49 protein-coding genes, 25 tRNA genes, 2 rRNA genes, 1 pseudogene and 3 riboswitches (2 of these 80 cut by a window edge) are annotated in these 57671 nt (G+C 41.5%); of the genes and pseudogenes, 23 read left to right on the top strand and 54 right to left on the bottom strand.

Annotated features, from left to right (window positions below):
* On the bottom strand, positions 1–183 hold the 5' portion of the coding sequence (dgt, locus tag NST18_RS02695) for a dGTP triphosphohydrolase (RefSeq protein WP_064214410.1). 945 nt of this gene lie to the left of the window's left edge; only the first 183 of its 1128 coding nucleotides appear in the window; it begins with the start codon at positions 181–183; its stop codon lies off the left edge, out of view.
* A gap of 196 nt (positions 184–379) precedes the next feature.
* Positions 380–481: riboswitch (purine riboswitch) on the bottom strand.
* A 158-nt stretch (positions 482–639) separates the two neighbouring features.
* Here dgt and NST18_RS02690 point away from each other — a divergent pair.
* Positions 640–1755, top strand: a complete 1116-nt coding sequence (locus NST18_RS02690) for an IS4 family transposase (protein ID WP_032101754.1) — start codon at positions 640–642, stop codon at positions 1753–1755.
* A 267-nt stretch (positions 1756–2022) separates the two neighbouring features.
* Here the strand turns inward: NST18_RS02690 and tnpC are convergent, their stop codons facing one another.
* Positions 2023–3471 carry an IS66 family transposase gene (gene tnpC, locus NST18_RS02685; protein ID WP_340721197.1) on the bottom strand — a complete coding sequence of 483 codons (1449 nt, stop codon included), beginning with the start codon at positions 3469–3471 and terminating at the stop codon, positions 2023–2025.
* Positions 3472–3676: 205 nt separating this feature from the next.
* On the opposite strand from tnpC, the gene NST18_RS02680 reads away from it, so the two are divergent.
* Together NST18_RS02680 and NST18_RS02675 are read left to right on the top strand one after the other, a co-directional pair.
* Entirely contained in the window at positions 3677–4555 is an 879-nt protein-coding gene (locus NST18_RS02680; protein WP_004888965.1) for an IS982 family transposase, read from the top strand.
* 198 nt (positions 4556–4753) lie between these two features.
* The gene (locus NST18_RS02675; protein WP_004888964.1) at positions 4754–5530 is read left to right on the top strand and encodes a hypothetical protein; all 777 of its coding nucleotides are present in this window, start codon (positions 4754–4756) and stop codon (positions 5528–5530) included.
* A 35-nt stretch (positions 5531–5565) separates the two neighbouring features.
* Here NST18_RS02675 and NST18_RS02670 read toward each other — a convergent pair whose 3' ends face one another.
* Both NST18_RS02670 and NST18_RS02665 read right to left on the bottom strand, forming a co-directional pair.
* Positions 5566–5706 (bottom strand): hypothetical protein, encoded by a 141-nt coding sequence (locus NST18_RS02670; RefSeq protein WP_004888963.1) that lies wholly within the window; start codon positions 5704–5706, stop codon positions 5566–5568.
* A 10-nt stretch (positions 5707–5716) separates the two neighbouring features.
* Positions 5717–5980 carry a YtzC family protein gene (locus NST18_RS02665; RefSeq protein WP_003397789.1) on the bottom strand — a complete coding sequence of 88 codons (264 nt, stop codon included), beginning with the start codon at positions 5978–5980 and terminating at the stop codon, positions 5717–5719.
* Between the two features lie 124 nt (positions 5981–6104).
* Between NST18_RS02665 and NST18_RS02660 the strand changes: the two genes are divergently transcribed.
* Both NST18_RS02660 and NST18_RS02655 read left to right on the top strand, forming a co-directional pair.
* Positions 6105–7055: a TIGR01212 family radical SAM protein gene (locus NST18_RS02660; protein ID WP_064214612.1), complete on the top strand. Its 951-nt coding sequence runs from the start codon at positions 6105–6107 to the stop codon at positions 7053–7055.
* Positions 7055–7627 (top strand): tRNA (mnm(5)s(2)U34)-methyltransferase, encoded by a 573-nt coding sequence (locus NST18_RS02655; protein WP_035018433.1) that lies wholly within the window; start codon positions 7055–7057, stop codon positions 7625–7627. Before NST18_RS02660 ends, NST18_RS02655 begins: the two co-directional genes overlap by 1 nt.
* Positions 7628–7667: 40 nt before the next feature.
* Here the strand turns inward: NST18_RS02655 and NST18_RS02650 are convergent, their stop codons facing one another.
* Genes NST18_RS02650 through NST18_RS02640 form a run of 3 tightly spaced genes read right to left on the bottom strand, consistent with a single transcriptional unit; the run spans position 7668 to position 10138 of the window.
* On the bottom strand, positions 7668–8231 hold the full coding sequence (locus NST18_RS02650) for a Uma2 family endonuclease (RefSeq protein WP_004888960.1): 564 nt from the start codon (positions 8229–8231) through the stop codon (positions 7668–7670).
* 43 nt (positions 8232–8274) lie between these two features.
* The gene (locus tag NST18_RS02645) at positions 8275–9345 is read right to left on the bottom strand and encodes a tetraprenyl-beta-curcumene synthase family protein (RefSeq protein WP_004888959.1); all 1071 of its coding nucleotides are present in this window, start codon (positions 9343–9345) and stop codon (positions 8275–8277) included.
* On the bottom strand, positions 9320–10138 hold the full coding sequence (locus NST18_RS02640) for an alpha/beta hydrolase (RefSeq protein WP_004888958.1): 819 nt from the start codon (positions 10136–10138) through the stop codon (positions 9320–9322). The genes NST18_RS02645 and NST18_RS02640 overlap by 26 nt, the downstream gene beginning before the upstream one ends.
* Positions 10139–10220: 82 nt before the next feature.
* On the opposite strand from NST18_RS02640, the gene NST18_RS02635 reads away from it, so the two are divergent.
* Entirely contained in the window at positions 10221–10751 is a 531-nt protein-coding gene (locus NST18_RS02635) for a gamma carbonic anhydrase (RefSeq protein WP_004888957.1), read from the top strand.
* A gap of 73 nt (positions 10752–10824) precedes the next feature.
* Positions 10825–11355 carry a phosphatase PAP2 family protein gene (locus NST18_RS02630; protein WP_004888956.1) on the top strand — a complete coding sequence of 177 codons (531 nt, stop codon included), beginning with the start codon at positions 10825–10827 and terminating at the stop codon, positions 11353–11355.
* A 376-nt stretch (positions 11356–11731) separates the two neighbouring features.
* Here NST18_RS02630 and metK read toward each other — a convergent pair whose 3' ends face one another.
* Positions 11732–12937, bottom strand: a complete 1206-nt coding sequence (metK, locus tag NST18_RS02625; RefSeq protein ID WP_004888955.1) for a methionine adenosyltransferase — start codon at positions 12935–12937, stop codon at positions 11732–11734.
* A 120-nt stretch (positions 12938–13057) separates the two neighbouring features.
* Positions 13058–13166, bottom strand: a riboswitch (SAM riboswitch).
* 174 nt (positions 13167–13340) lie between these two features.
* On the opposite strand from metK, the gene pckA reads away from it, so the two are divergent.
* Positions 13341–14927, top strand: coding sequence for a phosphoenolpyruvate carboxykinase (ATP) (pckA, locus tag NST18_RS02620; RefSeq protein WP_004888954.1), 1587 nt, complete (start codon positions 13341–13343; stop codon positions 14925–14927).
* A gap of 294 nt (positions 14928–15221) precedes the next feature.
* Here the strand turns inward: pckA and NST18_RS02615 are convergent, their stop codons facing one another.
* Positions 15222–16301, bottom strand: a complete 1080-nt coding sequence (locus tag NST18_RS02615; RefSeq protein WP_004888953.1) for a fatty acid desaturase family protein — start codon at positions 16299–16301, stop codon at positions 15222–15224.
* Between the two features lie 237 nt (positions 16302–16538).
* Between NST18_RS02615 and NST18_RS02610 the strand changes: the two genes are divergently transcribed.
* The 4 genes from NST18_RS02610 (at position 16539) to NST18_RS02595 (ending at position 19431) form a co-directional block, all read left to right on the top strand.
* Entirely contained in the window at positions 16539–16781 is a 243-nt protein-coding gene (locus NST18_RS02610; RefSeq protein WP_004888952.1) for a DUF2584 domain-containing protein, read from the top strand.
* A 99-nt stretch (positions 16782–16880) separates the two neighbouring features.
* Positions 16881–17858: an ABC transporter substrate-binding protein gene (locus tag NST18_RS02605; RefSeq protein WP_004888951.1), complete on the top strand. Its 978-nt coding sequence runs from the start codon at positions 16881–16883 to the stop codon at positions 17856–17858.
* Positions 17859–17867: 9 nt separating this feature from the next.
* The gene (locus NST18_RS02600; protein ID WP_004888950.1) at positions 17868–18638 is read left to right on the top strand and encodes an ABC transporter ATP-binding protein; all 771 of its coding nucleotides are present in this window, start codon (positions 17868–17870) and stop codon (positions 18636–18638) included.
* A complete protein-coding gene (locus tag NST18_RS02595; protein ID WP_004888949.1) occupies positions 18625–19431 on the top strand; it encodes an ABC transporter permease in 807 nt (268 codons plus the stop codon). Before NST18_RS02600 ends, NST18_RS02595 begins: the two co-directional genes overlap by 14 nt.
* A gap of 27 nt (positions 19432–19458) precedes the next feature.
* On the opposite strand, the gene ytkD is transcribed toward NST18_RS02595, so the two are convergent.
* The 4 genes from ytkD to NST18_RS02575 form a co-directional block, all read right to left on the bottom strand.
* Positions 19459–19932: an RNA deprotection pyrophosphohydrolase gene (gene ytkD / locus NST18_RS02590; RefSeq protein ID WP_004888948.1), complete on the bottom strand. Its 474-nt coding sequence runs from the start codon at positions 19930–19932 to the stop codon at positions 19459–19461.
* A gap of 63 nt (positions 19933–19995) precedes the next feature.
* Complete coding sequence (locus NST18_RS02585) at positions 19996–20304, bottom strand: hypothetical protein (RefSeq protein ID WP_004888947.1); 309 nt, start codon at positions 20302–20304, stop codon at positions 19996–19998.
* Between the two features lie 114 nt (positions 20305–20418).
* The gene (locus NST18_RS02580; RefSeq protein ID WP_004888946.1) at positions 20419–20856 is read right to left on the bottom strand and encodes a Dps family protein; all 438 of its coding nucleotides are present in this window, start codon (positions 20854–20856) and stop codon (positions 20419–20421) included.
* 208 nt (positions 20857–21064) lie between these two features.
* Entirely contained in the window at positions 21065–21538 is a 474-nt protein-coding gene (locus NST18_RS02575) for an S-ribosylhomocysteine lyase (protein ID WP_004888945.1), read from the bottom strand.
* A gap of 129 nt (positions 21539–21667) precedes the next feature.
* Here NST18_RS02575 and yidD point away from each other — a divergent pair, with 129 nt between their 5' ends.
* The 5 genes from yidD (at position 21668) to NST18_RS02550 (ending at position 27749) form a co-directional block, all read left to right on the top strand.
* Complete coding sequence (gene yidD / locus NST18_RS02570; protein ID WP_004888944.1) at positions 21668–21892, top strand: membrane protein insertion efficiency factor YidD; 225 nt, start codon at positions 21668–21670, stop codon at positions 21890–21892.
* A 209-nt stretch (positions 21893–22101) separates the two neighbouring features.
* Positions 22102–23073 carry a metal ABC transporter substrate-binding protein gene (locus tag NST18_RS02565; RefSeq protein WP_004888943.1) on the top strand — a complete coding sequence of 324 codons (972 nt, stop codon included), beginning with the start codon at positions 22102–22104 and terminating at the stop codon, positions 23071–23073.
* 212 nt (positions 23074–23285) lie between these two features.
* A riboswitch (cobalamin riboswitch) is annotated at positions 23286–23487 on the top strand.
* Between the two features lie 110 nt (positions 23488–23597).
* Positions 23598–25877: a ribonucleoside-diphosphate reductase subunit alpha gene (locus tag NST18_RS02560; protein ID WP_035018431.1), complete on the top strand. Its 2280-nt coding sequence runs from the start codon at positions 23598–23600 to the stop codon at positions 25875–25877.
* A 389-nt stretch (positions 25878–26266) separates the two neighbouring features.
* A complete protein-coding gene (locus tag NST18_RS02555; RefSeq protein ID WP_035018430.1) occupies positions 26267–26758 on the top strand; it encodes a flavodoxin domain-containing protein in 492 nt (163 codons plus the stop codon).
* Positions 26712–27749 (top strand): ribonucleotide-diphosphate reductase subunit beta, encoded by a 1038-nt coding sequence (locus NST18_RS02550; protein WP_004888939.1) that lies wholly within the window; start codon positions 26712–26714, stop codon positions 27747–27749. Before NST18_RS02555 ends, NST18_RS02550 begins: the two co-directional genes overlap by 47 nt.
* A gap of 22 nt (positions 27750–27771) precedes the next feature.
* Here NST18_RS02550 and NST18_RS02545 read toward each other — a convergent pair whose 3' ends face one another.
* Genes NST18_RS02545 through NST18_RS02530 form a run of 4 tightly spaced genes read right to left on the bottom strand, consistent with a single transcriptional unit; the run spans position 27772 to position 32631 of the window.
* Positions 27772–29727, bottom strand: a complete 1956-nt coding sequence (locus NST18_RS02545; protein ID WP_004888938.1) for a cytochrome D1 domain-containing protein — start codon at positions 29725–29727, stop codon at positions 27772–27774.
* Positions 29728–29774: 47 nt separating this feature from the next.
* Positions 29775–31835: a hypothetical protein gene (locus NST18_RS02540; protein ID WP_064220688.1), complete on the bottom strand. Its 2061-nt coding sequence runs from the start codon at positions 31833–31835 to the stop codon at positions 29775–29777.
* A gap of 42 nt (positions 31836–31877) precedes the next feature.
* Complete coding sequence (locus NST18_RS02535; protein WP_004888936.1) at positions 31878–32324, bottom strand: hypothetical protein; 447 nt, start codon at positions 32322–32324, stop codon at positions 31878–31880.
* A 7-nt stretch (positions 32325–32331) separates the two neighbouring features.
* A complete protein-coding gene (locus tag NST18_RS02530; protein WP_004888935.1) occupies positions 32332–32631 on the bottom strand; it encodes a DUF2325 domain-containing protein in 300 nt (99 codons plus the stop codon).
* A 176-nt stretch (positions 32632–32807) separates the two neighbouring features.
* On the opposite strand from NST18_RS02530, the gene NST18_RS02525 reads away from it, so the two are divergent.
* The 3 genes from NST18_RS02525 to cydB all read left to right on the top strand — a co-directional run bounded on the left by NST18_RS02525 (position 32808) and on the right by cydB (position 35508).
* Complete coding sequence (locus NST18_RS02525) at positions 32808–32963, top strand: DUF1540 domain-containing protein (protein ID WP_064498957.1); 156 nt, start codon at positions 32808–32810, stop codon at positions 32961–32963.
* A 177-nt stretch (positions 32964–33140) separates the two neighbouring features.
* Positions 33141–34490, top strand: coding sequence for a cytochrome ubiquinol oxidase subunit I (locus NST18_RS02520; protein WP_004888934.1), 1350 nt, complete (start codon positions 33141–33143; stop codon positions 34488–34490).
* A complete protein-coding gene (cydB, locus tag NST18_RS02515) occupies positions 34480–35508 on the top strand; it encodes a cytochrome d ubiquinol oxidase subunit II (RefSeq protein ID WP_004888933.1) in 1029 nt (342 codons plus the stop codon). The genes NST18_RS02520 and cydB overlap by 11 nt, the downstream gene beginning before the upstream one ends.
* An 11-nt stretch (positions 35509–35519) precedes the next feature.
* Here the strand turns inward: cydB and NST18_RS02510 are convergent, their stop codons facing one another.
* Genes NST18_RS02510 through NST18_RS02490 form a run of 5 tightly spaced genes read right to left on the bottom strand, consistent with a single transcriptional unit; the run spans position 35520 to position 41730 of the window.
* The gene (locus NST18_RS02510; RefSeq protein WP_035018425.1) at positions 35520–36950 is read right to left on the bottom strand and encodes an o-succinylbenzoate--CoA ligase; all 1431 of its coding nucleotides are present in this window, start codon (positions 36948–36950) and stop codon (positions 35520–35522) included.
* Positions 36951–37006: 56 nt separating this feature from the next.
* Entirely contained in the window at positions 37007–37825 is an 819-nt protein-coding gene (gene menB / locus NST18_RS02505; RefSeq protein ID WP_004888931.1) for a 1,4-dihydroxy-2-naphthoyl-CoA synthase, read from the bottom strand.
* Positions 37815–38642 (bottom strand): 2-succinyl-6-hydroxy-2,4-cyclohexadiene-1-carboxylate synthase, encoded by an 828-nt coding sequence (gene menH / locus NST18_RS02500; protein ID WP_004888930.1) that lies wholly within the window; start codon positions 38640–38642, stop codon positions 37815–37817. Before menH ends, menB begins: the two co-directional genes overlap by 11 nt.
* Positions 38643–38644: 2 nt before the next feature.
* The gene (gene menD, locus NST18_RS02495; protein ID WP_004888929.1) at positions 38645–40378 is read right to left on the bottom strand and encodes a 2-succinyl-5-enolpyruvyl-6-hydroxy-3-cyclohexene-1-carboxylic-acid synthase; all 1734 of its coding nucleotides are present in this window, start codon (positions 40376–40378) and stop codon (positions 38645–38647) included.
* A complete protein-coding gene (locus NST18_RS02490; RefSeq protein ID WP_004888928.1) occupies positions 40375–41730 on the bottom strand; it encodes an isochorismate synthase in 1356 nt (451 codons plus the stop codon). The genes menD and NST18_RS02490 overlap by 4 nt, the downstream gene beginning before the upstream one ends.
* A gap of 157 nt (positions 41731–41887) precedes the next feature.
* Here NST18_RS02490 and NST18_RS02485 point away from each other — a divergent pair, with 157 nt between their 5' ends.
* Entirely contained in the window at positions 41888–42823 is a 936-nt protein-coding gene (locus tag NST18_RS02485; RefSeq protein WP_004888927.1) for a 1,4-dihydroxy-2-naphthoate polyprenyltransferase, read from the top strand.
* An 87-nt stretch (positions 42824–42910) separates the two neighbouring features.
* Positions 42911–43642: a yteA family sporulation protein gene (locus NST18_RS02480; RefSeq protein ID WP_004888926.1), complete on the top strand. Its 732-nt coding sequence runs from the start codon at positions 42911–42913 to the stop codon at positions 43640–43642.
* 37 nt (positions 43643–43679) lie between these two features.
* Here the strand turns inward: NST18_RS02480 and NST18_RS02475 are convergent, their stop codons facing one another.
* The 5 genes and pseudogenes from NST18_RS02475 to glgB form a co-directional block, all read right to left on the bottom strand.
* Positions 43680–46067 (bottom strand): glycogen/starch/alpha-glucan phosphorylase, encoded by a 2388-nt coding sequence (locus NST18_RS02475; RefSeq protein WP_004888925.1) that lies wholly within the window; start codon positions 46065–46067, stop codon positions 43680–43682.
* Positions 46054–47508: a glycogen synthase GlgA gene (glgA, locus tag NST18_RS02470; RefSeq protein WP_004888924.1), complete on the bottom strand. Its 1455-nt coding sequence runs from the start codon at positions 47506–47508 to the stop codon at positions 46054–46056. Before glgA ends, NST18_RS02475 begins: the two co-directional genes overlap by 14 nt.
* A complete protein-coding gene (locus NST18_RS02465) occupies positions 47505–48527 on the bottom strand; it encodes a sugar phosphate nucleotidyltransferase (RefSeq protein ID WP_004888923.1) in 1023 nt (340 codons plus the stop codon). Before NST18_RS02465 ends, glgA begins: the two co-directional genes overlap by 4 nt.
* Positions 48515–49591, bottom strand: a pseudogene (locus NST18_RS02460) (glucose-1-phosphate adenylyltransferase); the annotation flags it as partial. The pseudogene NST18_RS02460 and the gene NST18_RS02465, both read right to left, overlap by 13 nt.
* 38 nt (positions 49592–49629) lie before the next feature.
* Positions 49630–51561 carry a 1,4-alpha-glucan branching enzyme gene (glgB, locus tag NST18_RS02455; RefSeq protein ID WP_340721617.1) on the bottom strand — a complete coding sequence of 644 codons (1932 nt, stop codon included), beginning with the start codon at positions 51559–51561 and terminating at the stop codon, positions 49630–49632.
* 274 nt (positions 51562–51835) lie between these two features.
* Here glgB and NST18_RS02450 point away from each other — a divergent pair, with 274 nt between their 5' ends.
* A complete protein-coding gene (locus NST18_RS02450; protein ID WP_004888920.1) occupies positions 51836–52762 on the top strand; it encodes a cation diffusion facilitator family transporter in 927 nt (308 codons plus the stop codon).
* Positions 52763–52821: 59 nt separating this feature from the next.
* On the opposite strand, the gene NST18_RS02445 is transcribed toward NST18_RS02450, so the two are convergent.
* From NST18_RS02445 to NST18_RS02315, 27 genes are all read right to left on the bottom strand, one after another.
* A tRNA-Glu gene (locus tag NST18_RS02445) sits at positions 52822–52893 on the bottom strand.
* A gap of 11 nt (positions 52894–52904) precedes the next feature.
* Positions 52905–52996, bottom strand: a tRNA-Ser gene (locus NST18_RS02440).
* Positions 52997–52999: 3 nt separating this feature from the next.
* Positions 53000–53074 (bottom strand) — tRNA-Asn (locus NST18_RS02435).
* Between the two features lie 19 nt (positions 53075–53093).
* Positions 53094–53167: transfer RNA gene (locus tag NST18_RS02430), tRNA-Ile, on the bottom strand.
* 5 nt (positions 53168–53172) lie between these two features.
* Positions 53173–53243: transfer RNA gene (locus tag NST18_RS02425), tRNA-Gly, on the bottom strand.
* 176 nt (positions 53244–53419) lie between these two features.
* Positions 53420–53495 (bottom strand) — tRNA-His (locus tag NST18_RS02420).
* An 8-nt stretch (positions 53496–53503) separates the two neighbouring features.
* A tRNA-Thr gene (locus NST18_RS02415) sits at positions 53504–53576 on the bottom strand.
* A 28-nt stretch (positions 53577–53604) separates the two neighbouring features.
* Positions 53605–53697, bottom strand: a tRNA-Ser gene (locus NST18_RS02410).
* Between the two features lie 13 nt (positions 53698–53710).
* Positions 53711–53787: transfer RNA gene (locus NST18_RS02405), tRNA-Ile, on the bottom strand.
* Between the two features lie 8 nt (positions 53788–53795).
* Positions 53796–53869: transfer RNA gene (locus NST18_RS02400), tRNA-Met, on the bottom strand.
* A 12-nt stretch (positions 53870–53881) separates the two neighbouring features.
* Positions 53882–53957: transfer RNA gene (locus tag NST18_RS02395), tRNA-Ala, on the bottom strand.
* Between the two features lie 7 nt (positions 53958–53964).
* Positions 53965–54041: transfer RNA gene (locus tag NST18_RS02390), tRNA-Pro, on the bottom strand.
* Positions 54042–54061: 20 nt separating this feature from the next.
* Positions 54062–54138 (bottom strand) — tRNA-Arg (locus tag NST18_RS02385).
* Positions 54139–54146: 8 nt separating this feature from the next.
* Positions 54147–54231 (bottom strand) — tRNA-Leu (locus NST18_RS02380).
* Between the two features lie 9 nt (positions 54232–54240).
* A tRNA-Gly gene (locus NST18_RS02375) sits at positions 54241–54315 on the bottom strand.
* A gap of 4 nt (positions 54316–54319) precedes the next feature.
* Positions 54320–54400 (bottom strand) — tRNA-Leu (locus tag NST18_RS02370).
* A 4-nt stretch (positions 54401–54404) separates the two neighbouring features.
* A tRNA-Lys gene (locus tag NST18_RS02365) sits at positions 54405–54480 on the bottom strand.
* Positions 54481–54490: 10 nt separating this feature from the next.
* Positions 54491–54566, bottom strand: a tRNA-Thr gene (locus NST18_RS02360).
* Between the two features lie 37 nt (positions 54567–54603).
* Positions 54604–54679, bottom strand: a tRNA-Phe gene (locus NST18_RS02355).
* 5 nt (positions 54680–54684) lie between these two features.
* Positions 54685–54760, bottom strand: a tRNA-Asp gene (locus NST18_RS02350).
* Between the two features lie 4 nt (positions 54761–54764).
* Positions 54765–54841, bottom strand: a tRNA-Met gene (locus tag NST18_RS02345).
* Between the two features lie 29 nt (positions 54842–54870).
* Positions 54871–54946, bottom strand: a tRNA-Val gene (locus tag NST18_RS02340).
* An 8-nt stretch (positions 54947–54954) separates the two neighbouring features.
* Positions 54955–55026 (bottom strand) — tRNA-Glu (locus NST18_RS02335).
* Between the two features lie 21 nt (positions 55027–55047).
* Positions 55048–55138 (bottom strand) — tRNA-Ser (locus NST18_RS02330).
* 5 nt (positions 55139–55143) lie between these two features.
* A tRNA-Asn gene (locus NST18_RS02325) sits at positions 55144–55218 on the bottom strand.
* Between the two features lie 166 nt (positions 55219–55384).
* Positions 55385–55501: ribosomal RNA gene (gene rrf / locus NST18_RS02320) — 5S ribosomal RNA — on the bottom strand.
* Positions 55502–55613: 112 nt separating this feature from the next.
* A 23S ribosomal RNA gene (locus tag NST18_RS02315) occupies positions 55614–57671 on the bottom strand; it runs 868 nt beyond the window's last position.

Below are 57671 nucleotides of genomic sequence, written 5' to 3'. Positions count from 1 at the left end.
CAAAGAATGAATCAATCTATTCCGTAAATTATGGTTATGAGGAAATGGAATAAGTTGTGTTTTAGTATGTAAAATACGAAAGTATGGTGATCTTAGTATTCGTTGGTAATCGCATCTAAACTCTGAAATCGAAATCTTTTCTTGTTCTGGTGAAAATCTGCTTTTGTCATATTTTTTATACATTAACCTCTCCCACTCTACAAAAATAGTTTTCTGAATAAATAGTAAAAACCCAAGAGGATAGGTTTCTATTAATGTTTCACGAGTGAAAACCTATCCTCTTGGGTTGATGTCTTCGATACTATATGTACAACTTATAAATAGGTATATGAATCCCGTCCATATCCCTTCATCTTTCTTAATTACTGAATAAAATGGACTTAGATTCACTTTCACTCGTAGTCCAGCAATTTAAGGTTGCCGGGTAGAAACTCTCAGACCATATTTCTGAGGATATACGAGCAAGTTTTTATTAAAATATTCATTTTTATTAATAATTCACTAGCATTGCAGTAATTAAATCTGATGATTCAAAATACTAAGAATGTTCAATTTTTTATTGATTTCGAAACAAAAAAATCCTTTACAATGGAAGTACAGGTGGTTCCTGTCCAAATCCAATCGTAAAGGATAACTGTTATGGACAAGAATACACTAATTTCATCATTTGGTAAATGGGTTTCACCCATAAATATTCAAAAACTTAGCGAACAAGTCAAAGAATTGAAACAGGACTATTACACAAAAAAGCTGACAACAGAAGCCTATATTAAATTTTTATTGGTAGCCCAACTGCTCGAATTTAAGAGCTTAGAGGAAATGAGTGATGCACTTGTAGACGAAGATCTTCAAAAAGCACTCGGATTTGAATCGATAAGTGCCTCTCAGCTATCCCGAAAAAACAATCAGATCAACCCACTAATTCTTGCAAATTTGTTCTTGGATCTTGTTTGGAAAATTCAACGGTACCATTATAAAAACGGAAAGAATATGCCACTGAAAATCATTGATTCGAGTACACTCCCGTTGAATTTGACCAATTATAAATGGGCAAAATTCCGTAAAACAAAAGCTGGTGTAAAGCTACACTTACGGCTCGTTTTCATGGATAAAGACACCGTCTATCCTGAAAAAGCAGTGATTACGACAGCAAAAGAACATGACCGAAATCAACTCGAAGTCCTAGTGGATGATAAAGAAGCCATGTATGTGTTTGACCGCGGTTATGTGGACTATGAACGTTTTGACCGGATGACAGATGATGGCTATTTCTTCGTTTCAAGACTGAAGAAAAACGCAGTCATTCGTGAAGTCTATACATTTTCACTTCCTGATGATTGTCACGTTCTATCCGATAAAATGGTCTATATTGGTACCACACAAAATCGTACTGAAAATGTCTATCGTCTACTAGAAGTTATGGACACAAAAGGGAACTTACTTCGTTTAATTACCAACCGATTTGATTTAAAAGCAGAAGAGATAAGTGGTATTTACCGATCTCGCTGGGCTATTGAACTCTTTTTCAAATGGCTTAAGCAACACGTAGAAATTAAGCACTTTTATGGAATGAGTGAAACAGCTATTCAAAATCAAATTTTCTTAGCCCTTATCACGTATTGCTTACATGTTCTCATTCAATTGGAGATGAAAAGTAAGAAATCCCTACTTCGAATTACTCGTTGGTTAAAGAGAGCTCTGTGGAAACCAGCTTATGTTTGGTTGCGAAAATTTGATGGGCGAGCCAGTCCATAATCTCCCTTTTGTCGTTGTCGCTCTGATTTAACTGTATATATTTACCAAATGGACAGTGCCGCCTTTCTTTAGGTTTTGTCTTTTTGGCACAAATTCACAAAAAATAATTAACAGAAAATTCTAACTATATTTATGCAATGCTAATGTTAATAATTATATAGATTGTAAAAATTTATGTCAACAAAAAATGGAATGTAACTATTCACCCCGATAGTAGTATGTAAAGAAGCGCAACACAAATAGGGCATCCCCGTAATAGAAAATGCCCTAAGTGGTAGAAAGAACGCGATCAAGCGTGTCACCCGTCAACAGAAGACATAACGAATCCCACACGTTTTTTTCGTGTTTCGTCAGTGTGGAAACGATGCTTCTTGTGATACAAAAAGACTGGGCGAATGTTTCTACGCGAAACGTACCCGAAATGTTCTCTTTGACTTTAACCATGCGAAGATCGCGTTCGGCTTGGTTGTTGTCAAAGGGAACATGTACTTCACGTAAGAAACGCAACGCTTCTTCCTTTCGTTTCTGAAGCCGTCGAACAAAAGCGAGTGCTTTTTTCGGAAGAGGTGTCATCGTTTCCAATCGATGTTGTGCTCTTTCTAGGATGCGATCATACACTCGTTCCCACCGTCTCGCTTCTTCTTCGGAAAGTGCACCGTGATGGGCTTCGACGGCTTGCTTGGCGGCTAACAGAAACGTGGTCATGCGCATCGCCCACGTATGCCCTTGTTCGATGAATCCTTTTAACTCACGCAAATGGTGGGCATGACAAAGGGCATGGGTGGCATGTGTGTATTTCGGATACGTACCGAACCCATCGTGCATCATCGTCCCTTTGTATTGTGGAAGAATCCCGATCTCATCCGTTGCTTTCTTTCCACGAGAAGCGTGAGAAGCCAAGTATGTATATCTCGATGTACACGCGACATGCACCCATGCGAGTTTCCCATTGATGCGCAAACTCGTTTCATCGACATGCAGGATGTTGGATTCAAGTAAGGCGTCTTCGATGATGTCCATATTTGATTCCAGCGCTTCGCGTCCTCGTTTCACCATATTGGCAAGGGTTCCTGTACTAATCGAGTGTTGATATAACGCTTCGATTGTATCACTTAAACGCTTGTACGGGATCAATTGGATATGATGTAAATAAACAACGAGCGCAGTAAGGCGTGGACCGTATTGCACATGATTCGTGACGTGGGATGGGAATTCGGCTTGTTGCACGCATCGACAATGCGGACACGATTTCACTTCACGTTCATGTTGTGTCACCTCGATCGTCACAGGAGGGAGATCAAACACTTGACGGATATCGACTTTGAACGGTTTGACTTCACGCAAAGAAGCCCCACATCCTTGACACGTATGCACACGGTGGACGACACGATGATGTGGATGTTCCACTTGACGGAGCGTCGTTCCTTGATGTCCTTCTTGTCCGCCTGGCTTGTTGCCAGATGGTTGACGAGAAGAACGTGTGTTGGCAAAACGGTCAGAAGATGGGGGCAAATGGCTATTGGAGCTGTTTTTTTTCGTGCGTGCTTCCAGCTCTTGAACACGGTACTTCAGTTGTTCATTTTCTTTGCGTAGTTGTTTGTTTTCGTGACGCAAATGTTCATTTTCTTGAACGAGTTGATGAATGAGCTGTTTTTGTTGTTGAACTTTGCCGATTAAGCTCTCAACTGTAAATACAGCTTGTTGTACCGTCAACATGCGATTCACCTCCTTGTCTATCAGTATTCACATCATAGACAAGGAAAGAAGAAAATATTCAGCTCACTTTATGATGTGGCTGAATAGTTACAATGGAATTATAACCCGTGGTACTAGATAAAATCGAGTAAGCATAAAAATAGCTCTTGCCTGCGGATCTCCTGTAGAATGAAAGTGCGATCCAACATTCGAAAGGAGAATCCCCATGCAAGAGCACTTTCATTTTACTACAGATCAAGCAAAGATTCAAAAACAATATGCAGTCATTTTCTTTTTTGTTTCTGCCCAGCTGTCACAAATTCAATTCTATCTTCAACGTCGCAATCGTCATTTGGTGAAACAAGAAGATACGGTGATCATTGCTATTCATCTTTTAGGAAAGCTGCTTGGCTTCTCTTCCGAACGTGCATGGCATCGCTTTGTGACTGGGAACTTGTTTACGGATGGACATTTTCTTGAACGTTCTCGATACAATCGCCGTTGCCGAGCGCTGCGCTTTGCGATCAAATGGATTCGTCATGAACTAGCGAAACGTGGACAACACCACGCCTATGCGGTCGTAGATAGTATGCCACTCGAGTTGTGCCATGCCGCAAGAATGTACCGTGTCAAACGATTCCAAGGAATCGCGGACATCGGACTTTGTGCGTCGAAAAAGCAGTGGTACTACGGATTTAAGCTCCATCTTCAGGTGACCAACCAAGGACTGCCCATGGGATACGTGGTAACGGAGGCGTCCTGTCACGATCGAACTGCAGCTGAAACCGTCATGACTCAAATTCCTCACCTCTATAACTTGGGTGACAAAGGATTCATCAGTAGCGAATTGCAAGAAAAGTTGTATGAAGAGTACCAAATCGCTTTTTGGACTCCATCTCGCAAAAACCAGAAACACCGCCCATCGGAATCATGGGAGAAATGGCTCAAACAAAAACGTAAAGTTATAGAGACGGTGTTCTCCGTCCTCGTTGACCAGTATCGTATGACAGAAATTCGTGCGAATTCGATTGCGGGATTTGAAGTAGCACTAGATGGCATCTTGTTGGCATATTCACTTGTCACACTTGGGCTAGTTGAGCGCTAGCGCTCAACTAGCACCACGGGTTATACACATTATTTTAAAAAATTTACACCCTCGTTGCAAGTGTATTTAAGCATGGCTACTCAATCATATAGATGATACACATGATACAAAAAGTATAAAATAATTAAAAATATTTCAGGTAGTTATTTTATTATGATTAGGTTATTATACACTAAAATGAAAGGGAGTTGACAATAAATGATGAAAAAATTTTTTCTCATCTTCTCTATTCTCATCAGTTTTCTTATTCTCGGATGCCAGTCGGAACACATAAAAGGATTTATTGTTTTTGGGAAATGGGACGGTGTATATGTAGCAAAAAAAGATGCTCCTTTTGTTCTTAACTTCATTTTATTAAGTGACAGCCCTCTAACAAACGTAACATCTATCGATTTTCCCGAAATCTCACACGCAATCGATGACATGCAATACGATCTTATCAAAGGTGATAAATACAAAGACTTTCAATTATTTAATATCGCTGTAAATTTACGTTTAAAAGAAGTAAGTAGCGCGACACTATCTAAAATAACTCTCATATTTGATCAAAAATATAAAGAGACATTCCCGATCGGTCAAATCAAGTTAGCTGTAGACGAGAAAGGAATATTTACTCCACAAAATGAGTATGTGACAGCTTATCCAAATACGCAATTTTTTCAAGCAAAGCTGAAAAACGTTTCAAAGCATACGATCCAAATAAAGGGTGTAACTGTAGAAAACACTTATTTACAGACAAAAGATGTAAAGATAAACGATAAATCGGAAAAACAGAGTGTAAGTCCGAACGAAACAATAAATATGTATTTTACTTTTGCTGAAAAGGCGGAACAAAGCGCTCACTTTTATATTGTTTCACCAAAAATTGAATATGAATTAGCAGGAAAAGCATCAAGCACATATATTGATCCTGTTTTTTACGGTGTGACAAACCTTACCAAAGAAAAACTAGATGACATTTTGAAACAAAACTAAACTATCCCCACCCGGAGCATGTCCGAGTGGGGAAATTACGTTTCATTATGATATTCCGATTTTGCTTCTTGCCCCTTTTTCGCATTCCTTTGTTTCACTTCTTTTATCGGATCACCAAAATCTTTCGCATGCAATGTTTTTTGTTCTGGATTGTTTTGTTTCGAACGTTTTTTCATCGTTTTCCTCCTAGTGACGAAGTAAAATCATATCGTTTTGTAATTGTTCAAGCTGCAGGCGCATGCGATGCAATTGCTCGCGCTGTTGGGCGTTACAACTTAACGAAAAATGTGCCAAATCGGTCACCGCATGTTCAAGCATTTGCTGGGCTTTTACATATTCTGTATCGTTATAATGTTCAAGCTTGCTTGCTTCCGTATATTGCTCTTTTGCATAGCGAAGCACATCTTCACAATGTTGTAAAAACTCATCCATTGACTGTCGTGTTGCCATACGCATCCCTTCCTTTCTTTCGTATCGCTTTATAGTTTGTACATTTTCTTGTCATTTATCACAGCACCGTTGAGTTTCTCGTTTGAAACGTGCTACAATGCTAAAATGATGCGAGGTGATAAACATGAATCCTTTTCCATATACAAACGACAAGAAACGATACCATACATGGAATTATCATTTACGCCAAACGTTCGGTGAAAAAGTGTTTAAAGTGTCGCTTGATGCAGGATTTGATTGTCCGAATCGTGATGGCACCGTCGCGTACGGCGGTTGCACATTTTGTAGCGCTGCCGGTTCCGGTGATTTTGCAGGTAGACGAACGGACGACTTAGTAACGCAATTTCATACGATTAAAGAAAAAATGCATACGAAATGGAAAGATGGCAAATACATCGCCTATTTTCAAGCGTTCACAAATACGCATGCACCCGTTGACGTCTTGCGTGAAAAATTCGAATCGGTGTTACATTTAGAAGGGGTCGTCGGTTTATCAATCGCTACACGCCCCGATTGTTTACCTGACGATGTCGTTGACTATTTAGCCGAATTGAATGAGCGAACGTATTTATGGGTCGAGCTTGGCTTGCAAACCGTCCATGAACAAACCGCTACTTTAATTAACCGCGCACATGACTTTTCGTGCTATGTAGAAGGGGTACAAAAGCTACGTAAACATAGCATTCGCGTTTGTGCCCATATTATTAACGGATTGCCGCTTGAAACGTACGACATGATGATGGAAACAGCAAAGACGGTCGCTCATTTAGATGTACAAGGCATTAAAATTCATTTACTACATTTGCTAAAAGGAACTCCGATGGTGAAGCAATATGAAAAAGGAATGCTTCGCTTTTTAACGTTCGACGAATACGTGCAACTCGTTTGTGATCAGCTAGAGGTATTGCCGCCAGAGATGATCGTTCATCGGATTACAGGAGACGGTCCGATCGATTTAATGATCGGTCCGATGTGGAGCGTCAACAAATGGGAAGTGTTAAACGCCATCGATGCCGAATTAGAGCGACGCAATAGTTATCAAGGGAAAAAATATGTACGAAAGGGAGAAAGATGATGAAACTCATGCGCATTTTGCCGTTTGCGCGCTCGCTCATCGACTTAGCTGTCAAAGAGGGAGATATCGTCGTCGATGCAACGGTTGGCAACGGCCACGATACGCTTTATTTAGCTGAACGTGTCGGAGAATATGGGCATGTGTTTGGCTTCGACATTCAAGCGCAAGCGATTGAAAATACGACAAAGCGATTGCACGAACATCATATAGAAACACGTGTCACACTTGTGCAAGCAAGCCACGCGGAACTTGATGCGCATATCCCTCCCGAATATAAAGGACGCATTACCGGAGCGATGTTTAATCTCGGTTATTTGCCCGGGGGAGATAAACAAATTGTCACAAAGCCAAACTCAACAATTGCTGCGATTGAACAATTGCTGGACATCATGGCTCCGGAAGGAATCATCGTTCTCGTCATTTACCACGGTCATCCCGAAGGAGCAATCGAGCGTGATGCTCTTTTACAATACGTTTCAACAATCGATCAACAGCGCGCACACGTCATTCGATACGAATTTATGAATCAAATCAATCATCCGCCGTTTATCGTCGCGATTGAGAAGAGGTAAGAAGTAGCGATCGGTCTTCCCTATCGCTACTTTTGCTTTGTTAGTGAAATATTTCTTCTAAATGAACAAACAAACCTGGAAAGCAAACAGATTGAACAGTTCCAACACTTACTTTAATATCCGCCTGCTCGTATAGCCTCTCTTCATTTAATACATAAACGGTCACGGCTTGTTTCATTGGATTGACAATCCAATATTCTTTTACACCATATTCCATATATAAATTAAACTTCGTCACTAAATCGTACGCTTGATTCGAAGGACTGAGTATTTCAACAATTAACGTCGGAACACCGACATATTTTGTGTCTGTAAATCCGGTTTGATCACAAATAATGCTTAAATCAGGAATGACGAGCTTTCTTTCAGAACATGTTTCACTCACTAGCTCAATGTCCGTAGGGGCGGCAAATACTTTACATGTCTTTCCTTTCAAATAACTCCCGAATATTGTATGAAGATTGCTTGATACGAGTTGATGCTGGATGCTCGGTGAAGGTGTCATATAAACGACGCCATCAATATATTCTAATCTTTCATCACTATGTTGACGCATAATTAGATATTGTTCATACGTGACGTGTGAAAAGCGAGGTAACGACATATTCATCCCTCTCTTCTTTTCTTCCATTATACACCCGTTTTCTTCACGCATACATCCATTTTTGCCATTTTCGATACATTCTGCCGTTCCAATAAAAGAAGTGGGACGTCATGCCACCGGAACGCAACAATTGTTTCGCTAGCTTATGAATACCTTCTTGCTCGTGTACTTTTTCATCTGATAAATATAATCCGAGCAAGCCACGATGAATAAAGCGATGAAATTCACGATGTGGCAATTGTGCAATATGGCGATCTGCCTCTTCAATGAAATGACGCAAACGGGCAAATAGCGTCTCCTCATTCGGATAATAAAAACAAAAATTTAAATCTCCACCTTGTCGGTCTTCCTCTTGATCAATGAAATAATCAAGCAAAATGTGCAGCCCTTGTACGTATGGAAAATAGCTGTTGCGCACACGTTGTGCAAGAAGCTGATCGAACGCATCGTTGCAGGCGTAAGCAACTAGACAAAAAATACCGAGCGTTGAACCAGAACAAGCGGAAAATTCGTACCACTCCATTTTCGGCAACGATGCTTCATGTTTAGCGAACCATTGCTTCAAGCGCGGAATGCGCTCCTCTTTTTTTACATGTTTATGTACTTGTAAGTCACAATAATATGATGCAAGTTCATGTAAAAATGGAGCAATGACGTCATAATGTTTCACTTCTTGCAACATTTCTTGGCACGTATCGACAAGGGCATGCAAATAGCCACCGTCATCTTGTTCGGCACGATAACGATAATATGCCTCTTTTTTTGCCCCGACCGTTAACGCATGGATCATTGAATCGTGCAACGCACGAAAGTCAGTCGGATCCAGCGACGTACTGCGATCGCATAAATTATCGAGGTAATCGCTAATCGTTTGATAAGCAACGATAAAACGAATGCATCGCTCCATTTCTTTTCCCGCCAGTAAAGCTAAAATCGCGCCCCCTTCGCAATGAAACGTTTTTGTTGCGATGCTCGCTAACGCTTGTTTGCGCAATTCTTCGTTCGGAATAGCTTCTGCTCTTTTTTTCCAAACGGCTAGTTCCCGGTGAACAAGCGGAAAAACGCGATGATAGACAGCTCGCATTAGACTAAACGGATTTGTTGGAACGTTCAATGAGTTCACCCCTTTGCAGCTGCAAAGTTAAAAACGTATGGGCATATAAAAATACTTGTTCACGTTCAGGTTCGTTAAAAATTTCATGATACAGTTTTGGCCATTCTTTATACACTTTTTCACTTACCGTCAACTGATCAAACCATGATTTGACTGCATGTTTATCGACAATTTTATCATCTCCCGCCTGCATGACAAGCATCGGAACGTCTGGTAAGTCCGCAATTTTATCATGAGCAATCTGAATGGCTTTGACTAGCTCACGATACCAGCGAACAGACACTTTCGTCACGTATAATGAATCGTTTTTATCCATCTCACGCACTTCTTCATTTCGAGTCGCCATCTCCACCGTTAACCCTAATGGAAAACGCTTTTTCGGATGAATGACATTTAAAATGCGTGAGGCGATTTCAAGTGCTTTGGACGGATAGTGAACGAGCCCTAAACATGGAGAAGATAAAATGACACCGCGCACAGGAAGACGCTTTTCTTGTAATGTGCGAATGACAACAAGTCCCCCCATACTGTGGCCAAGTAAAAAAACAGGCTGCTCATACACGCTTGCTTCATGCACCCAACTGGCAACCGCTTCGATATATTCGTCAAAGGAATCAATATGTCCTCTTCGACTGCGTGATGTCGTTCCTTGCCCTGGTAAATCTCCTGCAACAACATGAAAACCGTGCGTGCGAAACATTTCAATAAGCCATTTATACCGACCGTGATGTTCAGCGGCACCGTGAACGATTACAATCGTTCCTTTTGCGTTTTCTCCTTCCCATTTCCACATATACACCCCTCCTTTATGTTTACGAATAGACGAAAAATTTGTACACTAAATATAACAAAACGAAACGAAAGGGACGAGTGAAATGATTTATCCATATAAAGAACACACACCAAACATTGCACGTTCTGCTTTCATCGCCGATTACGTTACTATTACAGGCGATGTAACGATTGGAGAGGAAACGAGCGTTTGGTTTAACACTGTCATTCGCGGAGATGTTGCACCAACGATCATCGGCAATCGTGTGAACATTCAAGACAATTCTGTCCTGCATCAAAGTCCAAACAATCCACTTATTATTGAAGATGATGTCACCGTTGGCCATCAGGTCATTTTACATAGTGCCATCGTGCGAAAAGGTGCCCTCATCGGCATGGGCTCCATCATTTTAGACGGTGCCGAAATTGGTGAAGGTGCGTTTATCGGCGCTGGTAGCCTCGTTCCACAAGGAAAAAAAATCCCGCCACGCACACTTGCATTCGGTCGTCCTGCGAAAGTGATTCGTGAATTAACTGAAGAAGATGAGCGTGAAATGGCACGCATTCGTCGCGAATATGTCGAAAAAGGACAATATTATAAATCACTTCAAGTAAACAAACCACGCGACAAATAAGCGTGGTATTTTTACATTGTTTTATTATTGACTTCACATATGTATTTTATCATAAAATCAGGGGGATTTGCTTATGTTACGAAAATGGTACGATTGGGAGTGCAAGTTATTTTACAGCATTAATCGTTATTTTGATCAAAAATGGCTAAACACCTATTTTCGTTCAATTACACACGTTGGAGGGGCTACATTTTCAATTACATCGGTTATGCTAGCCATTTGGCTATTGCGGGATGAATGGCGCGATACTGCTATCGCAAGTGCGATCGCCTTAGCACTTAGCCATATTCCTGTCACAATGATGAAAAAAATATATCCTCGCAAACGACCGTATATTTCACTGCATAAAACGAAAGTAACAAAAAACCCATTAACTGACCATTCATTTCCATCAGGACATACGACTGCAATATTTTCTGTCATCGTTCCGTTTTTACTATACGCTCCAGCGCTTGCTGTTTGTCTTTTACCTATTGCTGTTAGCGTTGCCGTGTCGCGCATTTACTTAGGGCTTCATCCTATTTCGCGCAGGAGACTCCCACTTCAACGAACAAAGGGAGTAAGTGGGAGAGGAATGCGCGTTCCCCCTTTCTTTTGTGTATGATATAATAGAGGCGTGGAGAAAACCGTTTAATAAAGGCACTCCAGTAACTGCTACTCGATGTATGGAGTTGGTTACAGGAAACGTTGTAACCGTAAAACATCGAGCGTGGGTTCGTCTGTTGTGTGTGGAAGCCAAGTACTGCCAACAGACATGCCGAGAGAATCGGTAACGATGCAGGCATGACCTGCGTCGTTGGGTAGTCGTCAACCTGCCCCTGATGCAACCCCAAGTCAAGGAAGGAGGACAGAGTCCGTTTGCACTTCTGGGGAGTTGCAAGCCCTCACTTCAAGCGTTAGCTAAGTGGGGGTAGTTGACTTTCTGTTCTTACTTAAAAAATAGGAAAGGAGAGCTACATCTTGTAACTCTCCTCTTTTCCTTACTTCGCTAACTGTAACGCTTGTTGTTTTAACGCTTCCGCTTTATCTGTACGCTCCCAAGGAAGATCAATGTCCGTACGGCCGAAGTGACCATAAGCTGCTGTTTGTTTATAAATCGGGCGACGGAGATCGAGCATTTTAATAATGCCTGCTGGGCGAAGGTCGAAGTTGTTGCGCACCACTTCAATTAATACATCCTCAGATACTTTGCCTGTGCCGAACGTGTCGATTGAGATCGATACAGGTTGCGCCACACCGATCGCATATGCTAATTGCACTTCACATTTATCCGCAAGACCTGCTGCGACAATGTTTTTCGCTACGTAACGAGCCGCATATGCTGCCGAGCGATCTACTTTCGTTGGGTCTTTTCCTGAGAAAGCCCCACCGCCGTGACGAGCATAACCACCGTAAGTGTCAACGATAATTTTGCGTCCTGTTAACCCTGCGTCACCTTGTGGACCACCGATGACGAAACGACCTGTTGGGTTAATGAAATATTTTGTGTTTTCATCGATCAACTCCGCTGGAACGACAGGTTGAATGACATGTTCTTTAATATTGCGCACAATTTGATCTTGCGTAATTTCTGGATGATGTTGTGTGGAAACAACGATCGTATCAATGCGTACAGGTTTGCCGTTTTCATCATACTCCACTGTCACTTGCGTTTTTCCGTCCGGGCGTAAGTATGGTAAAATGTCTTCTTTACGCACTTCTGCTAAACGGCGCGCAAGTTTATGGGCAAGTGAAATTGGAAGCGGCATAAGCTCTTTCGTTTCGTTGCACGCGAAACCAAACATTAATCCTTGGTCTCCTGCACCGATCGCTTCGATTTCTTCATCTGTCATTTGCCCTTCACGAGCTTCTAACGCTTTGTCAACACCCATCGCGATGTCTGGTGATTGTTCATCAATTGACGTTAATACGGCGCACGTATCGGCATCAAAACCGTATTTTGCACGTGTATAGCCAATCTCGCGAATCGTTTCACGAACAATTTTTGGAATATCTACATATGTAGACGTTGTAATTTCTCCGCTCACTAAAACAAGTCCTGTTGTTACACTCGTTTCGCATGCAACACGCGCATTTGGATCATTCGCTAAAATCGCATCTAAAATCGCATCGGAAATTTGGTCACAAATTTTATCCGGATGCCCTTCCGTTACAGATTCAGATGTAAACAGACGACGTTTAGGCATTCAAACATTCCTCCTCAGTATAATGACAAATGATACGGTACTCATCCCTCTTATTATGGTCTATCGTGAAAAAAACCTTTCCCTCAGAGGAAAGGTTCTTGCATTTGTCTGCGCCTTTCACTCTTATCGTTCAAGGGCGTCCCCTTGCCACAGGTTAGCACCTTTTCACGTATGTGACGGTTGCTGGGTTTCATCGGGCCTGTCCCCCTCCACCAACTCGGGATAAGAGTATCCGTTCATCTCAGCATCATATCACATCTATCATAAGCGAGTCAACGTTTTTTCTCCCTTTATGATGTCTAAAATAAATTCAAGAAAAATACATGAATTAGTATGGACTATTTATCAAAATGTGTTATACTTTTTACATAAAGATAAATCAAACAAAGGTAGGTTTTGTCCAATGAATTCCATTGAACTGACAAACAAATTATCAACGCTCTTACAAAGGGATGGGGTTTTTCATAACTTATCTGTACCACGACTAGTAGAAAAAGTACTAACTCGGAAAGAAGGCATCCTAACTTCATCAGGAGCGATTTGTGCAACAACCGGAAAATATACAGGCCGTTCTCCAAAAGATAAATATATTGTAGAAGAACCATCTGTTAAACATAAAATTGATTGGGGAACTGTCAACCAACCAATTTCTGAAGAAGTATTTGATAAACTTTACAACAAAGTGACCGATTATTTAATGACAAAAGAAGAACTATTTGTATTTAATGGCTTTGCAGGCGCCGATCCTGCTTATCGCTTACCGATTCAAGTTATCAATGAATTTGCTTGGCATAACTTATTTGCCCATCAATTGTTCATTCGTCCAACAGCGGAAGAATTACAAACACATGAACCACAATTTACAGTCATTTCTGCACCAACATTTAAGGCAAATCCATCTGTTGACGGCACGCGTTCAGAAACGTTTATTATTATCTCATTTGAACGTCGTACCGTGCTTATTGGTGGAACAGAATATGCTGGTGAAATGAAAAAATCCGTTTTCTCTGTCATGAACTTTTTATTGCCAGAACAAGGAATCTTCCCGATGCACTGTTCAGCAAACGTCGGTCAAGAAGGTGATGTCGCGCTCTTTTTCGGTTTATCTGGTACAGGAAAAACAACGCTTTCTGCTGATCCAAACCGTCGCCTAATTGGCGATGACGAGCACGGTTGGTCAAACAACGGTGTTTTTAATATTGAAGGTGGATGTTATGCCAAATGCATTAACTTATCACGTGAAAAAGAGCCGCAAATTTTCGATGCGATTCGCTTCGGCTCCGTATTAGAAAACGTCATGATGGATCCAGATACGCGCATACCAAATTACGACGATGCAACGTTAACTGAAAATACGCGTGCGGCGTACCCGCTTGAAGCGATGGATAATATTGTTCAACCAAGCATTGCAGGTCATCCGCATACGATCGTCTTTTTAACAGCAGATGCATTCGGGGTATTGCCGCCAATTAGTAAATTAACGAAAGAACAAGCAATGTATCATTTCTTAAGCGGATATACGAGCAAATTAGCAGGCACAGAGCGCGGAGTGACAGCGCCGGAAGCAACGTTCTCTACATGCTTCGGCTCACCGTTTTTACCGCTTCCAGCAACACGATATGCAGACATGCTTGGACAAAAAATCGATGCTCACGGCGTTCAAGTATTTTTAATCAACACCGGCTGGACGGGAGGCGGATACGGCATTGGCGAACGGATGAAGCTATCGTATACGCGCGCGATGGTCAAAGCGGCGTTAGAAGGAGAATTAAACAACGTCGAAACCGTTCAAGACCCGATTTTCGGTCTGCATATTCCGCTTCACGTTCCCGGTGTGCCTGATGAAGTGCTGCAACCAAAAAGCACATGGGCCGATCCAGAAGCGTATGAACAAAAAGCAAAAGAGCTTGCGGCGAAGTTCCAGGAAAACTTCAAAAAATTCACAAACATTGATCCACGCATCGAAAAACTCGGTGGGCCAATCGCGTAAACAACAAAAGCTGCCTGTTTCGGCAGCTTTTTTCTTTTTTTTATTGTTTGTACAAAGTTTGTACAAACCATTTACGAAATGGAACATATAGTGGTATATAAAAACGAACAAAAGGAGGCTAAAAAATGACGAGAAGACGAAAAATTATATTAAAAGCAAATTAAAAGAAAAAATGAAATAGCTTTCAATGACACATCTCCCCTATAATAAAACATGCAAGAAAATAATAAGACGTGGCGAATTGTCCACGTCTTGTTTTCTTTATAAAAACAAAAAGCGCCGAGATGCGACGCTTTATTTTTCTTTTACCATTTTTCCTATAACATTTTCTTTCACTTTATGCGAAAGGTCATCTATATTTAATCCATATCCAAGCGTGCCGTATACATATCCTTCACGCGGCTCGATTAGTTCTGTTTGTTCGTGATAAAGCCGTGGTGTTTTCCATAGCGCAATTAACGCTTTTGTCATCGGCATTTCATAATAACGATCCGGCCGTAGTTGTTTAATATATTGTTTAACGAGCGGATAATATTTTGAACTCATCGCTGGGAACAAATGATGTTCTGTATGGTGCGAAAAGTTAAAATGCAATATGTCGACCCACTTCGGAACGATGACAGTTAAGCTGTTTGCTAATGGATCGTTAACTGGAACGAGCGGATTTAAGCGATGGTTCGTTGAAATGTATCCCATCACGATCGTATTTCCAATAAGTAGTGGAAGAACGAACGCAAAGAGCCATTTTTCTACTCCGATCATCAACAATAACCCAATCCATACCGACCATGGTAAGACAAATTGCCAGAATACGGCACGACGATTTCCTTTTTCAAAATCCTTCCAAAAATGAAGAAGCATATGAAGCGAATGAACTGTAAACATCCCTGCTAAAGACAAGAACGAAAAAGCCGCACGAATCGGAAACGGAATGCGATAAACCCAACGGAGGAAACGACTTTGAGCTAAACGTTTGATCGTTGGCCACGCATCCGGATCAAGTTCCTCATGTTGTGTATGCACATGATGCGTTGCGTTATGCCATTTTCTCCACAACTTTGGACCTGTGCAAAGTGGCAAAAATGCAATGCCTCCTAACAAATCACGAAGCCACGCCCGTTTGACAACTGTTCCATGCAAAATTTCATGTCCTAAAAACCCTAAACCAGCAAAACAAAATCCAATAACAACTGAAAGCAATCCGTTCCATAACCAATGGAGATCAAATAAAGAAATCGTGACAATGCTGCTAACTAAAACGAGCATGTAAGCAAGACCACCAAACAGACGAGACGGAACAGGACGGAACGCTTCCTCAGGCAAATACGGGGCAATGCGAGCCGCATACCACCCAAATGAATGAAATTGTTTCATCAATAAAAAACTCCCCTCATACGTAAACACTTCGTTCAAAAAAGAAATGAATATTCAAACATCTCTCTTTCAAACTTATTGTCATCGTACCATTTACATTTTTGTCCTGTCAATAAAATTTATCACTAGATCATATGATTTATTTATATGATATAGTATCAATATATGAAATGCAGTTGTGTAATCGTCATAAATGTGTTTCAATGAAGGTAAAAATGTGGAATATGGAGTGATCCTATGGGTATGCCGTTAGAAGTACAAACAATGATCGTCACAAATGGAAAAGAAAAACGAATTGAACACAACTTATTTGTATTACAAAAAGAAGGCTATCGTTTATATCCGCTTGATGTCCCATTAGAAGTAAGACGAACAAAACACGGAGAAGCAACAGGGCAAGCTGTTGTCAAAAAACTTGTTCTTGAAAACGAGACAACGATCGTTACATATGAATTGATTGCCTTACATTCAATTAATTAAACCGTCGGGGGATGTGCTCGGCGGTTTTCTTTTTAGATCATTCACACATTTTTATTAGGCGCATACGATAAAGCAAACGACAGGAAAGAGGGGAAACACATGCGAAAATGGGGGTTTTTGCTCATTATTTTAATGTTTTTACTTACAGCCTGCTCATCAAATGATGTAAAAACGTTACGCGTTGCAGAAGTAACTCGATCCATTTTTTACGCTCCACAATACGTGGCAATTGAAAAAGGTTTTTTTGCTGAAGAAGGGCTTCATATCGAACTGAATACGACGTGGGGCGGCGATAAAACGATGACGACACTTTTATCAAACGGAGCGGATATTGCGCTCGTCGGTTCCGAAACGTCCATTTACGTGTATAGCCAAGGAGCTGTTGATCCGATCATCAATTTCGCGCAATTGACACAGACCGATGGTACATTTTTAGTTTCACGAAAACCAATCGCCAACTTTACATGGGATCAACTGAAAGGAAGTACATTTTTAGGACAGAGAAAAGGCGGCATGCCGCAAATGGTCGGAGAATACGTCTTGAAGCAACACGGAATTGACCCGCACAAAGATTTAAACCTCATTCAAAATATTGAATTCGCAAATATTGCCAATGCATTTGCAAGCGGAACAGGCGATTTCGTCCAACTATTTGAGCCAACTGCTAGCATTTTTGAACAAGAAGGAAAAGGATATATTGTCGCTTCATTCGGAACGGAATCTGGTCATCTCCCATATACGACATTTATGGCAAAACAAAGTTTTATCGACAAAAATAAAGATGTCATCGAAAAATTTACGCGTGCCCTTTATAGAGCACAACAATGGGTACAAACACATGATGCGAAAGAAATTGCAACAGTCATTCAACCGTACTTTGAAAATACAGATATCGCTCTCATTGAAAAAGTCGTCGATCGCTATAAACAACAAGGTTCATACGCAACTGATCCGATTTTAGATGAAGAAGAATGGAACAATCTCCAAAACGTGATGAAGGAAGCAAATGAATTACCGTCGTACGTGGATCACTCCATTTTAGTCAATACATCATTTGCTGAACATGCAAAAAAGTAGGTGAACATCATGCCCATTTTAACGATTGATCAAGTGATGCACGCCTACGTCACAAAGCAATCTGCCGTATTGGCGCTTGATCATCTATCGCTAACTGTCGAGAGAGGAGAGTTTGTCTCCTTTCTCGGCCCAAGCGGCTGTGGAAAAACAACGCTTCTTTCAATTATCGCAGGATTGATCGAACCGACAAAAGGACGTGTGCTTATCGAAGGAAAAGAAATAAGAACAATGCGTCAAACGATTGGATATATGCTACAACATGATTATTTGTTCCCATGGAAGACGATCGAACAAAACGTGACACTTGGATTAAAGCTAATGGGAAAATATAGCGAGAAAACAAGGAGACAAACACTCGCCCTATTGCATCAAATCGGGCTGCGCGATGTCGATGACCGCTATCCTAATGAATTGTCGGGAGGAATGCGCCAACGCGCTGCACTCGTACGCACGCTTGCAACGGATCCGAAAATATTACTGTTAGATGAGCCGTTTTCAGCGCTTGATTATCAAACAAAGCTCAAACTAGAAGATCTTGTATGGGAAACGTTAAAACAGTATCAAAAAACAGCACTTCTTGTCACGCACGATATTGGTGAAGCCATTGCGATGAGCGACCGCATCGTTTTATTTACCGCAAGACCGGGAAAAATTCAAAAAATCGTTACCGTTCCAGATTCGTTAAAAGCGTGTACACCGTTTCAAGCCCGCCAACATCCAGATTTTTCACCGCTCTTTCAAATGATTTGGAAGGAGTTAGAGAGCATTGAACAAACATGAGTGGTTGCAACGTATATATGATCAATATATGGCATATGAAAAACGCGAAAAACAAATCGTCCGTTTTTTTCAAGTAATCATTGTCATTACGTTTTTTAGTTTATGGGAAATCGCAAGCCGATTTCATCGGATTGATCCGTTATTATTTAGCTCCCCGTCTTCCATTTGGCATTTGTTTATCGCCAAAATACGCGATCATACATTGCTAACACACACGACCGTCACATTAACAGAGACGGTGCTGGGCTTTATCACCGGAACGATGATCGGCGTTTGTTTTGCAGCAATACTTTGGTGGTTTCCGCGCATCTCAAAAATCGTTGATCCGTATTTAGTCATTTTAAACGCGATGCCAAAAGTAGCGCTCGGTCCGATTTTAATCGTCGCACTCGGACCGAATATGACATCGATCGTCGCAATGGGAGCGATCATTTCGATCATCATTACAACGATTGTCGTTTACACCTCATTTAAAGAAGTCGATGCAAACTATATAAAAGTGCTTCGAACATTCGGAGCAACGAAACGACAGTGGTTTACAGAGGCCATTTTACCTGCCTCCTTCCCAACAATCATTTCAACGTTAAAAGTAAACGTTGGTCTATCTTGGGTTGGTGTCATCGTTGGTGAATTTCTCGTCTCAAAACAAGGGCTCGGCTATATGATTATTTACGGCTTCCAAGTGTTTAACTTTACGCTCGTTTTATTAAGTTTGCTTATGATTGCTTTACTCTCTAGCATCATGTACCAGCTTGTCAGTTGGTTTGAAAAAAAATTAATAAAACGCGCATAACCCCACACGTCAAAAAGCGGTGGGGTTTTACAACATTCCCCGCCGCTTTAACTCTTGTTTTGTATATGTCCATACGCCATCTTTCATAATAAAACTAAATCGTTCATCTTTCGCTATGTCATCTGGCATATGCTCAATGAGCACAGGACCATTTGTTTCAAAATACGACTCCCTTTGTTCCAAAGATTTAACATGGGCAAAGTAAATATTTTTTACAATCGTTTCATTCGGACAGTTGACTTCATACTGTCCAATGTACGTGATCTTTTCAACGACCCCTCCCGTTTCTTCCCTTACTTCACGAATAGCTGCCTCTTCTGCCGTCTCTCCCTCTTCTACTTTGCCACCCGGAAACTCCAAGCCACGTACAGCGTGATTTGTCAATAACCAACGACCACCGTACCGACAAATAACGAAAACATGTTTCGGTTGCTTCGAGAAAGGATGGTCAGAAAAAGAAAGTCGAACGTTGTATCCGTAGTAATCTTGAAATACAATCATCACCGTCTACCCTCAACTGTATGTTTTCTTCATTGTACCACACAGTGAAGTAGTCGACAGCTTTTATAACTGTATGACACCCATCGTTTCAATTTGTTGTTTCGCTTCCTCATCGCCAAGTTCATAAATCATTTCATACACTTTTTTCATTGCGTTGTCATACCCGTCGTTCGGCCGATCATAATGATATTGCACATATGGCACATGTGCACGCCAAAACGATTGCCAATCGGATGAATACATTTCATCAAAATACTCCCGTAATTGAATGATTTCTTCATCCGTCGCTTCAATGCGAAATTCCCATGGGGAAGCCGTTTTCACTTGTGAAATCTCACCACGTGCCACCGAAACATAATACGTTTTTTTCATCGACCCACCTCTTTTTCGTTTGTTACAGTTAGTGTGAGTCGATTCATTTATTTTCATGCAACAAAAGCACTCATCTGCGACTGAACATGCAAATAAGGTGGGGCCACTCCCACCTTATCCGAGAAACGATTTGAGCATCCATACATGTTTTTCTAAACTTTGATGAATGCCTAAAAGCATATCGCCTGTTGTTTCATCTCCAATTTCTCCGGCGTAGTCCATGCCAGCTTTCAATTCTTTAATCATCGTTTCAAAATCGCGAACAATTTCCGCTACCATTTCTTCCGCCGTTTCATTTCCTTTTGCTTCATGTACGGATGCTACCGCTAAATAATCTTTCATCGTTGCTAGCGGTTTTCCACCTAATGCTAATAAACGTTCTGCTAACTCATCAATATGTAGTGCCGCTTCATTGTACAACTCTTCAAATTTTGTATGCAACGTAAAAAACTGCGGCCCTTTCACATACCAATGGTAGTTGTGTAATTTTACATATAACACGTTCCAGTTTGCAATTTGTTTGTTGACAATATCAATTAATTTTTCTTTCACACTAATTCCCTCCTCGATTATAAACTTCCCTCTCTTTCATTATAGCAAACAAAAAAAAATTTGGAAAATGATACGTTTTTGCATGAACAATGTAGAGAGACATGTAACCATCATTGTATTGGTAGTGACCGCTTCGAAAGCATAGTTGATAAATTGCCAACTGAAAAAATAAAGGCCCAGACGTATAGCGCGCCTGAACCTTTATTTTTTAACTGAACACCTTTTTCAATTCTTCCTTTGGCTGCGATAGCCAATATCGCATAAGTCGCTTAGCTCCTTCTAAATCGTGCAATTTCGCTTGACCGCACTCTTTTTCCGTTGCAGCTGGCACTTCTGTAACCGTCAATGCCTCATTCATCGTCGCCTCAAGCAAATCAATAATTTCTTCGACTGTTGGCGTGCCACTAACGACTAAATAATACCCCGTTTGACATCCCATCGGAGAAATATCGATAATATCAAAATGAGCGTATTTTTCAGCATGCTTACGAATGTGCACCGCTAGTAAATGTTCAAGTGTATGAATCGCTGCCGGTTGCATCGCTTCTTTATTTGGTTGACAAAAGCGAATATCAAATTTATTCACAACACCGTCGCTACCGACTTGATGAACACCACAATGGCGAACGTACGGTGCTTTGACCGCACAATGGTCTAGTTCAAAGCTTTCTACTGAAGGCATATTTCTCACCTCTTTTTCAATTGTCACGTTTTTATCATACACAAAAGTCCGACTTTTTTCATCTTTTTTTGTTGGAATTGTTTCGTCCAACTATGTTACAATAAGAAAAAATAGGGGCGGGCGTATTACATGAAACATATATTCATCTTACTCATTCGTTTTTATCAACGATTTATTTCCCCTTTAAAACCACCGACATGTCGCTTTTATCCGACTTGTTCGCATTACGGATTAGAAGCGATTCGTCGCTTCGGTGCACTTAAAGGAGGCTATTTAACAATCAAACGCATTTTAAAATGCCATCCATTTCATCCAGGTGGATTTGATCCTGTTCCAGAGAAAGAGCAAAAATAGTTGCCCTTTCTCTTTTTTTCGATATGATAAACAATGTAAATCGTAATAATTACGTTTGAAGATTGGTCTACTTTTGTCGATCCACTCCCACCATTTGTTTCTGTTTCATAGTTTTCAAATCGTAACGATTACGATATAATAAAACAGGAGTGAGAAAGATGTTATTTGACGATCAGAAACATCTTTCTTTATTTGGAAGGAGGAAGAAGATGAAGGTAAAAACCATTTTATCCATTATACTTACGAGCACACTGCTATTGTTTGGATGCTCGCAACAAGAACAGACGAATGAATCGAAGAATGAGGAAAAAAACGATCAACTTATCGTTTATACAACTGTATACCCTCTTCAAGACTTTACTGAAAAAATTGGCGGTGAGCACGTTCAAGTGGAAAGCGTATACCCTCCTGGCGTTGATGTGCACACATACGAACCGACGGCAAAAACGATGCAACAAATCGCAGATGCTGACGCTTTCATTTACATCGGTCAAGGAATGGAAGGATTTGTTGATCGCGTTGTCGAAACGCTAGAGAATGAACACGTCAAGTTCGTGGAAGCAACAGCTGGGACGGAATTTCTTCCAGCCAACGATACTCATGGAGACGAACATGCTCATGAAGATGAACACGCCCATGAAGATGAGCATGAGCACGGTGATGTAGATCCTCATGTCTGGTTAGATCCGATATATTCAATCCAAATGGCTGAAACGATTAAACAAACGTTAACGGAACTAAAACCTGAGGCAAAAAATGATTTTGAACAAAACTTTGCTTCGTTAAAACAGCAGCTTGAACAGCTCGATAGCCAGTTCCAACAATTGATAAAAGGCGCGAAAAGAAAAGAAATTCTTGTCGCTCATGCGGCTTACGGCTATTGGGAGAAACGATATGGCTTAAAACAAATAAGCGTGACTGGGCTATCGCCAACAAACGAACCGTCACAAAAGCAGCTTGCTTCGATTATTCAAATCGCCAAAGACCATGACATACACTATATCTTTTTTGAGCAAAACGTAACATCGAAAATTGCTGAAGTTGTGAAAAACGAAATCGGAGCTGATGTACTTATCCTTCACAACTTAGAAGCGCGCACAAACGATGATATTGCAAACAACAAAGACTACTTCGCAATTATGAATGACAACATCTCTGCACTAAAAAAAGCTCTACAATAAGCGATCATAACGGTCGCTTATTTTTTGTATATTTTTCCCATTCCAAATCAAACTATGAAACGACATTGTATGGAAAGGGATGAAAGATCGTCGCTATGTAGCAAAGGATGAAAAATAACGATTGCAAATGTTGAGATTTTTCGCTATAGTTTTAAACGTAAACCTTTTTCGTACAATATATTGTGATAATCGTACGAAATAATAACTATATATTGAAACCGACAAGTGAAGGTGTCCAAACGGACTTAATAGGGAATCTGGTGCGAATCCAGAACTGTCCCCGCAACTGTGTGCGCAGACGAAATGGAAATAACACCACTGTATATGTCAGCTATTTATGGCGCATATATGGGAAGGAATCCAAAGTAGGAAGAAGCGCAAGTCAGGAGACCTGCCTTCCTTGTATCGTTTCATATTCTTCGGGGATTGAGAAGATGAAACGATGGTGAAAGCATGCCTTTTTCCATCGTTTCATCCGCTCAACGAGAGCGGATTTTTTTATTTTCTAGGGGAAGGGATGTTATATGGTGTACATAAAACAACAAACAGAAGTAAATGAAGAAACGATCCGCACATTATTGTTTCATATTTTCAAAGACTTTCCACACTTATCAAGCGCGCGATACATCGAGCGTACGATACGGTCGCTGACGTATACAAAATCATACGATGACATGATGAACAAACTCATTTTAAATGCACTTGACGAAATCACCGTAGAACAACCTGATTGGACGTTTGTCGCAGCACGCCTTTATTTACAACAGCTGTACAATGAAGCAGCAACCAATCGTGGCTATGATGTATCCGACACATACCACTACTTTTATGAGTTACAAACAATGCTCGTTGATCTCGGTATTTACGATCCGTTTGTACTTGAACGATATACGAAAGAAGAACTACAAGAAGCGGGGACATGGATCGATTCGAAAAAAGACGAGCAATTTACCTATATCGGATTACGCACACTCGTTGATCGTTATTTAGCGAAAGGATATGACGGAGAAATTTATGAGTTGCCACAAGAACGCTTTTTAACCATTGCTCTTACGCTGATGGTGAATGAGCCAAAAGAAAAACGAATGGAACTTGTTAAAGAAGCGTATTGGGCATTATCGAATCAATATATGACGGTGGCTACACCAACATACGCAAACGCAGGCAAATCTTATGGCCAATTATCGAGTTGCTTTATTGATACAGTTGATGACAGCTTAATCGGCATTTATGAATCGAATACAGACATCGCTCGCCTCTCCAAAGGCGGTGGGGGAATCGGCGTCTATTTAGGAAAAATTCGGGCACGCAACTCGGATATTAAAGGATTTAAAGGCGTATCGTCTGGTGTCATCCCATGGATGCGCCAATTAAACAATACCGCTGTATCGGTTGATCAGCTTGGTACGCGACAAGGAAGTATTGCCGTCTATTTAGACGTTTGGCATAAAGACATTTTCTCTTTCTTAGACGCAAAATTAAACAACGGCGATGAACGGCAAAAATGCCATGATTTATTTTATGGCGTATGCATCCCTGATTTATTTATGGAACAAGTCGAAAAGCGGGGCGATTGGTATTTATTTGACCCACATGAAGTGAAAAAAGTGATGGGGTGGAAAGATAAAGGTGGGAATCCGCTAGGTCTTGAAGATTTTTACGATGAAGAACGAGGACATGGCTCCTTCCGCGAAAAATACGAAGAATGTATCAACCATCCAGAGTTAAGTAAAGAACGTGTACCTGCCATTGAAATTATGAAGCGCATTTTAAAATCACAATTAGAAACGGGTACACCTTATATGTTTTATCGCGACGAAGCGAATCGCATGAATCCAAATAAACATGCGGGTATGATTTATTCTAGCAATTTATGTACGGAAATTATGCAAAATATGAGCGCGACTACCGTAACAAAAGAGTATACGCAAGATGGTGAAATCATTATTCATAAAAAGCCAGGCGACTTTGTCGTTTGTAACTTATCTAGCATTCATCTCGCTCGCGCCGTACAAGACGATGTACTAGAACGATTAATTCCGATTCAAGTGCGTATGCTTGATAACGTCATCGACTTAAACGAAAATCGCATTGAAGTGTTGCAAGCGGTGATGACAAATAAAAAATATCGGGCAATCGGTCTAGGTGCATTTTCATGGCATCACTTATTAGCGTTAAAAGGAATTAAGTGGAATAGTGAAGAAAGCGTTGATTTCGCTGACAAGCTATTTGAAAAAATCGCTTATTTAACGATTCAAGCAAGCATGGAATTGGCGAAAGAAAAAGGTGCATATCCGGCGTTTGCAGGTTCTGATTGGCATACAGGGAAATATTTTGAGCTTCGCGGTTATCATTCCCACGATGAGTTAGATTGGGATGAGTTAAAGCAACAAGTGATGAGACATGGGATACGTAATGGGTATCTCATGGCGCCTGCTCCAAACGCTTCGACATCCGTTTTAGCAAACGGAACGGCGTCATGCGATCCTGTCTTCAATCGCTTATATTTTGAAGAAAAGAAAAATTATAAAATTCCTGTTACCGTTCCTGATTTAAATGCCAAAACATTTTGGTTTTACGAAAATGCCTATGAAGTGGATCAAAAGATGAGCATTCGTCAAAATGCCGCTAGACAAAAACATGTCGATCAGTCGTTAAGTTTTAATCTTTACGTATACAACACGATTAAAGCGAAAGATCTTTTGGATTTACATTTAACGGCATGGAAAGAACGGTTAAAATCGACGTATTACGTTCGCAGCACTGCCGTAACGATTGAAGAATGCGACGTTTGCTCATCGTAGGAGGAAAAAGCGTCAACAACCCAATGACTAAAGTCATGGGCTTGCAACTCCCCAGAAGTGCAAGCGGATGTTATCCTCCTTCCTTCACTTGGGGTTGCATCAGGGCAGGTTGACAACTACCCAACGACGCAGGTCATGCCTGCATCGTTACCGATTCTCTCGGTGTGTCTGTTGGCAGTACTTGACTTCCACGCACAACAGACGGACCCACGCTCGATGTTTTACGGTTACAACGCTTCCTGTAACCAACTCCATACATCGAGTAGCAGTTATTGGAGTGCCTTTGTTAAACGGTTTTCTCCACGCCTTTATTATATCATACACAAAAGAAAGGGGGAACACGCATTCCTCCCCATGCTTGAAAGCAGGGGTTTCTTGCGTGATTAATCATGAACGTTCTCATTTGCTATACATCCAAAACGGGAAACACAAAAGAAGTCGCCTTGTTAATTGAAGAAGCTTTTCGCTCATACGGACATGCGGTGAAAACGATCGATATTGAACATATATTTGCGATCGAATCGCTCATTCATGAGGCGCATCTTCTTTTATTCGGTTCATATACGTGGGGAAATGGACAACTTCCAGATGAAATGAGAAAGCTACTTCGTTTTCTTATCAAAGAACGAAATCTTCCTTTGCCTCCTGTTGCGCTGTTTGGCACAGGGGATCAAATGTGGCCATACTATTGCCGTGCTGTCGATGAAATGGAGTACCATTTGCGAAAAGTGACGACGGTGCTCGGCACGCTAAAAATTGAACAATCACCACGCGGCCATCAACAACATTTACCGACTGTATTCGTACAACAGCTACTAGAGGAGGTTGACCGTTTTGTTATTGGCGAAAGTAAAATTGCTCGAGCCGTCGCATCCAAATAAGGCAACAAGCATTATAAACGGGAAAGCAAGCGGCATTTTAAACTGGAACGATATTAAATATAGCCATTTTTACGATATATACAGAATGTTGCTCAGCAACTTTTGGACGCCGTTTGAAATTAATATGTCGGATGATATTAAACAATGGCATGAGTTAAGTGGACGGGAACGGGATGCATTTTTACACATTATCGGCTTGCTTTCAATTTTAGATTCTGTTCAACCAAATTTTATTGGGGCGATGAAAGAATACATTACCGATCCGAGCGTCAAAGCAATTTTTTCGATTATCGAACAGCAAGAAGTCGTTCATAATCAATCGTACTCGTACGTTCTTGCTTCGATCGAAAAATTATCGGAGCAACATCGTGCGTTTGAAATGGCACGAACAAATCCGCACATTTATAAGCGAAATGAACACGTCATTCGCGTATATGAAGCATTTCGCGAGCAACCAACGGTAGAGACGTTTTGCCGCGCGCTCGTCGCTTCGCTCGTCTTAGAGGGGATTAATTTTTATTCTGGGTTTGCCTTTTTTTACAATTTGGCAAGAAACCAAAAAATGCTCAAAACATCAACGATGATTAGTTATATTAATAAAGATGAGCTATGCCATAGTTACTTTATTTCTCAACTTGTACGCGCAGTGTTATGGGAAAATCCACAAATTGATGAAAATGGAGCGTTTTCTGCGTGGATATATGACTATATCGACGAAGCCATTCGTTACGAAACAGAATGGTCGCGCTTTGTGTTGCGCGATATTGATGGCATTGACGTTATCGAAATGGAAAAATATATTGAATACCTTGGAAATAAGCGATTGCGGATGCTTGGGTTAGACGATCGATACGATGCTGATGAAAATTGTATGCCTTGGATTCGTGTCTTTAGCGATGAAAATGTGAATTTAGGCAAAACCGACTTTTTCGAGGCGCGTCCACGTTCATACACAAAAACAACAGATATGAATGGGTTTGATGAATTGTAAAAAGGTGGGGATCCCCACCTTTTTACTCTAATGATCGTACATATGCCGCAATTTGCTTTATTTCTTCTTCGCTAAGCTGCTCTACTTCCTTTATCTGGTGACGTACAATAGCTTCTTCAATCGTGCTTGCGCTTCCGTCATGTAAATACGGGGCAGTCGCCCACACTCCACGCAATGTAGGAGTATCCCACTGCTTCGGAGTTCGAGGATTTTTAAATTGCGCACGTGCATCCCCGGACGATGAGCGATCGAGTACATTTTCTGTTCCGATATCGTGCAAAAACGATATTTGACCTGTTGTGAGCTGCCCATTGTTATCCACTGCTTTTACACTATCCGTAAAATACTTTCCTCCATGACAAGTGAGGCAGTTCCCCTTTCCAAAAAACAGCTGCTCCCCTTTTTTTGCTATATGTGTTAAACTTCCATCTTTCTCTCGATAAGGGCTCTTTGGAACAGGAAATGAACTTGGATCATCCAAATATGCAAATAGCGCATCAAACATATGTTGCACATCAGGCGGTAACGGTTTACTTGGATCGTATTGCAACATCCCGCCCATCTCCCCTTGGACTGTATGAATATAGTCAGTAAAATCATCACGCGATCCGTCCCACATAAATAATCCTGTCTTCGTTGTTAATATGTTGCTTGGCACATTTCTTGGTCCTTTCGGTGTCATAAGCGTCAAGCCATTTATATCTCCGTCGCTATGACAAGATGCACAACTCATCCAATTATTTTTTGTTATCTCCGCTGCATATTCATCGCTATTTGCACTATAAAATATCTTTTTTCCTTCTCTTACAAGCGGTGGTAACGAATCTTGCGAAATTAGAGAAATATTTTTACCTATTTGTTTTGCTTTTGCATATGCTTGTTCACCGCCTGTTTTTACAATGGCAAGTTCATGACTCATCGCTTGATGAATATAAAGTGTTTCGCCATCCGGGGAAATGACAATTCCTCTCGGATTATCTCCTTGAATTCTGCGCAATACTTGCGTAGCATTTCCTCCACGGGCAAGGTCAAAAACGACAAGATCTTCACTGCCAGACATAATGGCATATGCTTTTTTTCCGTTTGGATGAAATGCTATATCGTACGGATTCGACACAATCATTGTTTCATTGTTTACATCTGTGACGTTGATTTCTTCAAATAATTCTTTTCTTTCATCTAACACTTCTTCATCAATATCTAAACGAATGACAGAAATAGCCGGAAAAATCGTCTCTTCAAAATGAATAGGTGTATCAACATTTGTTAATAAATGTGGCACGTATGCTTTTTTTCCATCAGGTGCAATAACAAACTGCTCTAACGTATTTGGGATGCCCTGACTTTTTTTTCGATCTTCTTGATCGGGTGAAGGTGCCAATGAAATTTGTTTAACGACTTTTTCTTTTTTTGTATCAATGACTGTAATTTTCCCTTGCAAATAATGTGGGACATATAGCTTTTTACCATCTGCCGTAATTGTAACCGTTCGAGGACGATCACCTACTCGAATGTCTTTTTTCACTTTTCCTGATTGCAAATCGACAATAGATAATGTGCCCGAACGGTAGTTAGCGACATATAACCATCGACCGTCTTGGCTCGTCACAAGGCCAAACGGTTCAATCCCTGTTTGAATATGCCCAATGACTCTTTGCTTTTTTAACGAAATAATATCAACTCGGTGGTCATACATACAGGACACATATAAAAATTGTTCATCAGGACTTAATGTTAATTGCCGTGGCTCCCGTCCAACAGCAATTTCCGCCTTCTTCTTTTTTGTTTTCACATCGATAATTGTTACAGTAGGTACGTCTATATTTGCAACATACAATTCATCTCCCGCTCGATTCATAACAATATTGTTGCTGTTTACTGCCACATCGCGAATCACTGTTTGTTTAGACATAAATACCGGTTGCTTAGCGCACGAAGCGAGAAAAAAAACAAAAAGAACTATGGCTAATTTTTTCATACTCATCCCCCACGCAGAAAAGGCGCCCGGTTCAGACGGTCCGCCTTTTACTTTTCTTTTACTTCAACATTCACAAGAATAGGAGCAATACCATACGGGCCATCTCCAGCTTGAACTTGTGGCACGTGATCTTTATCTGTGTTGCCAGATTGGTCGTCTTTTTTATACACATCCCCTGTATCCCAAAACTCACTTGCTTGCATTCCTTCTTTTATGCTCGGTCCATCGATGATGAGATTGTAAAAATCTACATATCGGGAAATAATTGTTTCGCGATCAAGCTCTTTTGGTTGTTGTTCATCTTGATCTATGTTGTTTAATTGGTTTATGGCTAAACGGAATATACTAGAAAGAGCGCCAGCCACAAACGGATCATATTTCATTTCACCTTTTGCCGTTTGATAAACATGCAATTTCTGATCCCAAAAATATCGATCCATGGCAACATAAATATTTCGTGCAGCTTCACGGTACTTCTCTTCTTTTGTAGCCAAAAAGGCTGCCGTTAACCCACGAATCGCTCCAAGTTGAGAAAGTAGCGTTGGTTCTGATTTATCTATCCCTTCTCCAATTGTAAACCCATTTGCGACAAGTCCATCTTCTCTTATTAATTTTTCAATGATGAAATCTGCTTGTTTATGAATAAGCTCGAGCGCTCGTTTTCCTTCCGCCGTATGCAAACCTTCTGCTTCTTCTCCATTCGCATAGCCAACTGGCAAACCGTCAATTGCTCGTTGAAAAATACGAAGTGCTTCCATCGTATAACCAGCATCAAACGTGTTCATATACTTCCCTTGCTCAGTTCCGCTATGTTCTTCAACAAATATACCTAATTCATCATTGAAATGCATCGCATCAACGTTTTTAAAAACAGTCAGTAAAATATCTCGATTCACCGAATACGGATCGTCACTTTGTACATCATTATGAACATTTTCATCGATATTTTCATTTGGTGCTTTTGGATAAGGTTGACCATCAAAAACAGCTAAAAAGGCGGGATTTTGATTTTTGTTAGCCTCGCGCTGATCGGTCATACCAAAAAATTCAGCCGCTGGCCATAACATAAGCCATTGGTCTTTCAAAAAGCTACGTTTATCTTTCAAAATGAGTTGTTGAGCATCAGGTGCTTGATCATCTCCATTTTCAACAACTTCAACTTGATGTGGCAAATATACAAACCCTTTTTCCGGCTCATAAGTTCCCTTGTTCAATGAAGTAAGCTTGTCATTTTTTGCATCATAAAATAAATGGTCACGAATAAACAACAACTTATTCCATATTTGCTCAGTTAAAATCATTCCTTGCATTCCATCAGCCGAACTAACTCCTAATGCAATATTTGAATGCTGATCATCATTTGCCGTTTTTGCCTCTATTTCCTCGTCTTTATCAACCGTATGGAACGCACTTAAAAAGTCACCAGCCCATAAAGCTTGTTTTAAAAACGTTGCCCCGTAAGCTGCAGGAACAAGCATTTTATTCATTTTTTCACGAGCCCATCGCAACGTTTGAAAATCTACTTGGTACACTGGGACGTACGTACCGTCATCATTTTCTGCATATACGTCTGTATCCACTTGTTGTATGTAATGTGGATCCCCACTTTCATACTCAATTAATGTAGGAAACATATTGCGAAATATTTCTTCGCGTGGATATCCAACTTGATCAGCAAGTAAATAAAAACGTTCAGCTAATACTTCATGACTTTCTTTTCCGCTTTGTTTCGCTAATTTTTTTGCTATAGGACCGTGAATAAGATGCAAACCGAGCCCTGACTTTTCCGTTACCTCATACATGGCTTCCTCAGAATACTCGTAAGACTCTACACCTGCAATATAATCAAATTCGGTCGGTTCATTTATTTTTCGAACATCCAACAAATCTAAATCTAATCCTAACCCTTCTGCTAAAGGTTCACCAGACAGCTCAAACTCTGAATACGCAAACATATTTCCTGCGGTTCGAAACGTATAATCTGTCACAGGAACTTGGATAGTTTTTTTTGTCTCTTCTTTCTTTTTTATCGTTTGTTCAGCACAGCCGCTAACAACTAGCGACGATGATAAAGCAATGGCTGAACCGATTTTGATCCATTTCCCCATACTTCCCTCTCCCTAAAACTGAAATTCATTATCATTATACATTTATGATACTTGATGCACATGTCTTGTCAAGCAAAAATGTATGACACGATTCTCTGACATATGGTAAATATAAACTTTTTCTGGTTTTACTTTAAAATGATTTTCAAACATGCGCATTGCTTTTGAAAGCGAAATTGCATCAACTATAAAAATGTTCATACATGATGGGACAACGCATGTGTCAGACGTACATGATGTAGTAACAAAAGCATCATGAGCATCTAATATGTGAACAAACGACTGATCGTTCGCAACAAAGCGAAGCAAGTAATCTGTCATTTGTGCAATCATTTTATAATATGTAACGGGAGAATCAAAAGAAGCGATCGAAAACGATGATGTTGCCCGTTCAATTCCTTTTAGCAACGTAAGCGATGAACGATGAGGTGGAGATATGTTGTAATGATAAGCTAACACTTCATTCATAAACGATTGCCACAATGTCATCTCCCCCTTAATTCACTTGTTTCAATTCCTCCATTTGTTGAATAACGAATTGAATGGAACTCCATGAACGCTTTACAAAATAGATAGGCTTATGTTGATCCTTCGCTTTTTGCTTAATGACTTTCGCTAAATTATGGTTAATATAATCTGTCATGACAAATACGATATCGACATGCTCTGGAATTTGTCGTTTCACCATGTTCACTTTGCGGCCATCTAAATGAATAATCTCCTTAAATCCTGAGTTTTTTAATTTATCGGTAATGTTTCCTAAATGATCAGCACCAACAACTAATAATGACGACATATAACTCCCTCCGATTTTTTGTTTTATGTTACACAATTCCATTCTAATTGAGAATGATTATCTATGTCAACATTTAATCATAAAAAATTCCCCTTGTTTTTGCTCATTTTTTCATGTTATGTGTCGCTAATCTTTTGTCTACACTAACAACAGCATAAGGAAAGGAGGGAACAATCATGGCCAAAGATGTACTTTGTGAAGTGCAAAACTGTCAGTTTTGGTCACAAGGCAATCGATGTAGTGCAGAAGCTATCTATGTCGTAAGCCATGCTGGCCCAACAGCAGCAAGTTCGACTGAAACAGACTGTAAAACGTTCCAACCAAACAGGTGACACCCCCACTTGCTTACGGCAAGGGGTTTTCCAATTTTTACATGTTAAAAACAATGAATAGACATATTTTTTTAAAATTATCGCCACAGTTTTGCAACATTTCCCTCACCTCTTCTTCACGTATTGAGGTTACTCTTATACGTAGTAAAAAACATTTTGTATGTTGGAGGGGGACTTATGAGCGATGTACTTTTGTTAAGCCGTTTTCAATTTGCCATTACGGTTTTTTATCATTTTTTATTCGTCCCGTTGACCATTGGTCTTATTGTTTTAATTGCATGGATGGAAACACAACATGTGCGAACAAAAAATCCGCTTTATCGACAAATGGCAGATTTTTGGGGGAAATTGTTTGCTATCAACTTCGTCCTTGGCGTAGTCACAGGCATTACGATGGAATTTCAATTTGGTACAAACTGGTCTGAGTATTCGAAATATATGGGGGATATTTTCGGATCTCCGCTCGCCATTGAAGCGCTCGTTGCTTTCTTTTTAGAATCAACATTTATGGGCATTTGGCTATTTGGGAAGGATAAAATTTCACCAAAACTTCGTGCGTTTTCGATTTGGATGGTTGCGCTTGGTACAAACATTTCAGCACTTTGGATTATTACAGCAAACGGGTTTATGCAAAATCCGGTCGGGTATATTGAGAGAAACGGTCGCATCGAACTACAAAACTTTTGGGAAGTTGTGACGAATCCATATGCTTGGCATATGTTCGTTCATACCGTCGTCAGCTGTTATATCGTTGGAGCGTTTTTTGTGATGGCTGTTAGCGCATGGCATTTGTTGCGTAAGCAGCATGTCGTATTTTTCGAAAAATCGTTTAAGTATGCACTTATTCTAGGTCTTATCGCGACAACAGCAACACCATTTATCGGTCATAAATCAGCATCGTTTGCGGCAAAGATGCAGCCTGCTAAAGGAGCAGCACTAGAAGCTGTTTGGGAAACGAAAGAGGGGTTACCTTTTCATATTATTCAAATTCCGGATCCAAAAAACGAACGAAATATCGTTGAATTTTTAACGATTCCGAAGCTCGGAAGTTACTTTTATACGCATTCGTTTGATGGAAAAGTCGTTGGATTTGATCAAATTCCGAAAGACGAACGACCGAACGTCAATATTGTGTTTTACTCATTTCGATTAATGGTCGCACTCGGACTATATTTCGTCGCTTTATGTTGGTATGGGTTTTACTTGTATCGTAAAAATAAATTAATTGAATCAAAACGCTTCTTAAAGGTAGTCATGTATTCCGTTTTGTTACCGTACGTTGCGATCAATGCTGGCTGGGTCGTTGCGGAAGTCGGACGTCAACCATGGACGGTGTATGGCTTAATGCGCACAGCCGAAGCGGTATCGCCAATCTCGCTTTCACAAATCATATTCTCACTTGTCAGCCTCGTATTGTTTTATACGATTTTGCTTATTGCTGACGTGTACTTAATGTTGAAATATGCGAAAAAAGGTCCATACACATCCGCGGCTACGAAAGGTGGGGAAATGCAACATGTCTTATGAAATAGTTGCGATCATTTGGTTTGGTCTATGGGGACTTATTTGGACGATATACTTTGTATTAGATGGATATACGCTCGGGACGGGCATGTTGTTTCCGTTTTTAGCGAGAAACCGTCAAGAGCGAAATCAACTACAAGAAGCGGTTGGACCGTTTTGGGGTGGCAATGAAGTATGGTTAATTACAGCGGGCGGAGCTACATTTGCTGCATTTCCTGCTGTTTATGCTGACTTATTTAGCTTCTTATATACGCCGATGATGCTCATTTTATTCGCGCTCTTTTTCCGTGCTGCTGGATTGGAATTTATGCATAAAGACGATGCACCGCTTTGGCAAAAAAGTTGGAAATGGGCATTTACAATTAGCAGTTTTGCTTTAGCACTTTTATTTGGCGTTGCCTTTGCGAATTTGTTTTACGGCTTAAAAATTGGCCCATCTGGATATGAAGGAACGTTTTTTAGTTTACTTCATCCGTACGGTTTGTTAGGCGGATTATTGTTTATCAGTTTATTTATCGTCTCTGGTGCTCTCTGGGTCATGCTAAAAACGGTTGGAGAGGTAGCGGAGCGAGCGTATGCAGTCGCTCGCCCTGCTGCTATTGTTGCAACGGTCATATTATCCCTTTTCTTCGTTGCAACAAGTAATCGGACACCTTTGTTTCACAACTTTACAAAAGCATCAATTCTTTGGGTCGTTCCAGCGCTTACTTTCGTATGTGCATTACTGATGTTATTGTTCGTTTGGCAAAAACGAATTGGACTTGCATTTACGAACATTTGCTTGACGATTTTCACACTTATGGCAACTGGTTTTATCGGCATGTTCCCAAATATGCTTCCTTCCCGCATCAACGATGAATATAGCACAACGCTTTTTGAAGCAGCAGGAAGCGAATTGAACTTAAAAATTATGCTCGGCGTCGCCATCGTTATGGTACCGATCGTCGTAGGCTATCAACTTTGGAGTTATAAACTGTTTAAAGAAAAAATTACGAAAGAAACAGCGAAAGGATATCAATAAGAGGAGGCTTTTTACGCCTCCTCGACCCATTTTTTTAGCTTATGGCGCATCAGTTTGTTTGTAGCATTGCGCGGCAAATGATCAACAATGTAAATTCGCTTTGGCACTTTATATTTAGCCAATTTACTCATACAAAACAACTTTAATTGTTCTTCCGTTGCTGTCCCATCATATAATACAACAAATGCATGTGGCACTTGTCCCCACGTTTCATCAGCAACTCCAATGACGCCTGCTTCTTTTACTGCCTTATGTTCCAAAAGTACCGCCTCAATTTCGGCAGGATATACATTTTCTCCACCAGAAATAATTAAATCTGAACGACGGTCAAGCACATATAAAAATCCTTCTTCATCCATATATCCAATATCTCCGGTATATAACCAACCATCTTTTAAAACCGCATTCGTTTCCTTTTCGTTTTGCCAATACCCTTTCATGACGCTCGGACCTTTGACAACAATCTCTCCTACTTCATTGGCATTCAGCTGGTGTCCGTCTTTTTCAATGCGAATACCCATATGAAACAGCGGCTTTCCTGCTGAGCCATGTTTATGACGAGCATCTGGAGATAATGTAGCCACTTGGGAAGCGGTTTCTGTCATACCATATGTTTGATATACAGGTATATTCCAATTAGCACACGAATGCAATAACGGTTGCGAAACAGGTCCTCCTCCAACGAGCATACAACGAAATGACGGAGGGTACGGCTGCTTGAGTTGCTGAATTATTTGTTGCACCATGGTGCTGACAGCGGACATCATCGTAACTTTCCCTTGCAAAATAAGCTCATTGCTACGTTTCGCGTCAAATGATGACATAATATAAACACTCATGCCATAAATGACGCTCCTCATTAAAATCGACAAACCACTAACATGAAAAAAAGGAACAGCGGCAAGCCAACAATCATTTTCATGCAAGCCAAGATTTAAAGCGGAACCAATCGCACTCCACCAATGATTCCCATATGTTTGCATAACCCCTTTTGGCTTTCCTGTCGTCCCTGATGTATACATAATGGTTGCTACATCATCAAGATGGTACATCGTTTGCCATTCTCCATCTCGTTCTCGGAGTTTTATAAATTCATTCCACTCAATCACTCGTTCGTCTGGAAATGGCGCATCACAAATGACGAAACGCGCCCCACTATGATCCAACTGCCACTTTATTTCTTCTATCGACAAGCGTACGTTTTGTAACAAAACAATCGCTCCAATATAATGAAGCGCATGAATGACTTCGACCATATGTATACTATTTTTCATTAAGATAGCTACAATGTCGCCTTTTTTTACACCGAGATAAACAAATTGCCTTGCCCGTTTTACTGTCCGATCATGAAGTTCCGCAAATGAAATCGATTGTGTGTCGTCGTATAACGCTACACGATTCGGAGTTAAATGTGCACGTTGACGTAACCAATTTGGAATCATGTTCACACCACCTTCAAAAAAACAGCTTGATGTATGCACATCAAGCTGTTTTATTTTTATGGAAAACGCGGGAACTGCTTGAAGTCCGGTTTTCTCTTTTCTTTAAATGCATCGCGTCCTTCCTTAGCTTCATCCGTTGTATAGTAAAGAAGCGTTGCATCTCCAGCAAGTTGTTGAATGCCTGCCAATCCATCAGTATCAGCGTTGAACGCAGCTTTTAAGAAGCGAATAGCTGTCGGGCTTTTTTCTAAAATTTCTTCCGCCCATCTCACCGTTTCTTCCTCTAACTGTTCAAGCGGAACAACTTTATTCACTAGTCCCATTTCTAGCGCCTCTTGGGCATTGTATTGGCGACATAAATACCAAATTTCACGCGCTTTTTTATGACCGACAATGCGCGCTAAATAACCGGCTCCATATCCTCCATCAAAGCTACCGACTTTCGGACCTGTTTGACCAAAAATCGCGTTATCTGCTGCAATCGTTAAGTCACAAACGACATGTAGCACGTGACCACCGCCGATCGCATAACCTGCAACCATCGCAATAACCGGCTTCGGAATAACACGAATTAAACGTTGCAAATCTAATACGTTTAAGCGCGGAATTTGATCATCCCCCACATATCCACCATGTCCACGCACTTTTTGGTCGCCACCCGAACAAAACGCTTTGCCGCCTGCACCTGTTAAAATGATGACACCAATATTAGAGTCGTCACGTGCATATGCAAACGCATCAATTAATTCCATTACTGTTTTTGGACGAAACGCATTATGTACTTCAGGACGATTAATTGTGATTTTTGCAATGCCGTTATACGTTTCGTACAAAATATCTTCATATTCCCTCTCTTTTATCCATTCAATCGCCATGCAATAAACCTCCTCTTAGCACAAATTGTTGAACAAGCGTACCAAACCGCTCACGCTGCTCCATATGCACAACGTGTCCAGCTTGCGGAACGGCAATGAGCGTTCCGTTTGGTAATAATTGTACCATTTCTGACGCAATTCGACAAAACTTTTCATCATCTTCTCCACAAATCAACAATGTCGGCATCGTCAATTGATGCAACGCTCCCCACCAAGAAGGTTGCGCTCCTGTCCCCATGCCGCGCAAACTATTGGCTAATCCGACAACCGTATGCTGTAACCGCTCTTCTCGTAACTGCTTTTGCACATCCTTTGGCAATCGTTGAAGCGAAGAAAACAACGGAATTTTCTCCCATTGATCAACAAACGATGCAACCCCATGTTGTTCAATAAACTGCGCTAATCGTTCATCTTCTTCACACCGCTTTATTCGCTCTTCTTCCGTTTTTAATCCCGGGGAACTACTTTCTAATATTAATGTTTGAACGTACTGCGGATAACGAATCGCAAACGTTAACGCAAGCCGCCCCCCCATTGAATATCCAAGCACATGAGCTTTTTTTATTCCTAATCGATCAAACAACATCGCAATATCTTTCGCCACCGTTTCAATATCGTAGCGCTGTATAGCAGCTGGAGCATCCGTTCGTCCGTGGCCAAGAATGTCAATGGCGATGCACTGTATATGTTGGCTCCAAGTTGAAATAAACGGATGCCACGTTTGACAGCTGCCTGTAAATCCGTGTAGTAACAACAGCGGTTGTCCATTACCGTACATTTCCACATAATACGTTTGTCCTCGAACGACAAACTTCATGTTCATTCCCCTTTATTCAACAAGTTGGACATTTCCTTGGAAACATCTTTCCACAATTTCCGATGGATTTTGACATTATATTCACGTGATGTCGGAACTTCAATGACGTTTAATGTCGGGCGTGAAAGAGCGTCCGTCATCGCTCGTCGAAAATGTTCCCACGTCTCTACTTTTTCATAATGCCCATTATACATGTCAACAGCATGCTGAAATGATAAATGTGTCGGCGTACCAAATAACCGTTCGAAATGCTTTGGTTCATTCGCTTGCGGTAAGAAAGAGAAAATACCTCCGCCGTTATTGTTTAACACGATGATTGTCGCATGTAGCTGTTGTAATTTCGCTGCCAACAAACCGTTTAAATCATGATAAAATGACAAATCGCCAATCACTAACACAAGTGGTTGGGAAACGTAACTTGCCCCAAGAGCACTAGATACAACTCCATCAATGCCGTTTGCTCCTCGATTCGCGAGTAAACGGATTCGTTTACTCGATGACATAAAAAACGTATCCGCATCACGAATAGGCATACTGTTGCCAACGTAGAGTGTTGCTTTGTCTGGCAATAGGTTGGCAAGTTCAATAAATATTTTCCCTTCAAACATATCCGTCTCTTCTTCTGCTTTCAACAAAATGTGTTTTGCACGTTCATTCATATATTGCCACTTGCTCATCCATTGCGACGAACGAAGGGAATGTGAGGCACGTTGCGCTAAATCATAACAAAACTGAACCTCATTTGCTTCTATCAGTACTTGAAGCGACAACGTTGGATCGCGCCATTGTCCCGCTTCATCGACAACTATTTGTTTTACTTGTTTATGCTTCTGCAACCAAACATAAAGCGATTTCGATACAGGCATCGCTCCGAACCGAATAGCGACATCTGGAACAAACCTATCCGCAAACGTTTCATTTTTTAACATCGCATCATACGATTCAATAATACATCGTTTCTCGTGTATACCTGTCCGCAATGGAGAGAGAGGATCTGCTAAAATAGGGTATTGCAATGCTTCCGCTAACTTCACAACTGCCTCAGAAAAACCTTCGATATGCAAATCTCCGCATATAATGACCCCTTTTTCGACACCGCTCAACTCCGCATACAACTCATCGATCATCTCTTCACAAAGATGCTTATTTCCTTTATACACGATGCGAGCTGGAGAAGATGGCAAAAACAACGGCTCATCGATCGTTGGAACGAGTGGTTCGCGCAACGGTACGTTAATATGAACCGGTCCTTTTGGGACAGACGATGCAACGTATACCGCGCGAGCAGCGACCATTTCGGCATAACGAAGCATTCGCTCATTTCCTTCTGGAAGCGCCATATCAACAAACCATTTTACATATGAACCATACATATGTAACTGGTTAATTGCTTGTGGGGCGCCAACATCACGCAGTTCATGAGGGCGATCAGCCGTAATCACAACGAGTGGGACACGTGCATAATAAGCTTCAACGATTGCTGGATAATAATTTGCTACTGCTGTCCCTGATGTACAAACAAGAGCAACTGGCTCTCCAGAAGCCTTCGCCATGCCCAATGCGAAAAAAGCAGCGGAACGTTCATCAATATGAACATGAATATTTAACGTTGGATGTTCAGCCATAACCATCGCTAGAGGAGTGGAGCGAGAACCAGGACTAATGACTACTTGTTGTACTCCCATATGAGCTAGTTGCTCAACGAAAGCTGTGACATACGCTGTCATTTCATTCATCTTTGTTCCCCCTCTAGCGCTAATAACATCGGTTTAAACTTTACATTCGTTTCCTCGTATTCATTATGTGGATCAGAATGGGCGACAATGCCACATCCTGCAAACAAATGTGCTTTATTGTCTTCAAGCAATGCCGAACGAATCGCAACAGCGAACTCTCCGTTTCCGTTCGCATCAACCCAACCAATCGGAGCAGCATACCATCCACGATCAAGCGGCTCAATCTCCCGAATCGTCTGTACCGCCTTTTCTTTCGGAAATCCCCCGAGCGCAGGGGTTGGATGAAGCCGTTCAACGAGTGAAAAAATCGAGACGCCTTCCTTCACTTTCGCCTGAACAGGCGTATATAAATGTTGAATATGTCTCATTTTCAAAAGCGTTGGTTCGTTCGGAATGACAACTTCCGTGCATACTTCATTCATTGCTTGTTTAATCATATCGACAACAAACGCATGCTCGCGGCGATTTTTATCGTCTTGAAGCAACCATCGTCCAAGCTCTTCATCTTCTTTCACCGTATGTCCACGGCGAATCGATCCCGCCAAACAAGCTGTTTCACACATATGCCCATTCTTTCTCACAAGTTGCTCCGGAGAAGCCCCGATGAAGCAAGTAGAGCCATTTTCAAAAGCAAAAATGTAGCTCATCGGTTGTTGTTCATGAAGCTCGTGTAACACATGAGAACGATCAATTCGCTCAGAAAAAGAAAGAAATAGCTTCCGTGCTAAAACAACTTTCTCAATTGCATCATTTCGAATAAGATCTGTCGCGTAATGAACGGAACGGAGCCATTGGTCGCGAGCAACTTCTTCTTTTTTCACAATGTGAGCACGATGCGAATCGCTCTCATCGCGTGTGTGAAATAAGGAATCGATCATTTCTTCAATCTGATTGAGCGATTCATGAACAACATTGACTGTTAACCATATTTCATCTCGCTGCTTTGTTAACAAAAATGTAGGTACAACAAACTGGGCAGAAGGAAATTCAATCCAATGTTCATCCGACTGTTTCAGCGGGTCAAAGGCAAATCCTCCAAACATCAGTGGCCCTTGCCCTTCAATGAAAGCGCCTTCTACAATTTGTTTCCATTCTCGTTCGACGTCACGAAACCGCTTTTTCGTCTTTTCATTGCTTTTTATAACTTGAGCTCGTCCAAGTCCAACAAATGTTCGTTCGTGCAAGCAATCCGACCAGTAAAAACGTTGCCCATAAAATAACGTTTCACCCGCAGAGAAAAAAGCAAGCGGATCGATTTGTTCCATTCTTATGGTAATACTAACCATATGCTCTTTTTTCCCTAATACATGACGCAATTGGTCAATAACTTTGTTTTGATATAAAGTAACCACCTTTTATCACGCCTATACTTAAACTTTTTGTCCCTTTTCCATTATAATATTGTTTTTTAGAGATAGGAAACAATTTATATTGTCAAGACATTGACACATTTTCCCCACTTCCCTAAACTTATTGTGAACGACATTTTACTTAAAGGAGAAGAATGGTATGCCCACACCAGTACGTTCAAATACTCAAACGGTTCATTATAAACGAGACTGGCGCGTTTGGTGGCGTTTATTGCGACCACATACGCTAACTGCAGCGTTCGTTCCCGTTTCCATTGGTACTGTGCTTGCAGTAGACGAAGCACCAATTCGCTTCTCTTTATTTTTGGCCATGCTTATTGCCTCATTGTTTATTCAAGCGGCAACAAATATGTTTAATGAATATTACGATTATAAACGTGGTCTCGATACACCAGAGTCCGTCGGTATCGGTGGAGCAATCGTGCGCGATGGCATTTCTCCAACAACTGTCTTGTTTCTCGCTTGGTCTTTTTTTGCTGTTGCTATGCTACTTGGCGTTTATATTTGTGTCAATAGTAGCTGGTGGCTAGCTGTAATCGGAACGATTTGCATGGCCGCTGGATATTTTTATACGGGCGGACCTGTTCCAATCGCTTACACTCCGTTCGGCGAATTAGCAGCAGGCTTTTTCATGGGGCTAACTATTATTTTAATTTCATTTTTTATTCAAACAGGTACAGTGACAACAACGCCTATTCTTGTCTCTGTTCCCATCTCTATTTTAGTTGGAGCGATTTTATTAGCCAATAACATCCGCGATTTAGATGACGATCAAAAAAGTGGTCGAAAAACGTTAGCCATTTTACTTGGAAGAAAACGTGCCATTCGGTTATTAGCCGGCATGTTTATTACATCATTTTTATGGATTGTGTTACTTGTTTTTACGAAAACGATTTCACCATGGACATTGCTCGTATTTTTCAGCATTCCAAAAGCATGGCAAGCAACGAAAGGATTTATCGGAAAAACAAAGCCGATCGACATGATGCCAGCAATGAAAGCGACAGCACAAACAAATACACAATTTGGATTTTTACTCGTCATCGGCCTTTTCATTCATTATTGGTTACAATAGTTCCACAGAAAAAACCGTAGCCCAAAAGCTATGGTTTTTTCTTTTTGGTGAATACTATGCATAGTCGATCATAAAGGAGGGGTCATATTGCAATATTTATCTGCTTTACGCGAACGTTTATTACAAGAAAAACAACAAATTGAGCAACGATTGAAACAAAACGATCATTTTGGTCTTACCCGAACATCTGCTCATGACTCAGTTGGGGAGCTTTCAAACTACGATAATCATCCTGCTGATAGCGGAACAGAACTATATGAACGTGAAAAAGATATCGCATTAAACGAGCATACCGAACGTGAGCTTCACGATATCGAGCTTGCACTTCAAGCGATGGAAAATGGAACGTACGGGGTTTGCCAAGTATGCGGAAAATCGATCCCATGGGAACGTCTTGAGGCCATCCCAACAACAACGTTTTGTAAGGAACATAGCACCGATCAAGTCGTTTCACAACATCGTCCAATAGAAGAAAGTGTTTTGTCTCCTCCATTTGGCGAATTTGTCGTTCATGACGATGCAGAAACTTTTGATGCCGAAGATAGCTGGCAAAAAGTTGCACGTTTCGGTACATCAGAAACACCTTCGGATCTACAAGAGGATACTGTGCATTACGATCGAATGTATATCGATGCAGAAGAACAAATCGGTTACGTCGAACCGTTTGAAACATTTGCTGCAACAGACCTTTATGGGACCGGCATCACGGTTTATCCAAATATCGTCCATGAACAATATGAACAAATGCTTGACGACGAACAACTTATGTCTCCTCTTGGCGACCTTCCTGCATACGAAAAAGATCCTTATACTTCCTAAAAAAGTCCTGTGAGCATATGCTTACAGGACTTTTCCATTAGTGAATATTCCAAATGTCTTGAGCGTATTCTTCAATCGTTCGATCGCTTGAGAAATACCCTGAACAAGCGATGTTCACGATGCTCATTTCTAGCCATTTTTGACGATTTTTATACGTTGCCCCAACTTGCTGTTGCGCATCGGCATACGACGCGAAGTCGCGTAAAACAAAATATTGATCATTATGAGCAAGCAACGAATCGTAAATCGGTTCAAAATGATCATACGCATCTGGAAAAAAGCCATTTACAAGCTGATTGACGACTTGATGAATACGTTGATCATGATGATAATACTCATATGAATGATATCCACCGTTGGCATAATAGTGCAACACTTCTTCTGCAGTCAATCCAAAAATAAACATATTGTCATGACCGACACGTTCTAAAATTTCAATATTTGCTCCATCGAGCGTTCCAATTGTAATCGCTCCGTTCATCATAAATTTCATATTTCCTGTGCCTGATGCTTCTTTACTAGCTGTCGAAATTTGCTCACTTACATCAGCGGCTGGAAAAATTTTTTCTGCCAATGAGACACGGTAATTTTCTAAGAAAATCACTTTTAATCGTCCGTTAATTTGCTCATCGCTATTTACCTTTTGTGCAACGGAATTAATTAACTTAATGATCCGTTTCGCATAATGATATCCTGGGGAGGCTTTTGCTCCAAAAATAAACGTGCGCGGATACATATCAAAATGTTCATCTTCTTTTAATCGGTTATATAAATGCATAATGTGCAACACATTTAATAACTGCCTTTTATACGCATGCAGTCGTTTGACTTGTACGTCAAAAATGGATGATTCATCAACAGCGACTCCTGTTTTTTCGTAAATATATGTTGCCAACTGTTGTTTATGATGATGTTTGACTTTTTCTAATTGTTCTTGAAATGCATGATCAGTTGCATACTTTTTCAACTGAATAAGCTGCTCAGGCTGCTTTATCCATTCCGTTCCGATCGCTTCGGTAATAAGAGAAGAAAGCTCCGGGTTTGCTTTAAGCAACCAACGACGATGTGTAATGCCATTCGTTTTATTATTAAATTTTTCTGGAAAATATTCGTAAAATAACTTCATTTCACGATGCTTTAAAATTTCAGAATGAATTTTGGCTACACCATTCACACTATAGCTTCCTACAATCGCTAAATGGGCCATTTTCACAAGCCCATGAGCAATAATGGCCATTTCCTCAATCCGTTTCCAATCACCAGGATATCGATTCCATAAGTCGCGACAAAACCGTTCGTTAATTTCTTGTACAATCATATAAATTCTTGGCAAAAGCGGTTGGAAAATGTAAATAGGCCATTTTTCCAACGCTTCAGACAATGTTGTGTGATTTGTATAAGAGATCGTATTTGTCGTAATGTGCCACGCTTCATCCCATCCCATTCCTTCCTCATCTAACAAAATTCGCATCAATTCTGGAATGGCTAGCACAGGGTGGGTGTCATTCACATGAATCGCTACGTGTCGATGGAAATGTTGTAAATGACCGTATCGTTGCCGATAGTCGCGCACAATGCTCCCGATGCTTGCAGCAACAAGAAAATATTGCTGTTTTAACCTTAAAATTTTTCCTTCATCATTTGTATCATCAGGGTACAAAAATTCAGAAATAGCTTCCGTTTCTCGTTTATATTGCATGACATGTTTATGAAGCGGAAACTTCGCGGGCTCGGCACTCCACAATCGCAACGTATTTACAGTCGTCGTATCATACCCGATGACAGGCATATCATAAGGAACCGCCATCACTTTTTCTACATCATAATGTCGAAACGTTAATCGCCCATCTTGTTCGTAGCATTCTACTTTTCCCCAAAAATTAACTTCTACCGCTAAATCTTCTTTTTTTACTTCCCAAACGTTCCCGTGACGCAACCATTGTTCAGGGAGTTCGACTTGATAACCATTCACTATTTTTTGATCAAACAAACCGTGCTTATAACGAATTCCTTGACCATGTCCAGGCAAATCAAGAGAAGCAAGAGAATCTAAAAAACAAGCAGCTAATCGACCAAGCCCTCCATTTCCGAGACCTGCATCTATTTCCACTTCTTCGATATGAGCCAATTCAATGCCAAGCTCTTTTAATCCTTGCTCCACGACATCTCGTATACCAAGATTCATTAAATTGCTGCCCAACAAGCGACCTAGCAAAAATTCAATCGACAAATAATATACTTGCTTTTTATGCTCAGCACGGTATCGTTCGTTCGTTTGAATCCAATGTTTGCTAATGTACTCACGAATCATATGCCCTAGCGTATTGTATTGATCCAGGACAGTGGATTCCCAAAACCGTTTTCCATACATCATTTCTAATCGCTTCAAAAACGTTTGCTTAAACTCTTCCTTATCCGTGAACATAGATGCCACTCCCAGCCATTAATTCGTCGTATAGTTGATTGTATTTAAATGCCGATTGTGCCCAGCTGTAATCCTTGTTCATTGCTTGTTTCATAATTGTCTCCCATATTTCTTTTTGTTCATAAAATGACCGTGCGCGCTGAATCGTATATAACATATCATGCGCATTAAAGTTTTTAAACGTAAAACCTGTTCCTTCTTTCGTAAATTCGTTAAAAGATTGTACCGTATCATTTAATCCACCTGTTTCGCGAACGATCGGCACAGCTCCGTAACGCATCGCAATCATTTGTCCAAGCCCACATGGTTCGAACTGTGACGGCATTAAAAACATGTCCGCACCAGCATAAATTTGATGAGCAAGCTGTTCGGAGAATCCAATATATACGCGAACCCGATCTGGATATGTCATCGCCATCTCATGAAAGAAATGTTCGAACTCCCATTCCCCTGTTCCGAGAATGATCATTTGGACATTTTGAGCAATGATCTCATGAAATACACATGTCACTAAATCTAGGCCTTTTTGTTTTGTGAGCCGCGAAACAATAGCGATAATTGGGATATCTTCTTCTGACGGCAATGAAAAATGTTGTTGGAGAGCTCGTTTATTAATGCTTTTTCGCGCAATTGTCGTTACATCATACGGCACTGCAATATACGGATCTTTTTTTGGATTATATATTTCATCATCAATCCCATTTAAAATGCCAACTAAATGCGAACTTCTCGCTCGCAACAGCCCGTCAAGCCGTTCACCATAATATGGCGTTTGAATTTCCTCTTTATACGTTGGACTGACCGTTGTAATCATATGCGCTGAGACAAGCGCCCCTTTCATAAAACTGACGTTTCCATAAAACTCCAAATGTTCAATAGAGAAATAACGGTCGTTTAAATTCAGCAAGTCCCCTAAAATTTCGCGTGGGAAAATACCTTGAAATTGTAAATTATGAATCGTAAATACCGTTTTCATTCGTGCGTAAAATGAATTGTTCGTATATTCTTCACGCAATAAAAATGGAATCATACCTGTATGCCAATCATGGCAGTGGATTACATTCGGTTGAAAATCAATGACCGGAAGAGAATCGAGTACAGCGCGACAAAAATATGAAAAACGCTCGCCGTCATCGTAATGTCCATATAATGAATCTCGCTTAAAGTAATACTCATTGTCGACGAAATAATATGTAATTCCTTCATATTCTAATTGTTCAATTCCACAATATTGTCTTCTCCAACCAACACGAACGACAAGCTCAGCAATTTTATGCATTTTTTTTCGCATATGTTCTGGAATTAACCCATACTTTGGTAACATGACACGTACATCTGTCCCAAGCTTTTTCAACTCTTTTGGTAATGCACCAGCCACATCTGCTAACCCGCCTGTTTTTACGAATGGTACACATTCTGATACGACAAATAATACTTTCACGATTTCATCAGCGCTCCTTGTATTGTTCCTTTTCGAATGACGATTGGCTCCTTCGGTGTCCCAATTAATTTCACCCCATCGCCAATTCGGGCATCTTTATCAACAATGACATATTCAAGATGACAGTTCTCCCCAATTTGACTTTTTTGCATAATAACGCTATGTTTCACAACAGCTTCTTTTCCTATTTTTACTGATCTCGAAATAATGCTATTTTCAATTTCCCCTTCGATGACGCATCCGTTTGCGATCATTGCATTACGCACGCAAGCATGCGATGTATATTTTGTCGGTGGCTCATCTTTTACTTTTGTATAAATCGGTCTTCCTTTTAAGAACAATTGTTTCCACACATCTGGTTGAAGAAGTTCTAAACTATGATGAAAATAACGTTCGATACTATCAATGACCGCAACATACCCATCATATTCATAATCACATACTGTTAATCCATTTGTTTGATCATTGACAACATCAACAATACTTTGATAATGATTTCTTTGTTGGTTAGCGATCAAATCGAGTAACAACGATGTTTCTAAAATAAACATGTCGAGGGATTGACCATGATGACATATACGAGTAATATCGCACTCGTTCATGATGTGGCGTCGCAGCACTTCTTCATAATCGATGTTACATACTGTATAACTATTGCAAATGAGAGCGTACTTTTGTGTACTTCGCAAAAAATAATCGATATGTTGCTGGAAATGTTGAAATGATCCAATATGAGAAATCGGGAGATCTGTTGAAGGAAAAAGGAATAAGCCATCGCGTTTTCGATTCAAATCCCAATTTTTACCCGAACCTAAGTGATCCATTAACGAACGATATTGATATTTTGGGAAAATAGCGACACTTTCAATCCCTGAATTAACCATATTTGATAAAACAAAATCGATTAATCGGTAACGCCCAGCAAACGGGACAGCCGCAATCGAACGCTGGAGCGTTAAATCATTCATTTCCTTCTTATATGTTGTAGCATCAATGACCCCAAGCATTAATTTTCCCACAGCTTTTCATCCTCTCTCTCTGAAAAATGTCCCAAAAGCCCCTCTGTTACAAGAATGACTTCCATTTCAGATGAACTAGCATAAATGGAAGTTCCGTCTGGAATTTCTATGTTCGGTGGAACAATCGCTTTTTCAATGTATACATTTTTCCCAATAACCGCATTGGGCATAACAACGCAATCTTTTACTGTTGCACCCTGTGCGATGTGCACCCCTTGGAACAACACAGAATGCTCTACATGCCCTTCAACAATGCATCCTTCATTCACTAAAGATTCTTTTACTTGCGCATATGGAGCAATATATTGCGGTGGCTCATTCGGATTGACAGAATAAATGCGCCACGTATGATCGAATAAGTTTAATGCCGGGGTATCCTCGAGTAAATCCATATTTGCTTCCCATAAACTCTTTACTGTACCGACATCTTTCCAATATCCTTTAAATGGATAGGCAACAAGTCGCTTTTTTTCATCGATAAGTAAAGGAATAATATCCTTACCAAAATCATGACTCGAACGATCGTTGCGATTGTCCATTTCCAAATATTCTTTTAAAACAGACCATTTAAAAATATAAATGCCCATGGAGGCTAAATTATTTTTCGGATGAGCTGGCTTTTCTTCAAACTCAACAATTTCCATCTCCTCATTTGTGTTCATAATGCCAAAACGACTCGCTTCTTCCCAAGGCACTTCAATAACAGAAATCGTCACATCTGCCTTCTTTTCAATATGATATTGCAACATATCTGCATAATTCATTTTATAAATATGGTCACCAGAAAGAATGAGCACATGCTCTGGATCATACTGCTTTAAATAGTTTAAGTTTTGATAAATCGCATTTGCTGTCCCTTTATACCATCTCATTTCCGACGATTCAGCATACGGTGGAAGAACGGTTACCCCACCATTTTTCCGATCTAAATCCCATGCACTACCAATTCCAATATACGTATTTAACTCTAGCGGTTGATATTGAGTCAGCACGCCAACTGTATCAATACCGGAATTGGCGCAATTACTTAATGTAAAATCAATAATACGATACTTTCCCCCAAACGGAACAGCCGGTTTAGCTACATTTTTTGTTAATGAGCTTAATCTACTCCCTTGCCCCCCCCGCGAGTAGCATAGCGACGCACTTTTTTCGTACCATGGTTTCCCTTCCCTTCTCTTTTTCTTGTAGGTCGTAAAATAGTGATAGCATACGGCGGAATCGTCATTCGAATGTGGTACGGCTTTCCGTGATATGATTCTTCACATGCCTTAAGTGGCTTTTTGTTTATATGTCCCGCACCACCGTACATCACATCATCGCTGTTGAATACTTCTCGATATGATGTCAGAAATGGCACACCAATTTTGTAATTGTCATATACAACATTTGTAAAGTTACAAACAACAATTAGCGTATCTTCCTCTTTTTTTCCGCGCCGAATAAAAGAAAAAATACTTTGTTCAGCGTTGTTCACATCAATCCATTCAAACCCATTTGGATCATGATCATATTCGTATAGTGCTTTTTGTTTTTTATAAAAATACGTGAGGGATTTCACGTAATCATCCATTTTTCGATGCATATCAAAATCAAATAGCACCCAGTCGAGTTGTTCTAAATCTTTCCACTCATCAAACTGTCCGAACTCTCCACCCATAAATAATAGTTTTTTTCCTGGATGAGTTATAAAATAGCCGTAAAGCAAGCGAAGTTGGGCGAATTTATCCCAATAATCGCCGGGCATCTTATTCAACAACGATTTTTTTCCGTGTACCACTTCGTCATGAGATAAAGGTAAAATAAAGTTTTCCGTATAAGCATAAAGTAGAGAAAATGTCATTTTGTGATGCATATGTTTTCGTTCACTCATGCCCGTTTCCATATAAGTTAGTACATCATTCATCCAGCCCATATTCCATTTGTAGTTAAATCCTAATCCACCGTCGTACGTCGGTGCTGTTACTTTCGGCCAATCAGTTGAATCCTCTGCAATCATTAATACGTTTGGATCAAAAGCAAAGACAACTTCGTTTAACTTTTTTAAAAATGAAATGGCATATGGATTTGGATGTAATACGTCACTATTTGGCCAATAAAGCATATTCGCCACCGCATCTACACGAAAACCGTCAATATGATAATATTGTAACCAAAACAAAGCATTCGAAATTAAAAAGCTGTGCACTTCTGGCTTCCCTAAATCGAAATTAGCTGTTCCCCAAACAATATTTTCCCGATCTTGCATATTCACATATTCATACGTCGGTTCGCCATCAAACATATATAGCCCATGTGCATCTTTACAAAAATGTCCCGGAACCCAATCTAAAATAACACCGATTCCTTCTTGATGACAGCGATCGATAAAATACATAAGATCATGGGGCGTCCCATAGCGACTCGTTGCAGCATAGTAACCCGTTCCTTGATATCCCCATGAACGATCGAGCGGATGCTCAACAAGCGGTAACAGTTCAATATGAGTAAATCCATGCTCAACAACATAAGGAATTAACTCATCTGCCATCTCCGCATATGTATAACATTGCCCATCTTCTTTCTTTTTCCACGTTCCGAAATGAACTTCATAAATAAACATCGGTTGCTCATAAATAGGCTTTCGCTTCTTTTTTCTTTGCCACGCTTGATCGTTCCATTTGTATCCATCCAACTGATATACAATAGAGGCTGTATGGGGGCGTTCTTCAGCATAAAAAGCATATGGATCTGCTTTAAGAAGAGTGCGTCCATCTTTTGTTATAATTTCGTATTTATATAAATATCCTTCTAAATTTTCTGGAACAACAATCATCCATACTCCTTGATCGTTTATTTTTGTTAATTCATGCTCCTCTCCGTTCCAATCGTTAAATGTCCCAACAAGCCGAACTTTTTTGGCATGTGGGGCCCATACACAAAAACGCGTTTCCGTTCTCCCGTCTCGTTTCACAAGATGTGCACCGAATAAATGATAGCTTTCATAAAACGTTCCTTCGTGAAATAAATGCAACTGCAAATCGGTTGGACTCATCGTTAGCAAATGTTCATCCTTCCTTTCCTAAAGGGATACAAAATCACTCCGTACTGATATATTACACTACGCCATGTAAAATTCCTGTAAGAAAATTAAGATATTTCTCGACAATGTTCAACAAATCACATGCTAAATGTGGCGAAATGAAAAATCAATACGAACGTCCATAAAATTGTCGTTTGATTATCAAATGATAATTATATATAATATTTTATAGTAATTATTTTTTATATTTTTTTATATTTATTATAAATAATAAAGGGGTGTTTATATGTACGATTTTCATCATTTGCCACATATAAAAGTGCAGACAACATCAAAAAAAGCACTTTGGACGACATTATTATTAACCGCTTTTTTCACGATTGTGGAAGTCATAGGGGGCATTTTATCAAATTCCCTTGCTTTATTGTCAGACTCAGCACACATGGCGTCCGATGTGATTGCATTAGGGTTAAGTATGATTGCTCTTTATTTAGCTTCTCGTCCGCCAAATAAAAAATTTACATTTGGTTATTTACGGTTTGAAATTATCGCCTCATTTTTGAATGGGCTTGCACTTGTCGTTATTGCGGTGGGGATTTTTGTCGAAGGAATCCGTCGTTTCATTCATCCCGAATCCATTCAATTTTCCTTCATGTTAACGATCGCAACAATCGGATTTATCGTTAATCTTGTGTTAACAATCGTTTTAAGCCGGAGCATGAAAGAAGAAGAAAATTTAAATGTAAAAAGCGCTTTATGGCATTTCATTGGCGATTTGCTCAGTTCCATTGGTGTCATCATTTCAGCAATTTTGATTTACTTTACAAAACTATATATTTTCGATCCACTGATCAGCATAGTCATTGGGGCAATTATTTTTATAGGTGGGGCAAAAATTGTCCGTGAGTCGTACTTTATTCTGATGGACGCTGTTCCACATCAATTTGATATCGAACGCATTCGTTCTGATATTCTTTCTATCGAAGGAGTAGAAGATGTGCATGAATTGCATATTTGGGCCATTTCGACTGATCATTATTCCCTTACTACACACGTTCTCATTAACGAACATATCGAACCATTTCGCATCGTTTTAGCCATTAATGAAATGTTAAAAGAACGATATAATCTCTCACATGTCACAGTTCAAGTCGAACATCCATCTATTCACCCACATGGTGAATACGGGAAACAATTTTTAGACAAAAAATAAATTTGAGCAAAATGTAAAAAGGACATCCCATATCAATTATGAGATGTCCCTTTTTCTAGTGACCCGTACGGGATTCGAACCCGTGTTACCGCCGTGAAAGGGCGGTGTCTTAACCACTTGACCAACGGGCCATATGTGGCAATGGCGGAGAAGGCGGGATTTGAACCCGCGCGCCGCAAAACGCGACCTAACGGTTTAGCAAACCGTCCCCTTCAGCCACTTGGGTACTTCTCCAAATGGCTCCGCAGGTAGGATTCGAACCTACGACCGCTCGGTTAACAGCCGAGTGCTCTACCACTGAGCTACTGCGGAACGAAAATAAAGATTATAATGGGCCTAAGTGGACTTGAACCACCGACCTCACGCTTATCAGGCGTGCGCTCTAACCAGCTGAGCTATAGGCCCATGTAAGCGGGTGATGGGAATCGAACCCACGACATCAGCTTGGAAGGCTGAGGTTTTACCACTAAACTACACCCGCACGTCGAATTTTATAATAAGCAACACTCATCACGCTCAGTCATGCCTCTTCCTCTACTAGCATATTCAAAGATGATGGATGCGTCGAGGCAACTCGTGGTTTACTCGACGAAGCGTCGCTCGTGGCTGAGGTTTTACCACTAAACTACACCCGCATATTTGAATTTGCAAATGTTATGGGGCGACTAGTGGGAATCGAACCCACGAATGCCAGAGCCACAATCTGGTGCGTTAACCACTTCGCCATAGCCGCCACAATGATGCCGGCTGCAGGACTTGAACCCGCAACCTACTGATTACAAGTCAGTTGCTCTACCAATTGAGCTAAGCCGGCATAATATAAAGCGATATGAAACTGTATATGGCGGAGGAGGAGGGATTCGAACCCCCGCGCGCCTTTCGACGCCTCTCGGTTTTCAAGACCGACCCCTTCAGCCAGACTTGGGTACTCCTCCGTATAATATAACATGGTGGACCTTGTAGGACTCGAACCTACGACCGGACGGTTATGAGCCGTCTGCTCTAACCAGCTGAGCTAAAGGTCCTAAGCTAGTAGCGGCGGAGGGAATCGAACCCCCGACCTTACGGGTATGAACCGTACGCTCTAGCCAGCTGAGCTACGCCGCCATTATAAATATATGGTGGAGCCTATCGGGATCGAACCGATGACCTCCTGCGTGCAAAGCAGGCGCTCTCCCAGCTGAGCTAAGACCCCTTGAAAATGGTCGGGAAGACAGGATTCGAACCTGCGACCCCATGGTCCCAAACCATGTGCTCTACCAAGCTGAGCTACTTCCCGTCCTCATAATGATATAAACATGGCGCGCCCGAGAGGATTCGAACCCCTAACCTTCTGATCCGTAGTCAGATGCTCTATCCAATTGAGCTACGGGCGCATATGAAGTGCCGAGAGCCGGACTCGAACCGGCACGGTGTCACCTACCGCAGGATTTTAAGTCCTGTGCGTCTGCCAATTCCGCCACCCCGGCATGGCATATTGGAGCGGAAGACGGGACTCGAACCCGCGACCCCCACCTTGGCAAGGTGGTGTTCTACCACTGAACTACTTCCGCATTATGCGGGTGGAGGGACTTGAACCCCCACGCCAGAGGCGCCAGATCCTAAGTCTGGTGCGTCTGCCAATTCCGCCACACCCGCATCATGGTGAGCCATGGAGGACTCGAACCTCCGACCCTCTGATTAAAAGTCAGATGCTCTACCTACTGAGCTAATGGCTCAAAAACAATCTGGTGCCGGCTGCAGGACTTGAACCCGCAACCTACTGATTACAAGTCAGTTGCTCTACCAATTGAGCTAAGCCGGCACACTATATATTCATACGAAACTGACATGATTCAAAATGGTGGCTCGGGACGGAATCGAACCGCCGACACAAGGATTTTCAGTCCTTTGCTCTACCGACTGAGCTACCGAGCCATACATGGCGGTCCCGACGGGACTCGAACCCGCGATCTCCTGCGTGACAGGCAGGCATGTTAACCACTACACTACGGGACCATTTTGGTTGCGGGGGCAGGATTTGAACCTGCGACCTTCGGGTTATGAGCCCGACGAGCTACCTGGCTGCTCCACCCCGCGATGATGAGAAAGAACTAATTTTTTATCTATGGTGGAGGATGACGGGATCGAACCGCCGACCCCTTGCTTGTAAGGCAAGTGCTCTCCCAGCTGAGCTAATCCTCCATAAAAGATGACCCGTACGGGATTCGAACCCGTGTTACCGCCGTGAAAGGGCGGTGTCTTAACCACTTGACCAACGGGCCATATATTATTTCCAAAGTGGCTGGCGGAGAGCAAGGGATTCGAACCCTTGAGACGCTCATCGCGTCTACACGATTTCCAATCGTGCTCCTTCGACCACTCGGACAGCTCTCCGTAAATGGCTCCGCAGGTAGGATTCGAACCTACGACCGCTCGGTTAACAGCCGAGTGCTCTACCACTGAGCTACTGCGGAATAAAAACGTAAGTAATTCATACTGCTTAACCATTATTTCAATTGGATGTTACTGCCTCTTCCTCTACTCGCATACTCAATGATGATGAATGCGTCGAGGCAACTCGCAGCTTGATCGATGAAGCATCGCTCGTCACTGAGCTACTGCGGAATAACATATTGTTTTGCCCGGCAACGTCCTACTCTCGCAGGCGGTGTCCCGCCAACTACCATCGGCGCTGGAGAGCTTAACTTCCGTGTTCGGGATGGGAACGGGTGTGACCTCTCCGCCATCGTCACCGAGCAATAATGCTTCAGACAAATGTTATTATAACGGAATATTTTTTGTTGTCAAGCATTTTTTTATTCCTTCAAAACTAGATAACAGAACAGTCGCCTTCGCTTTTCTTGTGTGCTTAGTTAAGTCCTCGATCGATTAGTATCCGTCAGCTGCACGTGTCGCCACGCTTCCACCTCGGACCTATCTACCTTGTCATCTTCAAGGGATCTTACTCGCTTGACGCGATGGGAAATCTCATCTTGAGGGGGGCTTCACGCTTAGATGCTTTCAGCGCTTATCCCTTCCGCACATAGCTACCCAGCTGTGCTCCTGGCGGAACAACTGGTACACCAGCGGTGCGTCCATCCCGGTCCTCTCGTACTAAGGACAGCTCCTCTCAAATTTCCTACGCCCGCGACGGATAGGGACCGAACTGTCTCACGACGTTCTGAACCCAGCTCGCGTACCGCTTTAATGGGCGAACAGCCCAACCCTTGGGACCGACTACAGCCCCAGGATGCGATGAGCCGACATCGAGGTGCCAAACCTCCCCGTCGATGTGGACTCTTGGGGGAGATAAGCCTGTTATCCCCGGGGTAGCTTTTATCCGTTGAGCGATGGCCCTTCCATTCGGAACCACCGGATCACTAAGCCCGACTTTCGTCCCTGCTCGACTTGTAGGTCTCGCAGTCAAGCTCCCTTCTGCCTTTACACTCTTCGAATGATTTCCAACCATTCTGAGGGAACCTTTGGGCGCCTCCGTTACGCTTTGGGAGGCGACCGCCCCAGTCAAACTGCCCACCTGACACTGTCTCCCACCCCGATCAGGGGTGCGGGTTAGAATCTCAGTACGACAAGGGTGGTATCCCAACGGCGACTCCACCTAGACTGGCGTCCAGGCTTCTCAGTCTCCCACCTATGCTGTACATGTCGCACCAACATTCAATATCAGGCTGCAGTAAAGCTCCACGGGGTCTTTCCGTCCTGTCGCGGGTAACCTGCATCTTCACAGGTACTATGATTTCACCGGGTCTCTCGTTGAGACAGTGCCCAAGTCGTTACACCTTTCGTGCGGGTCGGAACTTACCCGACAAGGAATTTCGCTACCTTAGGACCGTTATAGTTACGGCCGCCGTTTACTGGGGCTTCGGTTCGCACCTTCGCTTGCGCTAAGCGCTCCCCTTAACCTTCCAGCACCGGGCAGGTGTCAGCCCCTATACTTCGCCTTACGGCTTCGCAGAGACCTGTGTTTTTGATAAACAGTCGCTTGGGCCTTTTCACTGCGGCTCCCCTGGGCTATTCACCCGAGGGAGCACCCCTTCTCCCGAAGTTACGGGGTCATTTTGCCGAGTTCCTTAACGAGAGTTCTCCCGCGCACCTTAGGATTCTCTCCTCGCCTACCTGTGTCGGTTTGCGGTACGGGCACCTCTCACCTCGCTAGAGGCTTTTCTTGGCAGTGTGGAATCAGGCACTTCGGTACTTTATTTCCCTCGCCATCACAGCTCAGCCTACTCAAGCGGATTTGCCTACTTGAGGCGCCTAACTGCTTGGACGCGCACAACCAGTCGCGCGCTGACCCTATCCTCCTGCGTCCCCCCATTGCTCAAACGGTGAGGAGGTGGTACAGGAATATCAACCTGTTGTCCATCGCCTACGCCTTTCGGCCTCGGCTTAGGTCCCGACTAACCCTGAGCGGACGAGCCTTCCTCAGGAAACCTTAGGCTTTCGGTGCAGAGGATTCTCACCTCTGTTTTCGCTACTCACACCGGCATTCTCACTTCTAAGCGCTCCACTAGTCCTTCCGGTCTAGCTTCGACGCCCTTAGAACGCTCCCCTACCGACGACGTAAGTCGTCCCACAGCTTCGGTGGTACGTTTAGCCCCGGTACATTTTCGGCGCAGAGTCACTCGACCAGTGAGCTATTACGCACTCTTTAAATGGTGGCTGCTTCTAAGCCAACATCCTGGTTGTCTAAGCAACTCCACATCCTTTTCCACTTAACGTACACTTTGGGACCTTAGCTGGTGATCTGGGCTGTTTCCCTCTTGACCACGGATCTTATCACTCGTAGTCTGACTCCCGAGTATAAGTCATTGGCATTCGGAGTTTGACTGAGTTCGGTAACCCGATGAGGGCCCCTAGCCCAATCAGTGCTCTACCTCCAAGACTCTCAACTCGAGGCTAGCCCTAAAGC

It is taken from the genome of Anoxybacillus sp. FSL W8-0104 (genome assembly GCF_038004465.1).
In the GTDB taxonomy this organism is placed as follows: domain Bacteria; phylum Bacillota; class Bacilli; order Bacillales; family Anoxybacillaceae; genus Anoxybacillus; species Anoxybacillus flavithermus_G.
Note: the sequence above shows the minus strand (reverse complement) of the source record. Positions and strands in the feature narration are given on the sequence as shown.

Excerpts from the sequence above, each read along its gene's own strand:
- NST18_RS02690 (WP_032101754.1), top strand. The coding sequence starts at position 640 with ATGGACAAGAATACACTAATTTCATCATTTGGTAAATGGGTTTCACCC.
- tnpC (WP_340721197.1), bottom strand. The coding sequence starts at position 3,471 with ATGTTGACGGTACAACAAGCTGTATTTACAGTTGAGAGCTTAATCGGC.
- NST18_RS02680 (WP_004888965.1), top strand. The coding sequence starts at position 3,677 with ATGCAAGAGCACTTTCATTTTACTACAGATCAAGCAAAGATTCAAAAA.
- NST18_RS02675 (WP_004888964.1), top strand. The coding sequence starts at position 4,754 with ATGATGAAAAAATTTTTTCTCATCTTCTCTATTCTCATCAGTTTTCTT.
- NST18_RS02670 (WP_004888963.1), bottom strand. The coding sequence starts at position 5,706 with ATGAAAAAACGTTCGAAACAAAACAATCCAGAACAAAAAACATTGCAT.
- NST18_RS02665 (WP_003397789.1), bottom strand. The coding sequence starts at position 5,980 with ATGGCAACACGACAGTCAATGGATGAGTTTTTACAACATTGTGAAGAT.
- NST18_RS02660 (WP_064214612.1), top strand. The coding sequence starts at position 6,105 with ATGAATCCTTTTCCATATACAAACGACAAGAAACGATACCATACATGG.
- NST18_RS02655 (WP_035018433.1), top strand. The coding sequence starts at position 7,055 with ATGAAACTCATGCGCATTTTGCCGTTTGCGCGCTCGCTCATCGACTTA.
- NST18_RS02650 (WP_004888960.1), bottom strand. The coding sequence starts at position 8,231 with ATGTCGTTACCTCGCTTTTCACACGTCACGTATGAACAATATCTAATT.
- NST18_RS02640 (WP_004888958.1), bottom strand. The coding sequence starts at position 10,138 with ATGTGGAAATGGGAAGGAGAAAACGCAAAAGGAACGATTGTAATCGTT.
- NST18_RS02635 (WP_004888957.1), top strand. The coding sequence starts at position 10,221 with ATGATTTATCCATATAAAGAACACACACCAAACATTGCACGTTCTGCT.
- NST18_RS02630 (WP_004888956.1), top strand. The coding sequence starts at position 10,825 with ATGTTACGAAAATGGTACGATTGGGAGTGCAAGTTATTTTACAGCATT.
- metK (WP_004888955.1), bottom strand. The coding sequence starts at position 12,937 with ATGCCTAAACGTCGTCTGTTTACATCTGAATCTGTAACGGAAGGGCAT.
- pckA (WP_004888954.1), top strand. The coding sequence starts at position 13,341 with ATGAATTCCATTGAACTGACAAACAAATTATCAACGCTCTTACAAAGG.
- NST18_RS02615 (WP_004888953.1), bottom strand. The coding sequence starts at position 16,301 with ATGAAACAATTTCATTCATTTGGGTGGTATGCGGCTCGCATTGCCCCG.
- NST18_RS02610 (WP_004888952.1), top strand. The coding sequence starts at position 16,539 with ATGGGTATGCCGTTAGAAGTACAAACAATGATCGTCACAAATGGAAAA.
- NST18_RS02605 (WP_004888951.1), top strand. The coding sequence starts at position 16,881 with ATGCGAAAATGGGGGTTTTTGCTCATTATTTTAATGTTTTTACTTACA.
- NST18_RS02600 (WP_004888950.1), top strand. The coding sequence starts at position 17,868 with ATGCCCATTTTAACGATTGATCAAGTGATGCACGCCTACGTCACAAAG.
- ytkD (WP_004888948.1), bottom strand. The coding sequence starts at position 19,932 with ATGATTGTATTTCAAGATTACTACGGATACAACGTTCGACTTTCTTTT.
- NST18_RS02585 (WP_004888947.1), bottom strand. The coding sequence starts at position 20,304 with ATGAAAAAAACGTATTATGTTTCGGTGGCACGTGGTGAGATTTCACAA.
- NST18_RS02575 (WP_004888945.1), bottom strand. The coding sequence starts at position 21,538 with ATGCCTTCAGTAGAAAGCTTTGAACTAGACCATTGTGCGGTCAAAGCA.
- yidD (WP_004888944.1), top strand. The coding sequence starts at position 21,668 with ATGAAACATATATTCATCTTACTCATTCGTTTTTATCAACGATTTATT.
- NST18_RS02565 (WP_004888943.1), top strand. The coding sequence starts at position 22,102 with ATGAAGGTAAAAACCATTTTATCCATTATACTTACGAGCACACTGCTA.
- NST18_RS02560 (WP_035018431.1), top strand. The coding sequence starts at position 23,598 with ATGGTGTACATAAAACAACAAACAGAAGTAAATGAAGAAACGATCCGC.
- NST18_RS02555 (WP_035018430.1), top strand. The coding sequence starts at position 26,267 with ATGAACGTTCTCATTTGCTATACATCCAAAACGGGAAACACAAAAGAA.
- NST18_RS02545 (WP_004888938.1), bottom strand. The coding sequence starts at position 29,727 with ATGAAAAAATTAGCCATAGTTCTTTTTGTTTTTTTTCTCGCTTCGTGC.
- NST18_RS02540 (WP_064220688.1), bottom strand. The coding sequence starts at position 31,835 with ATGGGGAAATGGATCAAAATCGGTTCAGCCATTGCTTTATCATCGTCG.
- NST18_RS02535 (WP_004888936.1), bottom strand. The coding sequence starts at position 32,324 with ATGACATTGTGGCAATCGTTTATGAATGAAGTGTTAGCTTATCATTAC.
- NST18_RS02530 (WP_004888935.1), bottom strand. The coding sequence starts at position 32,631 with ATGTCGTCATTATTAGTTGTTGGTGCTGATCATTTAGGAAACATTACC.
- NST18_RS02525 (WP_064498957.1), top strand. The coding sequence starts at position 32,808 with ATGGCCAAAGATGTACTTTGTGAAGTGCAAAACTGTCAGTTTTGGTCA.
- NST18_RS02520 (WP_004888934.1), top strand. The coding sequence starts at position 33,141 with ATGAGCGATGTACTTTTGTTAAGCCGTTTTCAATTTGCCATTACGGTT.
- cydB (WP_004888933.1), top strand. The coding sequence starts at position 34,480 with ATGTCTTATGAAATAGTTGCGATCATTTGGTTTGGTCTATGGGGACTT.
- NST18_RS02510 (WP_035018425.1), bottom strand. The coding sequence starts at position 36,950 with ATGATTCCAAATTGGTTACGTCAACGTGCACATTTAACTCCGAATCGT.
- menB (WP_004888931.1), bottom strand. The coding sequence starts at position 37,825 with ATGGCGATTGAATGGATAAAAGAGAGGGAATATGAAGATATTTTGTAC.
- menH (WP_004888930.1), bottom strand. The coding sequence starts at position 38,642 with ATGAAGTTTGTCGTTCGAGGACAAACGTATTATGTGGAAATGTACGGT.
- menD (WP_004888929.1), bottom strand. The coding sequence starts at position 40,378 with ATGAATGAAATGACAGCGTATGTCACAGCTTTCGTTGAGCAACTAGCT.
- NST18_RS02485 (WP_004888927.1), top strand. The coding sequence starts at position 41,888 with ATGCCCACACCAGTACGTTCAAATACTCAAACGGTTCATTATAAACGA.
- NST18_RS02475 (WP_004888925.1), bottom strand. The coding sequence starts at position 46,067 with ATGTTCACGGATAAGGAAGAGTTTAAGCAAACGTTTTTGAAGCGATTA.
- glgB (WP_340721617.1), bottom strand. The coding sequence starts at position 51,561 with ATGAGTCCAACCGATTTGCAGTTGCATTTATTTCACGAAGGAACGTTT.
- NST18_RS02450 (WP_004888920.1), top strand. The coding sequence starts at position 51,836 with ATGTACGATTTTCATCATTTGCCACATATAAAAGTGCAGACAACATCA.